General features: G+C 63.4%; 49 protein-coding genes and 1 pseudogene (2 of these 50 running past the window's edge). 32 read left to right on the forward strand and 18 right to left on the reverse strand.

Going from position 1 to position 57,091, the window contains the following annotated elements; translation table 11 throughout:
- Both BM019_RS16970 and BM019_RS16975 read right to left on the reverse strand, forming a co-directional pair.
- A protein-coding gene (locus BM019_RS16970) for an MFS transporter (protein ID WP_092418970.1) crosses the window boundary here: on the reverse strand, positions 1-610 show its start. 803 nt of this gene lie to the left of the window's left edge; 610 of the gene's 1,413 nt are visible here — the first part of the coding sequence; it begins with the start codon at positions 608-610; its stop codon lies off the left edge, out of view.
- 196 nt (positions 611-806) lie between these two features.
- Complete coding sequence (locus BM019_RS16975; protein WP_092418971.1) at positions 807-1,706, reverse strand: LysR family transcriptional regulator; 900 nt, start codon at positions 1,704-1,706, stop codon at positions 807-809.
- Positions 1,707-1,818: 112 nt separating this feature from the next.
- Here BM019_RS16975 and BM019_RS16980 point away from each other — a divergent pair, with 112 nt between their 5' ends.
- From BM019_RS16980 to BM019_RS17005, 6 genes and pseudogenes are all read left to right on the forward strand, one after another.
- Positions 1,819-3,540, forward strand: a complete 1,722-nt coding sequence (locus BM019_RS16980; RefSeq protein WP_092418972.1) for an acyl-CoA dehydrogenase family protein — start codon at positions 1,819-1,821, stop codon at positions 3,538-3,540.
- A 32-nt stretch (positions 3,541-3,572) separates the two neighbouring features.
- Complete coding sequence (locus BM019_RS16985; RefSeq protein ID WP_062823938.1) at positions 3,573-4,760, forward strand: CaiB/BaiF CoA transferase family protein; 1,188 nt, start codon at positions 3,573-3,575, stop codon at positions 4,758-4,760.
- A gap of 71 nt (positions 4,761-4,831) precedes the next feature.
- Entirely contained in the window at positions 4,832-5,626 is a 795-nt protein-coding gene (locus BM019_RS16990) for an enoyl-CoA hydratase (protein WP_092418973.1), read from the forward strand.
- Positions 5,623-7,149, forward strand: a complete 1,527-nt coding sequence (locus BM019_RS16995; RefSeq protein WP_092418974.1) for a 3-hydroxyacyl-CoA dehydrogenase — start codon at positions 5,623-5,625, stop codon at positions 7,147-7,149. The genes BM019_RS16990 and BM019_RS16995 overlap by 4 nt, the downstream gene beginning before the upstream one ends.
- A 35-nt stretch (positions 7,150-7,184) precedes the next feature.
- Positions 7,185-8,387 (forward strand): 3-oxoadipyl-CoA thiolase, encoded by a 1,203-nt coding sequence (locus BM019_RS17000; RefSeq protein WP_092418975.1) that lies wholly within the window; start codon positions 7,185-7,187, stop codon positions 8,385-8,387.
- 33 nt (positions 8,388-8,420) lie between these two features.
- Positions 8,421-8,678 (forward strand): annotated as a pseudogene (locus tag BM019_RS17005) (methylated-DNA--[protein]-cysteine S-methyltransferase); the annotation flags it as partial.
- Here the strand turns inward: BM019_RS17005 and BM019_RS17010 are convergent.
- The 4 genes from BM019_RS17010 to glnA all read right to left on the reverse strand — a co-directional run bounded on the left by BM019_RS17010 (position 8,650) and on the right by glnA (position 13,503).
- Entirely contained in the window at positions 8,650-9,165 is a 516-nt protein-coding gene (locus tag BM019_RS17010; RefSeq protein ID WP_092418976.1) for a DUF4124 domain-containing protein, read from the reverse strand. The pseudogene BM019_RS17005 and the gene BM019_RS17010 overlap by 29 nt on opposite strands.
- An 88-nt stretch (positions 9,166-9,253) precedes the next feature.
- Positions 9,254-9,796, reverse strand: a complete 543-nt coding sequence (locus BM019_RS17015; protein WP_092418978.1) for a chorismate mutase — start codon at positions 9,794-9,796, stop codon at positions 9,254-9,256.
- A gap of 86 nt (positions 9,797-9,882) precedes the next feature.
- Entirely contained in the window at positions 9,883-11,922 is a 2,040-nt protein-coding gene (locus tag BM019_RS17020) for a toxin-antitoxin system YwqK family antitoxin (protein ID WP_092418980.1), read from the reverse strand.
- Positions 11,923-12,096: 174 nt separating this feature from the next.
- Complete coding sequence (glnA, locus tag BM019_RS17025; RefSeq protein WP_007929953.1) at positions 12,097-13,503, reverse strand: glutamate--ammonia ligase; 1,407 nt, start codon at positions 13,501-13,503, stop codon at positions 12,097-12,099.
- A gap of 330 nt (positions 13,504-13,833) precedes the next feature.
- Here glnA and thiI point away from each other — a divergent pair, with 330 nt between their 5' ends.
- Positions 13,834-15,288 carry a tRNA uracil 4-sulfurtransferase ThiI gene (gene thiI / locus BM019_RS17035; protein WP_062823930.1) on the forward strand — a complete coding sequence of 485 codons (1,455 nt, stop codon included), beginning with the start codon at positions 13,834-13,836 and terminating at the stop codon, positions 15,286-15,288.
- 139 nt (positions 15,289-15,427) lie between these two features.
- Positions 15,428-17,248: a translational GTPase TypA gene (typA, locus tag BM019_RS17040; protein WP_009041779.1), complete on the forward strand. Its 1,821-nt coding sequence runs from the start codon at positions 15,428-15,430 to the stop codon at positions 17,246-17,248.
- Between the two features lie 270 nt (positions 17,249-17,518).
- On the opposite strand, the gene BM019_RS17045 is transcribed toward typA, so the two are convergent.
- Positions 17,519-17,962 (reverse strand): YkgJ family cysteine cluster protein, encoded by a 444-nt coding sequence (locus BM019_RS17045; protein ID WP_023970087.1) that lies wholly within the window; start codon positions 17,960-17,962, stop codon positions 17,519-17,521.
- Between the two features lie 265 nt (positions 17,963-18,227).
- Between BM019_RS17045 and BM019_RS17050 the strand changes: the two genes are divergently transcribed.
- The 3 genes from BM019_RS17050 to BM019_RS17060 all read left to right on the forward strand — a co-directional run bounded on the left by BM019_RS17050 (position 18,228) and on the right by BM019_RS17060 (position 22,493).
- Positions 18,228-20,678, forward strand: a complete 2,451-nt coding sequence (locus BM019_RS17050; RefSeq protein ID WP_062823929.1) for a glycogen/starch/alpha-glucan phosphorylase — start codon at positions 18,228-18,230, stop codon at positions 20,676-20,678.
- A gap of 198 nt (positions 20,679-20,876) precedes the next feature.
- The gene (locus BM019_RS17055) at positions 20,877-21,887 is read left to right on the forward strand and encodes a class 1 fructose-bisphosphatase (RefSeq protein WP_085533482.1); all 1,011 of its coding nucleotides are present in this window, start codon (positions 20,877-20,879) and stop codon (positions 21,885-21,887) included.
- Between the two features lie 3 nt (positions 21,888-21,890).
- The gene (locus BM019_RS17060; RefSeq protein ID WP_092418981.1) at positions 21,891-22,493 is read left to right on the forward strand and encodes a DUF924 family protein; all 603 of its coding nucleotides are present in this window, start codon (positions 21,891-21,893) and stop codon (positions 22,491-22,493) included.
- Between the two features lie 128 nt (positions 22,494-22,621).
- On the opposite strand, the gene BM019_RS17065 is transcribed toward BM019_RS17060, so the two are convergent.
- The 3 genes from BM019_RS17065 to BM019_RS17075 all read right to left on the reverse strand — a co-directional run bounded on the left by BM019_RS17065 (position 22,622) and on the right by BM019_RS17075 (position 25,206).
- Positions 22,622-22,954: a type II toxin-antitoxin system RelE/ParE family toxin gene (locus BM019_RS17065; RefSeq protein WP_092418982.1), complete on the reverse strand. Its 333-nt coding sequence runs from the start codon at positions 22,952-22,954 to the stop codon at positions 22,622-22,624.
- Complete coding sequence (locus BM019_RS17070) at positions 22,951-23,223, reverse strand: type II toxin-antitoxin system Phd/YefM family antitoxin (protein WP_009041784.1); 273 nt, start codon at positions 23,221-23,223, stop codon at positions 22,951-22,953. Before BM019_RS17070 ends, BM019_RS17065 begins: the two co-directional genes overlap by 4 nt.
- A gap of 90 nt (positions 23,224-23,313) precedes the next feature.
- On the reverse strand, positions 23,314-25,206 hold the full coding sequence (locus tag BM019_RS17075) for a methyl-accepting chemotaxis protein (RefSeq protein WP_204840180.1): 1,893 nt from the start codon (positions 25,204-25,206) through the stop codon (positions 23,314-23,316).
- 283 nt (positions 25,207-25,489) lie between these two features.
- Between BM019_RS17075 and BM019_RS17080 the strand changes: the two genes are divergently transcribed.
- Complete coding sequence (locus BM019_RS17080; protein WP_007925924.1) at positions 25,490-25,744, forward strand: hypothetical protein; 255 nt, start codon at positions 25,490-25,492, stop codon at positions 25,742-25,744.
- A gap of 36 nt (positions 25,745-25,780) precedes the next feature.
- The gene (locus BM019_RS17085) at positions 25,781-26,350 is read left to right on the forward strand and encodes a lipocalin family protein (protein ID WP_009041786.1); all 570 of its coding nucleotides are present in this window, start codon (positions 25,781-25,783) and stop codon (positions 26,348-26,350) included.
- 43 nt (positions 26,351-26,393) lie between these two features.
- On the opposite strand, the gene BM019_RS17090 is transcribed toward BM019_RS17085, so the two are convergent.
- The gene (locus tag BM019_RS17090) at positions 26,394-27,758 is read right to left on the reverse strand and encodes a formimidoylglutamate deiminase (RefSeq protein WP_092418984.1); all 1,365 of its coding nucleotides are present in this window, start codon (positions 27,756-27,758) and stop codon (positions 26,394-26,396) included.
- Between the two features lie 188 nt (positions 27,759-27,946).
- Here BM019_RS17090 and hutC point away from each other — a divergent pair, with 188 nt between their 5' ends.
- The 19 genes from hutC to BM019_RS17185 all read left to right on the forward strand — a co-directional run bounded on the left by hutC (position 27,947) and on the right by BM019_RS17185 (position 52,011).
- On the forward strand, positions 27,947-28,615 hold the full coding sequence (gene hutC / locus BM019_RS17095) for a histidine utilization repressor (RefSeq protein WP_239691088.1): 669 nt from the start codon (positions 27,947-27,949) through the stop codon (positions 28,613-28,615).
- A gap of 9 nt (positions 28,616-28,624) precedes the next feature.
- Complete coding sequence (locus BM019_RS17100) at positions 28,625-29,197, forward strand: HutD/Ves family protein (protein ID WP_092418988.1); 573 nt, start codon at positions 28,625-28,627, stop codon at positions 29,195-29,197.
- A gap of 495 nt (positions 29,198-29,692) precedes the next feature.
- The gene (gene hutU / locus BM019_RS17105) at positions 29,693-31,375 is read left to right on the forward strand and encodes a urocanate hydratase (protein WP_007925917.1); all 1,683 of its coding nucleotides are present in this window, start codon (positions 29,693-29,695) and stop codon (positions 31,373-31,375) included.
- 117 nt (positions 31,376-31,492) lie between these two features.
- Positions 31,493-32,956, forward strand: a complete 1,464-nt coding sequence (locus tag BM019_RS17110; RefSeq protein WP_092418990.1) for a purine-cytosine permease family protein — start codon at positions 31,493-31,495, stop codon at positions 32,954-32,956.
- A 74-nt stretch (positions 32,957-33,030) separates the two neighbouring features.
- Complete coding sequence (locus BM019_RS17115) at positions 33,031-33,999, forward strand: ABC transporter substrate-binding protein (protein WP_007925914.1); 969 nt, start codon at positions 33,031-33,033, stop codon at positions 33,997-33,999.
- Positions 34,000-34,070: 71 nt separating this feature from the next.
- Complete coding sequence (locus BM019_RS17120; RefSeq protein WP_009046564.1) at positions 34,071-34,922, forward strand: ABC transporter permease; 852 nt, start codon at positions 34,071-34,073, stop codon at positions 34,920-34,922.
- Positions 34,919-35,749, forward strand: a complete 831-nt coding sequence (locus BM019_RS17125) for a quaternary amine ABC transporter ATP-binding protein (protein ID WP_007925912.1) — start codon at positions 34,919-34,921, stop codon at positions 35,747-35,749. The genes BM019_RS17120 and BM019_RS17125 overlap by 4 nt, the downstream gene beginning before the upstream one ends.
- Positions 35,750-35,884: 135 nt before the next feature.
- Complete coding sequence (gene hutH, locus BM019_RS17130; RefSeq protein ID WP_092418992.1) at positions 35,885-37,408, forward strand: histidine ammonia-lyase; 1,524 nt, start codon at positions 35,885-35,887, stop codon at positions 37,406-37,408.
- Between the two features lie 152 nt (positions 37,409-37,560).
- On the forward strand, positions 37,561-39,099 hold the full coding sequence (gene hutH, locus BM019_RS17135; RefSeq protein WP_092418994.1) for a histidine ammonia-lyase: 1,539 nt from the start codon (positions 37,561-37,563) through the stop codon (positions 39,097-39,099).
- Positions 39,100-39,250: 151 nt separating this feature from the next.
- A complete protein-coding gene (locus BM019_RS17140) occupies positions 39,251-40,660 on the forward strand; it encodes an amino acid permease (protein ID WP_062823922.1) in 1,410 nt (469 codons plus the stop codon).
- A gap of 16 nt (positions 40,661-40,676) precedes the next feature.
- On the forward strand, positions 40,677-41,882 hold the full coding sequence (gene hutI / locus BM019_RS17145; RefSeq protein ID WP_085533497.1) for an imidazolonepropionase: 1,206 nt from the start codon (positions 40,677-40,679) through the stop codon (positions 41,880-41,882).
- Positions 41,883-41,892: 10 nt separating this feature from the next.
- Positions 41,893-42,696: an N-formylglutamate deformylase gene (gene hutG, locus BM019_RS17150; protein WP_062823920.1), complete on the forward strand. Its 804-nt coding sequence runs from the start codon at positions 41,893-41,895 to the stop codon at positions 42,694-42,696.
- A gap of 282 nt (positions 42,697-42,978) precedes the next feature.
- Positions 42,979-43,950, forward strand: coding sequence for a prolyl aminopeptidase (pip, locus tag BM019_RS17155; protein WP_007925901.1), 972 nt, complete (start codon positions 42,979-42,981; stop codon positions 43,948-43,950).
- Positions 43,947-44,384: a D-aminoacyl-tRNA deacylase gene (gene dtd / locus BM019_RS17160; protein ID WP_007925900.1), complete on the forward strand. Its 438-nt coding sequence runs from the start codon at positions 43,947-43,949 to the stop codon at positions 44,382-44,384. The genes pip and dtd overlap by 4 nt, the downstream gene beginning before the upstream one ends.
- Before the next feature lie 277 nt (positions 44,385-44,661).
- Entirely contained in the window at positions 44,662-46,455 is a 1,794-nt protein-coding gene (locus BM019_RS17165) for a glucan biosynthesis protein G (protein ID WP_085533787.1), read from the forward strand.
- Positions 46,448-49,018, forward strand: a complete 2,571-nt coding sequence (gene mdoH / locus BM019_RS17170) for a glucans biosynthesis glucosyltransferase MdoH (protein ID WP_092418996.1) — start codon at positions 46,448-46,450, stop codon at positions 49,016-49,018. The genes BM019_RS17165 and mdoH overlap by 8 nt, the downstream gene beginning before the upstream one ends.
- A gap of 355 nt (positions 49,019-49,373) precedes the next feature.
- Positions 49,374-50,171, forward strand: coding sequence for a transporter substrate-binding domain-containing protein (locus tag BM019_RS17175; RefSeq protein WP_009041799.1), 798 nt, complete (start codon positions 49,374-49,376; stop codon positions 50,169-50,171).
- A 150-nt stretch (positions 50,172-50,321) separates the two neighbouring features.
- Positions 50,322-51,284, forward strand: coding sequence for an amino acid ABC transporter permease (locus BM019_RS17180; protein ID WP_092418998.1), 963 nt, complete (start codon positions 50,322-50,324; stop codon positions 51,282-51,284).
- Positions 51,277-52,011 (forward strand): amino acid ABC transporter ATP-binding protein, encoded by a 735-nt coding sequence (locus BM019_RS17185; RefSeq protein ID WP_085533503.1) that lies wholly within the window; start codon positions 51,277-51,279, stop codon positions 52,009-52,011. Before BM019_RS17180 ends, BM019_RS17185 begins: the two co-directional genes overlap by 8 nt.
- A 186-nt stretch (positions 52,012-52,197) precedes the next feature.
- On the opposite strand, the gene BM019_RS17190 is transcribed toward BM019_RS17185, so the two are convergent.
- The 7 genes from BM019_RS17190 to hisI all read right to left on the reverse strand — a co-directional run.
- Positions 52,198-54,114, reverse strand: a complete 1,917-nt coding sequence (locus BM019_RS17190; protein ID WP_092419000.1) for a methyl-accepting chemotaxis protein — start codon at positions 54,112-54,114, stop codon at positions 52,198-52,200.
- A gap of 154 nt (positions 54,115-54,268) precedes the next feature.
- Complete coding sequence (locus BM019_RS17195) at positions 54,269-54,976, reverse strand: 16S rRNA (uracil(1498)-N(3))-methyltransferase (RefSeq protein ID WP_009041803.1); 708 nt, start codon at positions 54,974-54,976, stop codon at positions 54,269-54,271.
- Entirely contained in the window at positions 54,973-55,767 is a 795-nt protein-coding gene (gene tatC, locus BM019_RS17200; protein WP_053259344.1) for a twin-arginine translocase subunit TatC, read from the reverse strand. The genes BM019_RS17195 and tatC overlap by 4 nt, the downstream gene beginning before the upstream one ends.
- On the reverse strand, positions 55,764-56,204 hold the full coding sequence (tatB, locus tag BM019_RS17205) for a Sec-independent protein translocase protein TatB (RefSeq protein ID WP_009041805.1): 441 nt from the start codon (positions 56,202-56,204) through the stop codon (positions 55,764-55,766). Before tatB ends, tatC begins: the two co-directional genes overlap by 4 nt.
- A gap of 10 nt (positions 56,205-56,214) precedes the next feature.
- Entirely contained in the window at positions 56,215-56,493 is a 279-nt protein-coding gene (locus BM019_RS17210; RefSeq protein ID WP_007925884.1) for a twin-arginine translocase TatA/TatE family subunit, read from the reverse strand.
- Between the two features lie 25 nt (positions 56,494-56,518).
- Positions 56,519-56,851: a phosphoribosyl-ATP diphosphatase gene (locus BM019_RS17215; RefSeq protein ID WP_007925883.1), complete on the reverse strand. Its 333-nt coding sequence runs from the start codon at positions 56,849-56,851 to the stop codon at positions 56,519-56,521.
- Positions 56,852-56,853: 2 nt separating this feature from the next.
- Positions 56,854-57,091: the 3' portion of a phosphoribosyl-AMP cyclohydrolase gene (gene hisI / locus BM019_RS17220; RefSeq protein ID WP_007925882.1), read on the reverse strand. The gene runs 155 nt beyond the window's last position; only the last 238 of its 393 coding nucleotides appear in the window; the start codon falls outside the window, past its right edge; the stop codon is at positions 56,854-56,856.

The following is a 57,091-nucleotide window of genomic DNA, read 5'->3' on the forward strand; positions in this document are numbered from 1 at the left end:
CCAGAACCAGTGCCGCCGAGAGCAGGAACGGAATGCGCCAGCCCCACAGCAAAAAGTCCGGCGCGGGGAGGGCGCTGAGGCCGAAGAACACCAGGGTCGCCAGCAGGTTGCCGGCCGGCGAGCCCTGCTGGGCGAACGCCGCATACAGAATGCCTTTGCCCTTGGGCGCGCTTTCGCTGGCGATGAGGATGGCGCCGCCCCATTCGCCACCCACCGCGATGCCCTGGACGATGCGCAGCACCACCAGGGCAATCGGCGCCCAGATGCCGATCTGCAGGTAGGTCGGCAGCAGGCCGATGCAGGTGGTGGCCACGCCCATCATGATCAGGGTGATCACCAGGGTGGTCTTGCGCCCGATCTTGTCGCCCAGGTGGCCAAAGATGATGCCGCCGATGGGGCGGGCGATGAAACCGGCCCAGAGGGTCAAAAACGACAGCAGGGTGGCGGTGCCCGCAGGCAGGTCGGCGGGGAAGAACACCTTGCCGAAGACCAGCGCGGCGGCGATTCCGTAGGCGTAGAAGTCATACCATTCGATGGTCGTGCCGATGAACGAGGCGACTCCCGCCTTGCGGGCTTTCTTGTGCGCGGCAGCATGCTGGGCGGCATTCATATTCAATTCCTGCATGTTGTTATTGTTATTTGCGCCGCGGGAGGTTCGTCTGACGACGGCTCCGGATACTCGTTGCACGAATGGGCGCATCACGTACTTGCAAGGTCCGACGGCACGGAGCCTATACAGGCAGGAATGAAAAAAATAATGATTAAATCTTATTGTGTGATACGGGATTTCGTATGGTCGCAGGCCCTCAAAGCCCCGGCGCCACGGGCTTTTGCAGGGCCTTGAGCACAGTCAGGAAACTCTCCGCGGCGGCCGACGGGTTGTCCGCATGGCGGATGGCGTGAATCTCGGATAACGCCCCGTCGCCGCTGATTTCGCAGTAGCGCACACCCTCCTTCCAGGTGCCGGCCAGGGTCTGCGGGACCAGGGCCACGCCCATTTCATACGCCACCATCGCCACCACCGTTTGCCAGAGCCGGGTTTCGTGGCGGATGCGCGGGCTGAAGCCGGCCGCCACGCAGCGGGCGATGATCAGGTCGTGGTAGTGCGGCGAGACATTGCGTGGGAAGAGGATGAAGTCATCGTTGGCCAGCTCCGTCAGGTCGATGCGCGCCTTGTCCGCCAGCCGGTGACCCTGGGGCAGGCAGCAGAGGAAGGGCTCGGCGAGGACCGGCTCGCCGCGGATGCTCTCGGGAAAGTGGCTCCAGTGCACGAAGCCGATATCGATCTGCCCACGCTGCAGCGCCTGGGCCTGCTCGGCGCTGTTCATCTCCATCAGCACGATCTCGGTGTCCGGGTGATCCTGCTCGAAGGTCCTCACCGCCTGCGGCAGGCCGCGATGCAGGATCGAGTTGACGAAACCGATGCTCAGCCGGCCGACGAAACCCTGGGCCGAACGCAGGGTCAGGCGCCGCGCCTGCTCGGCCCGCAGCAGCAGGTAGCGGGCTTCGTCGAGCAGCACCTGGCCGGCGTTGGTCAGGCTCACCGACTTGTTGTTGCGGCTCAGCAACTGCACGTCCAGCTGGCTTTCGAGCTTCTTGATGTCGAAGCTCAGGGCCGGCTGGGAGATGAACAGACGAGCGGCGGCCCGGCCGAAATGCAGCTCTTCGGCGACCGCGACGAAGTAACGAAGCTGCTTGAGATCCATACTGGCGTCCTCGCTTTACGATCTGATTTTCTTATCGTAGTTGATTGATTTTGTATTAGATACTTATCGATGGCGACTCTAGTCTCGGGGCACAAGAGCCTGGAGAGACGTCATGACTGCCCTGCCTGAACCCATCCAAGACACCCTGAATATCCCCGATAGCCGAGGCCTGAACCTGTTCGATTGCGATGCCGGGCTGGCGGCCCTGCTCAAGGTCTACCTGGCGCCGCAACTGTACGCTCAGTGGTTGCCGAGCTTGCGCCAGCTCGGTGCGCGGGCCGGTGGCGAGCTGGATGTGCTGGCGCTCTCGGCGGACAAGAACCCGCCGCAACTGCGGCCGCGCACCCGCCGTGGCGAAGACCTGCAGAGCATTTACAAGCACCCGGATTTCATCGCTCTGGAGCGCGCGGCGTATGCCGAGCTGGGCCTGGCCTCCATGAGTCATTGCGCCGAGCCGGTGCTGCCGCTGGTCAAGTACGCCCTGACCTTCCTTTTCGTGCAGGCCGAGTTCGGCCTGTGCTGCCCGGTGAGCATGACCGATTCGCTGACCCGCACCCTGCGCAAATTCGGCTCGCCGGAGCTGGTGGCGCGCTACCTGCCGTCCCTGGCTTCGCGGGATTTCGACCGCTTGTTCCAGGGCGCGATGTTCATGACCGAACAGGCGGCCGGCTCCGACGTGTCGCGCACCGAAACCCGCGCGCGCCTGGAGAACGGCGAGTGGCGTCTGTTCGGCGACAAGTGGTTCTGCTCCAACCCGGACGCCGACCTGGCCATGGTCCTGGCCCGTCCGGAAGACGCACCGGAAGGCATGAAGGGGGTCAGCCTGTTCCTGCTGCCGAAGGTCCGCCCCGATGGCTCGCGCAACGCCTACCGGATCCTGCGCCTGAAGGACAAGCTGGGCAGCCGCTCCATGGCCAGCGGTGAAATCAGCCTGGACGGCGCCACCGCCTACCTGATCGGCGAGGTCGGCCGCGGCTTCCAGCAGATGGCTGACATGATCAACATGTCGCGCCTGTCCAACGGGGTGCGGGCCGCCGGGCTGATGCGTCGCGGGATCAACGAGGCGCTGTATGTCGCCCGCCAGCGCCGGGCCTTTGGCCGCCATCTGATCGAGATGCCGCTGATGCAGCGCCAGCTGCTGAAAATGATGCTGCCCGCCGAGCAGGCCCGTTCGATGTTCATGCAGATCGCCACGCTGCTGCCCAAGGCCGATGCCGGCGACGAGGCGGCGCGCAAGTGCGTGCGCATCCTCACCCCGCTGATCAAGTTCCGCGCCTGCCGCGATGCGCGTCGGGTTACCGGGGACGCCATGGAAGTACGCGGCGGGGTTGGCTACATCGAGGAGTGGAGCGATGCGCGGCTGGTGCGCGATGCCCACCTGGGCTCGATCTGGGAGGGCACCAGCAACATCGTCGCGCTGGATATCGCCCGCGCCGTGACCCGCGAGCAGGCCCTGGAGCCGCTGCGGCACTACCTCGCCGGCCTGCTCGCCGAGGCTGACCTGCCGGCGGCCAGCCAGCGCCTGTTCGAGACGGTCCTGCAGCGTGCGGTCGCGGCTATCGAAAAGGTCGCACAAGAGCGCCGCGACGACCAGGTGCGCCTGGCCGGCAGTGCCCTTTATCACACCGCCACGGCGATCTTCATGGCCTGGGAAGCGAGCCGCCAGGCCCCCGATTACCGGCGCCTGGCCCTGGCCCATCTGCTGCTCCAGCACAAGCTGCTGCCCCGCGATCCGCTGCGTCCGGAGGTATCGATTGAGCCTGAGCTGCTGGCGCTCCTGGCCCAGGAAAGCGCGCTGTCGAAAGCCGATGCGATGCAGCTGTTGCCGGCCTGAACGGCCCTGTCCATTTTTGTCAGAGAACTGCCATGAACCATTCAAAAGGGGCCCTGGCCGGCCTGAAAGTCATCGACCTCAGCCGCGTGCTGGGTGGACCCTACTGCTCCCAGGCCCTGGCCGACCACGGCGCCGATGTGATCAAGCTGGAGCCCCTGAACGGTGACGAGACCCGCGGCTGGGGCCCGCCTTTCGAGGGCGCCGACGCTTCGTATTTCAGGGGCGTGAACCGCAACAAGCAGGGGATCGCCGTGGACCTGTCCCGACCCGCGGGCATCCAGCTGCTGATGCGTCTGCTGGAAGACGCCGACGTGCTGATGGAGAACTTCAAGCCCGGCACCCTGGAGCGTTGGGGCATCGGTTATGCCGAGGTGCTGAGCCAGCGTTTCCCGACCCTGATCCACTGCGCGGTTTCCGGTTTTGGCAGTGACGGCCCGCTGGGCGGGCTGCCCGGCTACGACGCGGTGATCCAGGCAATGGCGGGGCTGATGAGCGTGAACGGCGAAGCCGACAGCGGCCCGCTGCGCATCGGCCTGCCGATCGTCGATATGGTCACCGGGCTCAATGCCCTGGCGGGGATTCTCCTGGCGCTCAACGAACGCCACCGCAGCGGCCTGGGGCAGTCCCTCGACATCACCCTGTACGACTGCGGCGTGTCCCTGCTGCACCCGCATCTGGCCAACTATTTCGCCGCCGGCAAGACCCCGCAGCGCACCGGCAACGCCCATCCGAATATCGCCCCCTACGACAGTTACCGCACCGGCACCGAGCCGATCTTCCTGGCGGTCGGCAATGACCGGCAGTTCGCCAAGTTGTGCGAACAGCTGGACGCCGGCGCCTTGCTGGACGACCCGCGCTTTGCCGACAACGGCTGCCGCTCGGTCAACCGCGAGGCGCTGAAGCAGGCGCTGGAGGCGCGCCTGGCCGAGCACGACGGCACGGCCCTGGCGCAACGGCTGATCCGCCTGGGCGTGCCCTGCGGCTCGATTGCCTCCATCGACAAGGTGGTCGAGCACCCGCATACCCGGCATCGCGGCCTGCTGGTGGAGATCGGCGACTACCGCGGCGTCGGTTCGCCGGTGAAGCTGTCGCGGACCCCGGCCACCTATCGCAGTGCCCCGCCGGCGTTGGGCGCGGATACCCGCGAGGTTCTCGAAGGCCTGGGCCTCGACAACCAGACGATCGAAAACCTGTTCGAGCACGGCATCGTCCGCGAGTGAAGGGCTGCGCCCAGAGTCCCGGCCGGGCCTCTGGCGCGCTTCTCAGGTTCCTATCTGCATCAGGAGACTCCATGAATTCCGAGTCCGTTAGCCCTCAACCCCTGGTCCTGCTGGAGCGCCCCGCGCCGGGCGTGGCGCTGCTGCGGCTGAACCGCCCGCAGGCCCTCAACGCGCTGAACATGGCGCTGCGCGAGGAGCTGGCCGAGCACTTTCGCCGCCTGGATACCTGCCCCGAGACCCGGGTCGTGGTGCTCACCGGCGGCGATACGGTGTTTGCTGCCGGCGCCGACCTCAGCGAGCTGGTGAACGCCAGCGCGCTGCAGCTCTATGCCCGGCATGCCGAGCGCCACTGGCAAGCCATCTCGGCGTGCCGCAAGCCGGTCATCGCCGCGGTGAATGGCTACGCCCTGGGCGGTGGCTGCGAGTTGGCGATGCATTGCGACCTGATCGTCGCCGGCCACTCGGCGCGTTTTGCCCAGCCGGAAATCAAGGTCGGGGTGATGCCCGGGGCGGGGGGCACCCAGCGCCTGCTGCGCGCCATCGGCAAGTTCCAGGCGCTGCGCCTGCTGCTCACCGGCTGCCAGGTCCCGGCCGACGAGGCGCTGCGCCTGGGCCTGGTCAGCGAGGTGGTGGCGGACAGCGAAACCCTGCCGCGAGCCCTGGCCCTGGCCACCAGCATCGCCGGCATGCCGCCGCTGGCCGTGGCGCAGATCAAGGAGGTGGTGCTGGCCGGCATGGACCTGCCGTTGGAGCAGGCGTTGGTGCTGGAGCGCAAGGCTTTCCAGCTGCTGTTCGGCTCCCATGACCAACGCGAAGGCATGCAGGCCTTTCTTGAGAAACGCAAACCGGAGTACCAGGGGAAATGACCACACAACCATTGCAACGCATCGGCCTGGTCGGCACCGGGGCCATGGGCCGGGGCATCGCCCAGGTCATGGCCATGGCCGGGCTCAAGGTATTTTTGTTCGATGCGCACCCGGGGGCCGCGGGCACGGCCCGGGAACAGCTGGCGACGATCTTCGCCCAGCAGATCGAGAAGGCCCGCATCACCCCGCAGGACGCCGCGGCGGCCATGCTCAACCTGGAAGTGGTCGACAGCCTGCAAGTGCTGCATGACTGCCAACTGGTGATCGAGGCGATAGTCGAGGACCTGGAGGCCAAGCAGCAGCTATTTCGGCAACTGGAGGAGGTGCTGGCGCCGAGCGCGATCCTGGCGAGCAATACCTCGTCGCTGTCGATCACCGCGATTGCCTCGGTTTGCCGCCATCCGGAGCGCGTCGCCGGCCTGCATTTTTTCAATCCAGTGCCACGGATGCGCATTGTCGAGGTGATCGACGGCCTTGCCACCACCGTCGGCGCCCGCTTGCAGGAGCTGGTGCGCGCCATTGGCTACTACCCGGCGCGGGCCAAGGATTCTCCCGGTTTTATCGTCAACCATGCCGGGCGGGCGTTTGGCACCGAGGCGCTGCGCATCCTCAGCGAGGGCGTGGCCCCAGCGTGGCTGATCGATACGCTGCTGCGCGACAGCGCCGGTTTCGCCATGGGGCCGTTCGAGCTGCTCGACCTGATCGGACTGGATGTCAGCGTGCCGGTGATGGAGTCGGTCTACCGGCAGTTCTATGAGGAACCGCGTTATCGGCCGCATCCCGTGCTGCGGCTGATGCTGGCGGGTGGGCACCTGGGGCGCAAGAGCGGGCAGGGCTTCTACCTCTATGACGAGCCAGGCGATACGCGGCGCCCGCCACAGGCCGTGCCCCACTGCGCGGCACTGCCGCCGGTGTGGATCGTTGCCGACGACGAGGTCGGCCGGCTGCGTCTGCTGGACCTGCTCGAACGCCTGGGGGCCCGGGTCGAGAACGGCCTGCGACCTTCCACCTCGGCCTTGTGCCTGGTGGCGCCACTGGGCGATGACGCCACCGAGGCGGCCCTGCGCCATGCCACGGACCCGTCGCGCACCGTGGCGATCGACACCCTGACCGCGCTCGACAGCCAGCGCTGCCTGATGCTCAACCCGGCGACCCGCGAAGACATGCAGCACGCCGCCCACGCGCTGTTCAGCGCCGACGGCGGCACGGTGACGATGATCCGCGACAGCTGCGGCTTCATCGTCCAGCGCACCCTGGCGTCGATCGTCAACCTGGCCTGCGATATCGCCCAGCAGGGCATCGCCTCGGTGGCCGATATCGACGCGGCGGTACGCCTGGGTCTCGGCTATCCGCTGGGGCCGCTGGAGTGGGGCGACCAACTGGGCCCCGAGCGCCTGCTGCAGATCCTCGAGCGCCTGCACGCACTCACGGGCGACCCGCGTTATCGCCCCAGCGGCTGGTTGCGCCGTCGGGCCCTGCTGGGCCTGTCCCTGCGCCAGCCGGAAAACCCGCTGCCGGCCTGAGGCCTGCCGATCCCTAGTGCTGCGAGAGTCCTTTCATGCTTGATGCCTATATCTACAGCGGCTTGCGCACCCCCTTCGGCCGGCATGGCGGCAGCCTCGCCAGCGTGCGCCCGGACGACCTGGTGGGGCCGTTGCTGGTGCGTTTGCTGGAAACCTCGGGGCTACCGGCCGAGGCGCTGGAAGAGGTGATCCTCGGGTGTACCAACCAGGCCGGCGAGGACAGCCGCAACCTGGCGCGCAATGCCTTGCTCAGCGCCGGGCTGCCTTGGCGCGTACCCGGGCAGACGGTCAACCGCCTGTGCGCCAGTGGCCTGTCGGCGGTGATCGACGCGGCCCGGGCGATCACCTGCGGCGAAGGCCGGCTGTACCTGGCCGGCGGGGTCGAGAGCATGTCCCGGGCGCCCTTCATCATGGCCAAGGCCGAGAGTGCCTACAGCCGAAGCCTGGACGTGGCCGACAGCACCATCGGCGCGCGTTTCGCCAACCCGCGGCTGGTGGAGCGCTATGGCAACCACAGCATGCCCGAGACCGGCGATAACCTGGCCCGACTCTATGCCATCAGCCGCGAGGACGCCGATCGCTTCGCCGCCGCTTCCCAGGCGCGTTACCAGGCGGCCTTGCTGGCCGGGGTGCTGGACGGCGAGATCATGGCCGTCGAGGTGACGGCCGGGCGCAAGGGCCCGGTCTCGACCGTCTGTGATGACGAACATCCGCGCCCCGGCTCCGGCCTGGCGGCCCTGTCGCGCTTGCCGACGCTGTTCGCGGAGGGCGTGGTGACCGCCGGCAACGCTTCAGGGATCAACGATGGCGCGGCGGTGTTGCTGCTCGGCAGCCGTGAGATCGGGAGGCAACATGGGGTCGCTCCCATGGCGCGAATCCTCTCATCGGCGTCGGTCGGCGTGGAGCCGCAGTTCATGGGTATCGGCCCGCACAGGGCGATTCTGCTGGCGCTGCAGCGGGCCCGCATCGGCCTGGAGCAGCTCGACCTGATCGAGATCAACGAGGCATTCGCGCCACAGGTGCTGGCTTGCCTCAAGGCCCTGGACCTGGATTTCGACGATCCGCGGGTCAACCCCAATGGCGGTGCCATCGCCATCGGCCACCCACTGGGTGCGTCCGGCGCCCGGCTGGTGTTGAGCGCCTGCCGCACCTTGCAACGCAACAACCAGCGTTACGCCGTGGTCAGCCTGTGCGTGGGCGTGGGCCAGGGCGTGGCCATGGTGATCGAGCGCGCCTGAGGCGGATCTACCGCTCGGCGTTGTTGCGCGCCGGGCACTACCCGCAGTTATGCCGAGGTGGCGAGCGGCATCGGTTCGGCCTCCGCCGTGCGGGCCGTGGCCCGGGCCAATGGCGCCAATCAGATCGCCATCGTGATTGCCTGTCACCGGGTGATAGGTTCCGACGGTTCGCTCACCGGTTATGGCGGCGGGCTCTGGCGCAAACGCTGGCTGCTTGAGCATGAGCGGCGCCTGTATTCGCAGATTCAGGCGCGACAACACCTCAGGGTCGATGAACCCGTTGCAGGGTGAAGGTCAGCGTCGGGCTTTGCTGGATCACCCGCTCGCCATCGAGCACTTGCACCGCCAGGCGGTGCTCGCCGCGATCGATATTCACCAGTTGCAGGTTCGGCAGGTTGCCGGGCTGGCCATAGGGTTGGTCGTCCAGCAGCAGGCGCAGGCGATGCTCGTTGTGCAGGGACGGTTGCAGACGGACCTCGATATTGAAGGTGCCGTTGTTGGCGCGGATCACGCCGCCGTTCGGTACGCCGCTCAGCTCCAGGGTGGTATAGGTCGGTGCGTTGGAGGGTGGCGTCTGTTCAGGCTCGACGCCGGGCGGTGTGAGCGGCCGGGGTGCCTCGATGCGATTCAGCGGCGCGAGCTCGACGGCCTGACCGGACACGCCGGCCGGCGGCTGGTCGCTGTAGGCGGTATTGCCGTGGGCGTCGGTGTAGCGGTAGATCTGCGCGGCGGCCGGCAGGGCGGTCAGCAACAGCAGGTAGAGACAGTGCACACGCATGGCGGCTTTCCTGGGCGCTGGGGTCGGCGGCTTCAAGGATGGAAGTGCCTCCAGCATAGAGCCGCGGACCGGGCCCGGGTTCGCCGCTTCAACCTTTGAACACACAAAGCTCGGCGGTGGCGCGGACCAGCGCCAGTTGGCGCAGTGGTGCCCGATCACCTTCGTGGGTGGCCTGGGCCAGCCATTGTGGGCACTGCGGGTCATTGCGGTGGGGGCTGAAATCCGCCAGTTGCTGCAGCAGGCGTTTTTGTAACCGATCAAGTTGCGGGCGGATCTGCCCCACCAGATCCGGGCGCGGGGCGTCCGGTGCCTGGCCTTGCAAGGTCCATTCGGACAGATGGGCGTACTGCACCAGCTTGTTGGCCTCGATCTGCGCGGCGAAGAACTGTTCCACCGCCGCGCCGTCGAGTTTGTAGGCCGGCGCCTGGGCCACCGCGCCGGCAATCACCTCACGCTCGCGCGGGCGGTCTTCCACCGGTTTGTGGCTGTCCCATTTGCTCAGGGCCACCTGGTCGGCGATGGCCAGGCGTTCTTCGATGCTGGCCAACAGCGGGCCGAGGGTGGCAGGGGCGGCGCAGGCATTGCCGGCCAGCAACAGGGTCAACAGGGCAAGGCAGAATCGCGAAGTCATGGGCGGTCTCGGCTTCTTGGGGACAAATCGGCGGCCATGATGCACGCAAAACCGCAGTGCCTGGCAAGCGCCGGGTGCAAGGTGGTTCATTGGCCGGCCGCGGCGGTCGCGGGCGCCCCGCAATTGGTCGGGCTGGAAGACAGTCGCTGGCCGCTTTCGTCATAGACGATCCGGCAGGCGCTCAAGCCGTTGTCGATCAACTCGCGGCTCTTGATCGCGCCGTTGCGGTGATAGCACAGCTGTTCGCCGGCCAGCTTGGCCTTGCCATGGTTCTTGAGCCGCTGTTGGTTGATGGTCATCCACTCGAAACCGACCTTGTTCACCTGGCAATCGATCTGGCCGTTGTCGTAGTAGGTGATTTCGCTGACCTTGTCGTCCGCGCCGATGACGCGCTCACGGATCTTGCGCCCGGTCTGGGCATCGTATTCGCGGTATTCCTGCAACTCGCCGAACAGGTAGTCGCGCTCACTGGTGACCCGGCCTTGCCTGAACTCACGGGCCATGCCGCAGTTCTGCACTTCGCTCCTGTAGCTTTCGAAGCGGCAGCGGGGTGTGGCGGAGAATATCTGCCCATACTCGTCCAGCTGGGTCATCAGGCCGATGAAATCGCTGCCTTCGACCCGGCCGATGGTGGCGGGCGAACCGTCGGCGAGGAAGGTCAGGTAGGGCCCTTGCTTGTTGCCATTGTGATAACTCATGTCCGACAGCAGCACCTTGCCATCGGCGCTGTAGATCAGCGAACGGCCCTCGCGCTGGCCGTTCTCGTAGTTGTAGGAGTACATCAACTGGCCGGCGTCGTTGTAGCCCTCCTGGGTGCCCCAGAGAATGCCGCCGCGATAGTGCTCGATCACCCGCAATACCCCCTTGGTGTCGGTATCGCGCAGTTCGCCTTCCATTTTGTCGGCGACAAACCCGACGCTGTGGGTATGGCCTTCGGCGGCCTTGAGTTGCCATGGGCCGCTACGCAAACCCTGGTCGAAATTGCCGGTGCCTTCCCTGGTTAGCCAGGGGCCCTGGCGCAGGTCGTCGAGGTAGTCGCCGCGTTCGACCACCACGCCGTCTTCACGCTCTTCGCTGGGACCATTGCGCAGGTCCCGGGCAAAAGTGACAAAACCACCGTTCTCGGGTATTTCGGACTCCGCCAGGTTGATGGCCCAGCGGCCTTCGCGCAGGTCGTCACGATATTCGCCGGTCATGAAGTAGCCTTCGCTCTCATTGGCCAGGCTCCACTGGCCCTGGCGTTTGCCATCGATATAACGACCCTGGGACCAGATGTTGTGCGGTCCGGCAATACCCCACTCGCCAGTGCGTCGGCCCTTGGCGTAAGTCCCCTGGGCGGCAACGGCACCGGAATTGGAGTAGGCCACGGAAGGCCCGTCCTCACTGCCAGTGAAACGCTGCGGTTCGGTTTCCCAGGCGATGCGGCTGGCCCGGTAGTTGTACAGCAAGGGCTCGCCCTCCAGCGCAGGCGTTTCGCCGCGCCAGTAGGTGGCGGTGAGAAAGCGCCCGTCCTTTTCGGCAAAGGTCTTTTTATAGCTGTACTGCTCAGCTCCGGGCGGACTGGCGGTGATGGGCTGCCCGTTCTGGTCGAAGTAACCCACCAGGGTGCCGGCCGAATGGTCGATCTGGTTGAACTCGTCGAAACCCGAGTCTTCGTAGAAGACGCTGTAGTTCAGCGGTGTCAGTTGGCGCAGGGCCTGTTTCACCGTCGGGGCATCGAGTTTCTTGCGGTCTTTGGCGATGCGCTCCAGGGCGGGCTGCAGTTTCTCCAGGCGCCGATAGAGGTGGTCGTTTTCGTCATAGCGATAGGCATGCAGGCGGTATTGGCCACGCTGTTTGAACAGCACCAGGCGGGTCAGGGACTCATCATCCAGGACGATGTTGAACACCGACTCGATGGTTGCATCGCCGAAGTCGTCCAGCAGCTGCGGCTGGCTCTCGTCCGGGTCGACCGAGTAATAACCTTTGACGCCGCCACCCTGCTTGATAAAGGCCAGGGTCGCCGAGCTTTCCGCCAGGCCAGTGATCAGCGGGTGGGCCAGGGATTTATCGGCATAGAAAGGAGCGGCCTGGGTGCTGCCGAACGCCAGGCAGGCGATCAGGCCGAGAGAGCGAGTCCACTGCATACGAATCCCTTCGTCGAGGCGCCTGACAGAGGGCGCGAGAGGCGCGGATTATCCATGGATGGTTGGCCCGGGGGAATGCTCCGGGGCGATGGGCGGGCAATAAAAAAGGCCTCCCGAGGGAGGCCTTTTTCTTGTTACGTAGCATGTCACGCCGCGTGGGGCGGCGCTACCGGATCAGCAGCTGTAGTACAGCTCGTATTCCAGTGGGTGTACGAAGGTACGGACCTTGATTTCTTCTTCGCTTTTCAGGGCGATGTAAGCGTCGATGAAGTCGTCGCTGAAAACGCCGCCTTTGGTCAGGAACGCACGACCTTTGTCCAGCTCTTCCAGGGCTTCTTTCAGGCTGCCGCAAACTTGTGGGATCTCTTTCGCCTCTTCAGGCGGCAGGTCGTACAGGTTTTTGTCGGCGGCGTCGCCAGGGTGGATCTTGTTCTGGATACCGTCCAGGCCGGCCATCAGCAGGGCAGCGAAGGCCAGGTATGGGTTGGCAGCCGGATCCGGGAAGCGTGCTTCGATACGGCGGGCTTTAGGGCTCGACACGTAAGGGATACGGATCGAAGCGGAACGGTTGCGAGCCGAGTAGGCCAGCATGACCGGAGCTTCGAAGCCTGGGACCAGACGCTTGTAGGAGTTGGTCGAAGGGTTGGTGAAACCGTTCAGGGCCTTACCGTGCTTGATGATGCCGCCGATGAAGTACAGGGCGGTGTCGGACAGGCCGGCATAACCTTCGCCAGCGAAGGTGTTCTTGCCATCTTTGGAGATGGACATGTGCACGTGCATACCCGAGCCGTTGTCGCCGTACAGAGGCTTAGGCATGAAGGTAGCGGTGCGGCCGTAGGCGTCGGCCACGTTGTGCACGCAATACTTCAGGGTCTGAACTTCGTCGCCCTTGTTGACCAGGGTGTTGAATTTCACGCCGATTTCGTTCTGGCCGGCAGTCGCCACTTCGTGGTGGTGAACTTCGATGACCAGGCCCATTTCTTCCATGGCATTACACATGGAGGTACGGATCTCGTGGTCGTGGTCGAACGGAGGAACCGGGAAGTAGCCGCCCTTGACGCCTGGACGGTGGCCTTTGTTGCCGCCTTCCACGTCCTGGTCGGACATCCACGAGCCTTGCTCGGAGAAGATCTTGAACATGGAGCCGGAGATGTCGGACTTGAACTTCACTTCGTCGAAGATGAAGAACTCAGGCTCTGGACCTACGAATACGGTGTCGCCGATACCGGTGGACTTCAGGTATTCCTCGGCACGCTTGGCGATGGCGCGTGGGTCGCGATCGTAGCCCTGCATGGTCGAAGGTTCGATGATGTCGCAGACCAGGATCAGGGTCGGCTCTTCGGTGAACGGGTCCAGGACGGCGGTTTCGTCAACCGGCATCAGGATCATGTCGGAGGCTTCGATGCCTTTCCAGCCAGCGATGGAGGAACCGTCGAACATTTTGCCGATTTCGAAGAAATCGTCATCCAGCGCATCACGGGCCGGCATGGTCACGTGGTGCTGAGTGCCTTTGGTGTCAGTGAAGCGCAGATCAATCCATTTGACGTCATGATCTTTGATGAGTTGAACCGACTTCGACATAGTGTCCTCCGGGTGGCTTCGGGCGAGTGTTGGTGTGCCCTTAGAATGTGGGTGATGCCGGCGCAGATACTCTGCCATGGCAACCTGCCTCACAAGGGAGCAAATTGCATGCCAGTGCCCTGAGTTGGGTTTTATGCCCCAAACTCACGCATTCCGGGCGCTATTTGGGCCAGATTGGCAAATCGACGCACCGCAATGTTGCGTTTTTATCTGGCGATGACCTGTTTTGGTGCATGAAAAACCGAGTGCACATTAATTGGTTAAACCTTGAGCAATTTCCGCTATAATCCGCGCCCCCCTTTTTCGGCTGGCCCAGCGCGCGCTGTTTTCATGAAACTAATCGTTAAAGTTTTCCCGGAAATCACCATCAAGAGCCGCCCGGTACGGACGCGTTTCATCCGTCAGCTGGCCAAGAACATCCGTGCCGTGCTCCGCGATCTGGACCCGGCTGTGGTGGTCAATGGTGTGTGGGACAACCTCGAGCTGGAAACCGCCGTCAGCGAGCCGAAAGCCTTGAAGGAGATGACCGAGCGCCTGAGCTGCATGCCGGGCATCGCGCATTTCCTGCAGGTCGATGAGTACCCGTTGGGCGACTTCGACGACATCGTCGCCAAGTGCAAGCAGCACTTTGGCGAGGCGCTGGCGGGGAAAGTTTTCGCCGTGCGCTGCAAGCGTGCCGGCAAGCATGAATTCAGCTCCATGGATGTGGAGAAATACGTCGGCAGCCAGCTGCGTCGGCAGTGCGGCGCCGCCGGGATTTCCCTGAAAGAACCGGAAATCGAAGTGCGGATGGAAATTCGCGACCAACGGTTGTTCGTGATCCACAGCCAGCACAACAGCATCGGCGGTTACCCGCTGGGCGCCCTGGAACAGACCCTGGTTTTGATGTCCGGCGGTTTCGATTCCACGGTGGCGGCCTACCAGATCATGCGTCGCGGCCTGATGAGCCACTTCTGCTTCTTCAACCTGGGCGGGCGTGCCCACGAATTGGGCGTGATGGAAGTCGCGCACTATATCTGGAAGAAGTACGGCAGCTCCCAGCGCGTGCTGTTCGTCAGCGTGCCGTTCGAGGAAGTGCTCGGCGAAATCCTCGGCAAAGTCGACAACAGTCATATGGGCGTCATTTTGAAGCGTATGATGTTGCGTGCCGCGTCGAGCATCGCCGACCGCCTGCACATCGACGCGCTGGTCACCGGCGAGGCGATTTCCCAGGTGTCGAGCCAGACCCTGCCGAACCTCTCGGTCATCGACTGCGTGACCGACAAGCTGGTGCTGCGCCCGCTGATCGCCAGCCACAAGCAGGACATCATCGACCTGGCCAACGAAATCGGCACCGCCGATTTCGCCAAGCACATGCCGGAGTACTGCGGGGTCATCTCGGTGAACCCCAAGACCCACGCCAAGCGCCATCGCGTGGAGCATGAAGAGAAAGAATTCGACATGGCGGTGCTCGAGCGTGCGATCGAGCGGGCCAAACTGGTGCCGATCGATCGGGTAATCGACGAACTGGGCCAGGATTTGCAGATCGAAGAAGTCAGCGAGGCGCTGGCGGGCCAGATCGTGATCGACATCCGTCATCCGGATGCTCAGGAAGACGACCCGCTGACACTTTCTGGCATCGAGATAAAAGCGCTGCCGTTCTATGCATTGAATGCACGCTTCAAGGAACTGGACCCTACTCGCCAGTACCTGCTGTATTGCGACAAAGGCGTCATGAGTCGCCTGCATGCTCACCATCTGCTCAGTGAGGGACATGCCAATGTGCGCGTTTATAGACCGAGCTAAGTGCCCGGGGCTGTTTGCCTGTGGCTTGCGTCACCGGCCCCCCGACGCCACCGTCAAGCTGTAACGGCCTTGCCGGACTCTATTGTTAATCGCTGCCAGCAGTTGTCAGCACACCGAATCCTCTGATCGAGATACACAAGTGATCGAAAATCTACGCAACATCGCCATCATTGCTCACGTTGACCACGGTAAAACCACCCTGGTAGACAAACTCCTGCGTCAATCCGGCACCCTGGAGCGCAACGAGCTCAACGACGAGCGCGTGATGGACTCCAACGACCAGGAAAAAGAGCGCGGTATTACCATCCTGGCGAAAAACACCGCCATCAACTGGAACGGCTACCACATCAACATCGTGGACACCCCGGGCCACGCCGACTTCGGCGGCGAAGTCGAACGCGTAATGTCGATGGTCGACTCCGTTCTGCTGCTGGTCGACGCTCAAGACGGCCCTATGCCGCAAACCCGTTTCGTGACCAAGAAGGCGTTCGAAGCCGGCCTGCGTCCGATCGTGGTCATCAACAAGGTCGACCGTCCAGGCGCGCGTCCTGACTGGGTTCTGGACCAGATCTTCGACCTGTTCGACAACCTGGGCGCCACCGAAGAACAGCTGGACTTCAAAGTCGTCTACGCCTCGGCCCTGAACGGTATTGCCGGTCTGGACCACACCGACATGGCCGAAGACATGACCCCGCTGTACCAGTCGATCGTCGACAACGTTCCGGCTCCGGCCGTTGACCGTGACGGTCCGTTCCAGATGCAGATCTCCGCTCTGGACTACAACAGCTTCCTGGGTGTGATCGGCGTTGGCCGTATCGCTCGCGGTCGCGTCAAGCCGAACACCCCGGTTGTCGCTATCGACGTCGACGGCAAGAAGCGCAACGGCCGTATCCTGAAGCTGATGGGTCACCATGGTCTGCACCGTGTGGACGTTGAAGAAGCGGCTGCCGGCGACATCGTCTGCATCAGCGGTTTCGACGAGCTGTTCATCTCCGACACCCTGTGCGATCCAACCGCTGTCGAAGCGATGAAGCCGCTGACCGTCGACGAGCCGACCGTTTCCATGACCTTCCAGGTCAACGACTCGCCATTCTGCGGTAAAGAAGGCAAGTTCGTGACCAGCCGTAACATCAAGGAACGTCTGGACAAAGAGCTGCTGTACAACGTTGCACTGCGCGTTGAAGAAGGCGACTCGGCCGACAAGTTCAAGGTTTCCGGCCGTGGTGAGCTGCACCTGTCGGTACTGATCGAAACCATGCGTCGCGAAGGTTTCGAAATGGGCGTTGGCCGTCCTGAAGTGATCATCCGTGAAGTCGACGGCGTGAAGCAGGAACCGTTCGAAAACGTCACCATCGACATCCCTGAAGAATCCCAGGGCAAGGTCATGGAAGAAATGGGTCTGCGTAAGGGCGACCTGAGCAACATGGTTCCGGATGGCAAGGGCCGTGTACGCCTGGAATACAACATTCCAGCCCGTGGTCTGATCGGTTTCCGTAACCAGTTCCTGACCCTGACCAACGGTGCAGGCATCCTGACCTCGATCTTCGATCGCTACGCTCCGATGAAGTCCGGCCACATGTCCGGCCGTCAGAACGGCGTACTGGTTTCGGTCGAGACCGGCAAGGCCCTGACCTACTCCCTGGAAACCCTGCAGGCGCGCGGCAAGCTGTTCGTCGAGCACGGCCAGGAAATCTACAACGGTCAGATCGTTGGTCTGAACAGCCGTGACAACGACCTGGGCGTGAACCCAACCAAAGGCAAGAAGCTCGACAACATGCGTGCTTCGGGCAAGGACGAAACCATCGCCCTGGTTCCGCCGGTTCGTTTCACCCTGGAACAGGCTCTGGAATTCATCCAGGACGATGAATTGTGTGAAGTGACTCCTAAGTCCATCCGTCTTCGCAAGAAGATCCTGGACGAAGGCGAGCGTACCCGCGCTGCCAAGAAAGCCAAGAACTGATCCTTTAGTTCAGGCTGAATAAAAACGCCCCCGGTCGAAAGGCCGGGGGCGTTTTTTTTTGATCTGTGAAAAAGCTCGGGTCCTGTAGCCGCTGCCGAGCCTGCGAGGCTGCGATCGACCGCGTAGCGGTCGTAAAACGGTGTATCTGAAACTCTGCAGTGGCCCGTACTGCGGCTGCTTTGCAGCCGTTCGCAGCCTCGCCAAGGCTCGGCAGCGGCTACAGGGCGGCAGGGTTACGTGGGGAACGGAGTTGCAGGCACAGGCCGGGGCTCAGAAGCGTTCCAGGGTCCGGCTGCTGGTGTTGGTCGGGCGCTCCACCGGCTTGGGCTTGTACGCGCAATAGCCCGGGCGCGGGCCGATCTTCGGGTGGTTGCGGCAGGTGTCCGGGCGCTTGTCATAAATGGTGCACAGGCGGCTCTTACGATCCAGATACAGGCAGTCGTTGTTGCTCATGCGCTGCAGGGTGAAGATTTCGGACTTCTGGTTGTAGCGCTCGACGATGCCTTCCTTCTGCAGGCGCTTGGCGATGTTCTTCGCCGGCTCGCCGCGCTCGAATTCGTCGACGATGCCGATGCGGATCAGATCCTTGATCTTGACCTCCACCGGCAGGGTGCAGCAGCTGGACATGCAGGAGCCGCACATGGGCGCGGAATACTTGGCCCAGGTATCGAGTCGGTCGATTTCCGCGGCGGCGATCAGGTTGGACTTCATCAGGCTTGTTTCCAGCGTGTGTATCAGGGCGCGCGATCATACCGGTACTGGTGGATTTTTGAACAACCATTTAACGGAATTTACGCCTGCCCAAGGGGAGTGCGAGGGTCGGCACGGCATCTGCATCATTTTTGCCAGCTGCCGCGGAAGACGCCGCCTCTGCTCGGGCAATCGCAAGACGCACCGAACCAGAGTCTTTGGCTCCTGTCAGACCGACTAGGCTCAGACAATTCCATGCTCACTGTCTATCTCGCTCGAGGTCGTATTCATGACTCAGGAACTGCAAGTTCGTGACGCTGAGGTGGCCGCTTTTCGCGATGCCGTCCTGACCAAACTCACCTACGCGGTGGGCAAAGACCCGGACCACGCCTTCGACCATGACTGGTTCGAAGCCATCGCCCTGGCGGCGCGCGATCACATGGTCGAGCACTGGATGGACCATACGCGGCAGATCTACCGCAAAGGCCAGAAGCGCGTTTATTACCTGTCCCTGGAATTCCTCATCGGTCGCCTGCTCTACGACAGCCTGAGCAACCTCGGGCTGCTGGACGTGGCGCGCGATGCGCTGAACGACCTGGGCGTCGATATGGAGCGCATCCGCCTGCTGGAGCCGGATGCGGCGCTGGGCAACGGTGGCCTCGGCCGGCTGGCGGCGTGCTTCATGGAAAGCATGTCGACCCTGGGCATCGCCGGCCATGGCTACGGCATTCGTTATGAACACGGTTTGTTCCGCCAGGCCATCGTCGATGGCTGGCAGCAGGAGCAGACCGAGCACTGGCTGGACTTCGGCAACCCCTGGGAGTTCGAGCGCCCCGAAGTGATCTATTCGATCGGCTTCGGCGGCAGCGTCGAGACCGTCACCGACGAGGCCGGCCATACCCGGCAGGTCTGGTGGCCGGCGGAAACCGTGCGCGCGGTGGCCTACGACACCCCGGTGGTCGGCTGGCGTGGCGCCAGCGTCAACACCTTGCGCCTGTGGCGCGCCCGAGCCATGGAAGACCTGCACCTGGAACGCTTCAATGCCGGCGACCACCTGGGCGCGGTGGCCGAGGTGGCCCGGGCCGAAAGCATTTCCCGGGTGCTCTACCCGGCGGACAGCACCGAAGCCGGGCAGGAGCTGCGCCTGCGCCAGGAGTATTTCTTCGTCTCCGCGTCCCTGCAGGACCTGCTGCGCCGGCACAAGAACATGCACGATTCGGTGCTCAGCCTCGGCGAGCATGCGGCGATCCAGCTCAACGATACGCACCCGTCGATCGCCGTGGCCGAACTGATGCGCCAGCTGGTGGACCTGCATGGCATCGCCTGGGAAGCGGCCTGGCAGATCACCGTCGAGACCCTGGCCTACACCAACCACACGCTGCTGCCCGAAGCCCTGGAAACCTGGCCGGTGGGCCTGATGGAGCGCATGCTGCCGCGGCACATGCAGATCATTTACCTGATCAACGCCCAGCACATCGATTCGCTGCGGGCCAAGGGCATCCACGACTTCGACGTGCTGCGCGCGGTGTCGCTGATCGAGGAAGACAACGGCCGCCGGGTGCGCATGGGCAACCTGGCGTTTCTCGGTTCCCACAGCGTCAACGGCGTGTCCGGCCTGCACACCCAGCTGATGCGCAGCACGGTGTTTTCCGAGCTGCACAAGCTGTACCCGGAGCGGATCAACAACAAGACCAACGGCATCACCTTCCGCCGCTGGCTGTACCAGGCCAACCCCAAGCTGACGGCGATGCTGGTCGAAGCCGTCGGCCCGGAGCTGCTGGACAACCCCGAGGAGCTGTTGCTCAAGCTCGAACCCTTCGCCGAGAAGTCGGCCTTTCGCAAGCAGTTCGCCGAGCAACGCCTGCACAGCAAGCGCGCGCTGGCGGCGATCATCCATGAACGCCTGGGCATCGCGGTCAACCCGGCGGCGCTGTTCGACGTCCAGGTCAAGCGGATCCACGAGTACAAGCGCCAGTTGCTCAACCTGATGCACACGGTGGCGCTGTACCAGGCGATCCGCGCCGAGCCGGAAATCGACTGGGTGCCGCGGGTGAAGATCTTCGCCGGCAAGGCCGCGGCCAGTTACCATCAGGCCAAGCTGATCATCAAGCTGAGCAACGATATCGCCCGCACGGTGAACAACGACCCGACCGTGCGCGGCCTGCTCAAGGTGGTGTTCCTGCCCAACTACAACGTCAGCCTGGCCGAAAGCATCATCCCGGCGGCGGACCTGTCGGAGCAGATTTCCACCGCCGGTTTCGAGGCCTCGGGCACCAGCAACATGAAGTTCGGCCTCAATGGCGCGCTGACCATCGGCACCCTGGACGGCGCCAACGTCGAGATGTGCGAGCGGGTCGGCGCCGAGCACATGTTCATCTTCGGCCTCAGCGCCCAGCAGGTGGAGGCACGCAAACGCAATGGCGAATTCAGCGCGGTGCCGGACATCGCCGCCTCCCATCGTCTCAACGATGTGCTGCAGGCGATTCGTGGCGGAGTATTTTCGCCGGACGATCCGGCCCGTTACACCGGGCTGATCGATTCGCTGGTCGACTATGACCGCTTCCACGTGTGCGCCGATTTCGACTCCTACTGGAATGCCCAGCTGCATGTCGAAGAGCGCTGGCGCGACAGCAATCAATGGTGGCGTTCGGCGGTGCTCAACAGCGCGCGCATGGGCTGGTTCTCTTCGGACCGGACCATTCGCGAGTACGCCACGGAGATCTGGAAGGCTCTGGAATAGGCCGCTCGGCGCTCCCCGTAGTGTCGAAAGGGCGCAGGCTAGCGCAGCCTGCGCCAACGTCTGCGGATCGGATTTCGGGCTACGCTCAACCCCATGCATGAACTCTCTGTGGCGGATCTCGTCTCATAGGAGGAAATGCACCCCGACTCGCGTTAAACTGCGCGGGTTTTTAGCCCCCCCATTCCTCCGGAGCCGTCCATGTCCCGCGTTACCCTGAGTCGCTATTTGATTGAGCAGACCCGCAGCAACAACACTCCTGCCGATCTGCGCTTCCTGATCGAAGTGGTGGCGCGTGCCTGCAAGGAGATCAGCCATGCCGTGTCCAAAGGCGCCCTGGGCGGTGTTCTGGGCAGCATGGGCACTGAAAACGTCCAAGGCGAAGTGCAGAAGAAGCTCGACGTGCTCTCCAACGAGATCCTGCTCGAAGCCAACGAATGGGGCGGTCACCTGGCCGGCATGGCGTCCGAGGAAATGGACAATGCCTACCAGATCCCGGGCAAATACCCGAAGGGCGCGTACCTGCTGGTATTCGACCCGCTGGACGGCTCGTCGAACATCGACATCAACGCCCCGGTCGGCACGATTTTCTCGGTATTGCGTTGCCCGAACGAATACCTGAGCCAGAACGAACCGCTCAATGAAAAGGCCTTCCTGCAGCCAGGCACCCAGCAGGTTGCTGCCGGTTACGCCATCTACGGCCCGCAGACCATGCTGGTGCTGACCCTGGGCGACGGCGTCAAGGGCTTCACCCTGGATCGCGAAATGGGCAGTTTCGTACTGACCCACGAAGACATCACCATTCCTGAAACCACCCAGGAATTCGCCATCAACATGTCCAACCAGCGTCACTGGGAAGCGCCGGTGCAGCGTTACGTGAGCGAGTTGCTGGCAGGCGAAGAAGGCCCGCTGAACAAGAACTACAACATGCGCTGGGTGGCCGCGATGGTCGCCGACGTGCACCGTATCCTGACCCGCGGTGGCCTGTTCATGTACCCACGCGACAGCCGCGAGCCATCCAAGCCGGGCAAGCTGCGCCTGATGTACGAAGCCAATCCGATGTCGTTCCTGGTGGAACAGGCGGGCGGTGCTTCCACCGACGGTCACCAGCGCATTCTCGACATCCAGCCTGAAGGCCTGCACCAGCGCGTAGCGGTGTTCCTCGGCTCGAAGGAAGAAGTCGCCCGCGTCACCGCCTACCACAAGGAATAACCCATGGCCGCGCCCTGGCAGCCCTTGCTCGACTGGTGGTTCGGTTCGGCCGAGAAACCCGCGGACATCAAGGCTGAAAAGGGCAGGCTGTGGTTTGGCAAGCGCGACAGCCAGGACCTCGAGGCGCGTGAGCGTTTCGGGGATCTGGTGGAACAGGCCTTGGCCGGCGGATTGACCGAGTGGGCGCAACGCCCGCAAGGCTGGCTGGCCCTGGTGCTGCTGCTCGACCAGCTGCCGCGCATGCTGTATCGCGAAAACCCCAAGAGTTTTGCCGGCGATCTGCGCGCCCAGGCGCTGGTGGCCCAGGGCATTGCCGCGGATTTCGACCGCCAGCTGGCGCCGATGCAGCGCAGCTTCATCTATCTGGTGTTCGAGCATTGCGAAAACCTGGCGGTGCAGAACGAAGCGATCTCCAGGTTTGCCGCCTTGCACGACGAGCAGCCGCTGGCCGACCAACCGGTGTTCGCCGATCTGCTGGACTACGCCGAACGGCATCAGAAAATCATCGCCCGCTTCGGGCGCTTCCCCCATCGCAACCAGATTCTCGGGCGTGAATCGACGCCGGAGGAACTGGCGTTCCTGCGCGAGCCGGGTTCCAGCTTCTAGTTCTTCTGCGTTCCGTAATCGCTATCGCGCGCGGGCAAGTCTCGCTCCTACGGACGCTTGGGTTCTTCTGTAGGAGCGGCCGGTCGACGCTCGATTGCCCGCGATAGGTCTTCAAGACCCATGAATACTTAGCGCCTGACTCGCAGCAGCCGCTTCATCAGCAAGGTTTGCAGGTCTTGGCGGGTATCGGCGATGACATGGATGTAGACGGTAGCGTCTCGTACTTCATAGATGATTCGATTCATCCCCGAGAGTATCTGTCGGTAGTGGCCGACATGCAGTTGTTCGAGTTCTGCGGGAATCGCCCCGGCGTAGGGCAGGGTGGCCAGTTGGCGAATGGCCTGTTTCAGGCTGCTGTAGCTGTTGTGCCAGGTAGCGGTGGAGAACCGCTGGGTGAGGTAGGTACGCAACTCGATGAGGTCGGTTTCCGCCGAATGCAGAAGCACTACCTTGAATGTCACGGCTGGTCGGCCTGGTCCAGGTCGGCAAACACGTCCTGCGCATCGCGGAATTGGCCTTCATCGATCTCACGATTACCGAGGGCGAGGATCTTCAGCAGCGCCATGGTTTCTTCCTGCTGCTCGAAGCTTTTCACATCCATGACCACCAGTTTTGCCTCGCCGTTCTGGGTAATGACCATGGGCTCACGGCTTTCGGTGATGGTTTTGACGATCTCGGCGGTGTGGCTTTTCAGGTAACTGATCGGTTTGATCTGAGAAGAAAGCTTCATGGGAGCATCTCGTCTGGGGAAGCAGGACTGAGTTTAGTCTTTATTCAGTCCTATGTGCGTCGCGCCAGACGAGTTGAGTGTTGCTGATCGTTAAATCCGGAAGCTGCCCACCAACTGCTGCAACCGCGCCGCTTGCTGCTCCAGGTCGGCGCAGGCGCGCAGGGTCGCCTGCAGGTTTTCCACGCCTTCCTGGTTGAGGGTGTTGATCTCGGTGATGTCGACGTTGATCGATTCCACCACGGCGGTCTGCTCCTCGGTGGCGGTGGCCACGGACTGGTTCATGCCGTCGATCTCGCCGATGCGCTGGGTCACGCTGCCCAGGCGCTGGCCGGCCTGGTTGGCGATGCCGACGCTGCTTGTGCTCTCGCGCTGGCTTTCGGTCATGGTGTCCACCGCCTGGCGGGCGCCGACCTGCAGTTCCTCGATCATCTTCTGCACTTGCTGCGCCGAGTCCTGGGTGCGGTGGGCGAGGTTGCGCACCTCATCGGCGACCACCGCGAAACCACGGCCGGCCTCACCGGCGCGGGCGGCTTCGATGGCGGCGTTGAGGGCCAGCAGGTTGGTCTGCTGGGAGATGCTGGTGATGACTTCGAGGATCTGCCCGATGTTCACCGTGTTGCTGTTCAGGGTTTCGATATGGCCGCAGGAGTCGCTGATCTTCGCCGACAGCTGCTGCATGGCGGCGATGGTCTGGTCGACCACGGCCTGGCCTTCGCTGGCCAGGTTGCGCGCATCGCTGGAGTGCTGCGACGCCAGGGCGGCGTTCTGGGCGATTTCCTGGGCGGCGGCGCCGAGCTGGTTGATCGCCGCGGCGACGCTGCTGGTGCGTGAGGCCTGCTGGCCGGAGTTGAACATCGACGAGTTCGAGGCACTGACCACCCGCAAGGCGACTTCGTTGACCTGGCCGGTGGCCGAGGCGACTTCGCGGATCGAACCGTGAACCCGTTCGACGAAACGGTTGAACGACACGCCCAGGGTGCCGAACTCGTCGTGGCCATGGATGGTCAGGCGCTTGGTCAGGTCGCCTTCGTCCTCGGCGATGTCGTGCATGGCGCGGCCCATCAGGTGCAGCGGCTGCATCAGCACGCGGATCAGCATGCCCAGCAGGCTGATGATGATCACTACGGCAATCAGCATGGCGATGATCGCCGAGGTGCGGAACTCGCTGAGCATCGAGAACGCGGTGTCCTTGTCCAGCACCAGTGCCACGTACCAGTCCGCCGCCGGCACGCCGTTGACGCGGGTGAAGGAGATGAGCTGGGTCTTGCCGTCCAGCTCGACTTCCTTCAGGCCCGGGCCGACCTGCGGGGCGCCATTGGGGTAGGCGTCGCTGAGGTTCTTGAGCACCAGCTTGCTGTCCGGGTGGATCAGGATCTTGCCGCCGGCACTGACGATGAACGCCTGGCCATGGCCGCCGAAATTCAGCGAGTTGATGATGGCGCTGACATTGGACAGGTCGATATCGGCCCCGGCGACGCCGATGAAGCTGCCCTGGTGCTGGACCGGGGTGGCGACGGTGATCACCAGCTTGCCGGAAGAGGCGGCGATGTAGGGTTCGGTGACGATGGTCTGCTGGGCCGAGTTGGCCGCCTTGTACCAGCCACGGGCGCGCGGGTCGTAGTCGGGCGCGCGGTTGCCCGCCGGGACCGAGAGCATCGCGCCGTCCTGGCCGCCGAAGTAGCTGAGCTGGAAGTTGCTGGCGTAGGCGGGGAGGCCGACGCTGCGTTTCAGGTCATCGGCGCCGCTGCCGTCCACGGCGATTTGCTGGGCCAGGGTGTGCAGCAACTGGATACGGCTTTCCAGCCAGGTCTGGATGTTGCTGCTGGTCAGGCTGCCGAGTTCCTGCATGGAGGACTCGTTGCTGCTGCGCAGGGCCTCGCGCTGTCGATAGTCGTTGAACAGGATAAAACAGGCGAACGCAACGGCGACCACAAGAGCGGCGGCAAGCAGGATCTTATGGCTGAATTTCATGTTTCTGGTCATTAAGTGAGCTACCGCGAAAGGGTGGTCAGCGAGGGGGTGTCAATTTGCCATAGCGGCAGCTTTTGCGCTGTGTTTATGTCGACTGGCCATCATGAAAGATGAGGCGCGCCGACGCCTGCCCGACGAAATGCGTTTTGCCCCCGCAAAGTGGTTGATTCGGGAGGAAATGCTGGGCGCTGCGTCACAATAAATAGCCGTCTGGCTGGGGAACCAGATGGGGCTTTTCTCTTCTAAGCTTCTGGTTGGCAGCATGCCATCCCCCCGTCCGCCCAGGAGTTTCACCATGTCCCTGCGTTCTCTCGCTCTGTTGTCGTTCTGCGTGCTGTTGGCTGCATGCGGCAAGATCAATCAGGAAAACTATTCCAAGCTGTCGGCCGGCATGCCCAAGGCCGAAGTTGAAAAACTGCTGGGCAAACCAACCGATTGTTCCGGCGCGCTGGGCATGTCCAGCTGCACCTGGGGTGACAAGAACAGCTTTATCAGCGTGCAGTACGCCGGTGACAAAGTGCTGATGTTTTCCGGGCAAGGCCTGAAGTAAAAAAAACCGGGGCCACGTGCCCACGGGAGAAAAATAATGATGCGTTTGCTAGTCACTCTTCTGGCCGGTCTGTTGTTGGCCGGTTGCGCCACTTCCCGGGATGATTCACTGGCGCCCAAGACCGCTAATCACGTCGATCTCAAGCGTTACCAAGGGACCTGGTACGAGCTGGCGCGTTTGCCGATGTATTTCCAGCGCAATTGCGCGCAATCCGAAGCCCGCTACACCCTGTTGCCCGAAGGCAATATGGCGGTACTCAACCGCTGCCTGACCTCCAATTGGCAATGGGAAGAGGTGCGGGGCACCGCGACGCCGCAGGCGCCGGACAAAACCGACAAGCTGTGGGTCGAGTTCGATACCTGGTTTTCCCGGTTGATACCGGGCCTGGCCAAGGGCGACTACTGGGTGCTGTATGTGAGCGACGACTACAAGACCGCCATTGTCGGCAACCCGGATCGTCGATACCTGTGGTTGTTGTCGCGCCGGCCGAATGTCAGCGAGGCGGTTCGCGAGGACCTGCTGAGCAGGGCGCGCCAGCAGGGTTATGACACCACTCGCCTGATCTGGCGCGTGTCGGACAAGGCGATGGCCAAGACCTCGAAGTGAATCCATGCGGGAGCCAGCGTGCTGGCTCCCGCGGTGACTAGCTTCAGCCGAGCAGGTCGCGCAGCACCTGGGTAAAGGCCCGATTACTTTCTTCCTCGCCTGCGTGACGTCCGTCGCGCACTACCCACTGACCGTTGACCAGCACATCGCGCACCTGGCGATCGCCACCGGCGAACAGCCAGCGGTTGAGAATGCCGTCGCCCTCGGCGGTGGCCAGGTAAGGATCGCTGCCGTCGAGCACCAGCCAGTCGGCGCGCTTGCCCACTTCCAGGGCGCCGATCGGTTGCCCCAGGGCCTGGGCGCCGCCGTCCAGTGCGGCGTCGTACAGGGTCCGGCCAACCATCGGCTGGTCGCTGCGATACAGGCGATTGCGGCGTTGATCGCGCAGGCGCTGGCCGTATTCCGCCCAGCGCAATTCTTCCACCACGCTCAGCGACACATGGCTGTCGGAACCGATGCCCATGCGGCCGCCCTGGGCGAGGAAATCCACCGCCGGGAAAATCCCGTCGCCGAGGTTGGCTTCGGTGGTCAGGCACAGGCCGGCAATCGCTCGGCTCTGCGCCATTAGGCTGACTTCTTCGGCATTCGCGTGGGTGGCATGGACCAGGCACCAGCGCTGATCGACCTCGGTGTTTTCATATAGCCATTGCAGCGGCCGACGCCCGCTCCAGGTCAGGCAGTCGTCGACTTCCTTCTGCTGTTCGGCAATGTGGATATGCACCGGGCACTGCTTGTCGCTGGCGGCCAGCACCTCGCTGATCTGCTGCGGGGTGACCGCGCGCAACGAGTGGAAGCACAGCCCCAGCTGCTGGGCCGGTTGCCGGGCCAGCAGCGGTTGCAGGCGGCTTTGCAGCTTGAGGTAGTTTTCCGTGCTGTTGATGAAGCGGCGCTGGCCTTCGTTGGGCGCCTGGCCGCCGAAACCGGAGTGGCTGTACAGCACTGGCAGCAGGGTCAGGCCGATGCCGGCGGCGCTGGCGGCCTGGCTGATACGCAGGGACAGCTCGGCCGGGTCGGCGTAGGGCTGGCCGTTGGTGTCGTGATGCACGTAATGGAATTCGGCGACCGAGGTGTAACCGGCCTTGAGCATTTCGATGTACAGCTGACGGGCGATGATGCCCAACTGGTCCGGGCTGATCTTGCCCACCAGGCGATACATCAGGTCGCGCCAGGTCCAGAAGCTGTCGTTGGGGTTGCCGGCCACTTCCGCCAGCCCGGCCATCGCCCGCTGGAACGCATGGGAGTGCAGGTTGGGCATGCCCGGCAGCAGCGGGCCCTGTAGCCGCTCGGCGCCTTCTGCGCTGGCATCGGCCTGGATGTGGGTCAACAGGCCGTCGGCGCTGACCTCGAGACGTACGTTGTTGGCCCATCCGTTAGGCAGCAGTGCGCGTTCGGCAAAGAAGGCGGACATGGTTCAAGCACCCCGTCGTGTGTTATTTGTATATACATATACAGACGTTTGCCTGCTTGGTAAACTCCGGCAAGCTAGCCTCTTTCTTCAGCCAACAAGGATTTCCCGTGCCGACTCCGCCCGCCAACTCCCCGCTGGCCGCCCATCTGGGCGATAGTCCGGCGCCCCTGTACGCCCGCGTCAAGCAGATGATCACCCAGCAGATCGAGAGTGGAAACTGGCCGCCGCATTACCGCGTTCCCTCGGAAAGCGAGCTGGTCAGCCAGCTGGGTTTCAGCCGCATGACCATCAACCGCGCCCTGCGCGAGATGACCGCCGAAGGCCTGCTGGTGCGCATGCAGGGCGTGGGGACTTTCGTCGCCGAACCGAAAAGCCAGTCGGCGCTGTTCGAGGTGCACAACATCGCCGACGAGATCGCCTCGCGCGGTCATCGCCATACCTGCAAGGTCATCACCCTGGGTGAAGAGGCGGCCGGTTCCGAGCGCGCCGTGGCCCTGGAAATGCGCGAAGGGCAGAGGGTCTTCCACTCGCTGATCGTGCATTTCGAAAACGATATCCCGGTGCAGATCGAGGACCGTTTCGTCAACGCGCTGGTGGCGCCGGATTACCTCAAGCAGGATTTCACCCAGCAGACCCCCTACGCCTACCTGAACCAGGTCGCGCCGCTGACCGAGGGCGAGCACGTGGTCGAGGCGATTCTGGCCGAGCCGGAAGAATGCAAGTTGCTGCAGATCGAGCGCGGCGAGCCATGCCTGCTGATTCGCCGCCGGACCTGGTCCGGCCGCCAGCCGGTGACCGCCGCGCGCCTGATCCACCCGGGTTCTCGTCACAGCCTGGAAGGGCGGTTTCATAAGTAAGGGGCATCAATGACTCAGTTGAACGTTTTGCGCGCGGCCAACTACCCGCGCATGCCGTGGAAGAACGGCGGTGGCAGTACCGAAGAGATCACCCGGGACGCCGGCGTCGGCCTGGAAGGTTTCGGCTGGCGGTTGTCGATCGCCGATATCGGCGAGTCCGGCGGCTTCTCCAGCTTCGCCGGCTACCAGCGGATCATTACCGTGCTGCAAGGCGCGGGCATGACCCTGACGGTGGACGGCGAGGACACCCGGGCACTGTTGCCGCTGGACCCCTTTGCCTTCAGTGGCGCCAGCCAGGTCGCGTGCACCCTGATCGACGGGCCGATTCGCGACTTCAACCTGATCTACGCGCCGGACCGCTACAGCGCTCGCTTGCAATGGCTGCAGGGTGGCCAGCGCTTCTTCACCCAGGCCGGCACGGTGCTGGTATTCAGCGTGGCCGAGGAAATGCGCGCCGACCTGGGTGGCGGTGTCGCCGCCTTGCTTGAGCGCCATGACTGCCTGCAACTGCTCGGTAACCCCGGCTTGCGGGAAGTCAGCGTCAGCGGCGCTTGCTGCGTGATCGAGCTGACAGCCATCTGACCTGTAGCCGCTGCCGCAGGCTGCGATAGGCCGGGGTCGCGCTCGACTCGAAGAGCCTCCGGGGCCTGCAAGAGCGCGTCTCCTTCGGAGCCGATCGCAGCCTTCGGCAGCGGCTACACAAGGCTTGTTTCTCTCCCTTCCTGATGTTGTTTCCCTCGCGCACCAATTTGTTACCGAACGCCCCAGCGTGGCGCAAAGCCCTGGCGAAGTAACAGCTCTCACTCCTCTCGCCATATCCCCCGCGAAAAAATAATCGACGCCGAAACCCTTGATCCAAGGGCCTCTCCAGCATTTCCAGAGATTTTCTTGAAGGCTCATTCCATGAGTTGGCCGATCGATTGCATATGCTTGTATGTACAAGTAAAGACGTATGCGTATGAGTCACTGAAGACTCTTCGCAGCGTCCCCTGATTCGCTTGCTGCGCAGCGCCCTGCGCGCAGGCACGCTCGCCCACTGCCTGGGTTGGTTTGGATTGATCGCTGAGGAGTTTTTTCGTGACTGAGAATAAACCTACGAAATACCGGAACGTCGAAATTCGCGCTGCCCGCGGCAACAAGCTGACCGCCAAGAGCTGGCTGACGGAAGCACCGCTGCGCATGCTGATGAACAACCTCGACCCGGAAGTCGCCGAGAACCCGAAAGAGCTGGTGGTCTACGGTGGCATCGGCCGCGCCGCGCGCAACTGGGAGTGCTACGACAAGATCGTCGAGAGCCTGACCAACCTGAATGACGACGAGACCCTGCTGGTGCAATCCGGCAAGCCGGTCGGCGTGTTCAAGACCCACAGCAACGCCCCGCGCGTGCTGATCGCCAACTCCAACCTGGTACCGCACTGGGCCACCTGGGAACACTTCAACGAACTGGATGCCAAGGGCCTGGCCATGTATGGCCAGATGACCGCCGGCAGCTGGATCTACATCGGCAGCCAGGGCATCGTCCAGGGCACCTATGAAACCTTCGTCGAAGCCGGTCGCCAGCACTACAACGATGACCTCAAGGGCCGCTGGGTCCTGACCGCCGGCCTCGGCGGCATGGGTGGCGCCCAGCCTCTGGCCGCGACCCTGGCCGGCGCCTGCTCGCTGAATATCGAATGCCAGCAGACCAGCATCGATTTCCGTTTGAAGACCCGCTATGTCGACGAACAGGCCAAAGACCTGGACGACGCCCTGGCGCGTATCGCCAAGTACACCGCCGAAGGCAAGGCGATCTCCATCGCCCTGTGCGGTAACGCGGCTGAAATCCTTCCGGAAATGGTCCGTCGCGGCGTGCGTCCGGACATGGTCACCGACCAGACCAGCGCCCACGACCCGCTCAACGGCTACCTGCCGGCCGGCTGGACCTGGGAGCAGTACCGCGAGCGCGCCAAGACCGAGCCGGCCGCGGTGGTCAAGGCGGCCAAGCAATCGATGGCCGTGCACGTCAAGGCCATGCTCGACTTCCAGAAGCAGGGCATCCCGACCTTCGACTACGGCAACAACATCCGTCAGATGGCCCAGGAAGAAGGCGTCGAGAACGCTTTCGACTTCCCAGGCTTCGTACCGGCCTATATCCGTCCGCTGTTCTGCCGCGGCATCGGTCCGTTCCGCTGGGCCGCGCTGTCGGGCGACCCGCAGGACATCTACAAGACCGACGCCAAGGTCAAGGAACTGATCCCGGACGACGCTCACCTGCACAACTGGCTGGACATGGCGCGCGAGCGCATCAGCTTCCAGGGCCTGCCGGCGCGTATCTGCTGGGTTGGCCTGGGCCTGCGCGCCAAGCTCGGCCTGGCGTTCAACGAAATGGTGCGCAGCGGCGAGCTATCGGCGCCGATCGTCATCGGTCGCGACCACCTGGACTCCGGCTCGGTATCCAGCCCGAACCGCGAAACCGAATCGATGCAGGACGGCTCCGACGCCGTGTCCGACTGGCCACTGCTCAACGCCCTGCTGAACACCGCCAGCGGCGCGACCTGGGTTTCCCTGCACCACGGCGGCGGCGTCGGCATGGGCTTCTCCCAGCACTCCGGGATGGTGATCGTCTGCGACGGTACCGACGAAGCGGCCGAGCGTATCGCCCGTGTGCTGCATAACGACCCGGGTACCGGTGTCATGCGCCACGCCGATGCCGGTTACCAGATCGCCATCGACTGCGCCAAGGAACAGGGCCTGAACCTGCCGATGATCACTGGCAAGTAAGCTCCCGGCGGATTGCCGCCAGGATTAGGGAAGAAGCCGTCGCACGCTGCAGTGCGGCGGCTCGGTCCATGTAGCAGTGCTTTGACATGACAAGAATCTCCCGGGAGAACAATAACGATGTCCACGGCCAGCGATAGCTCCAAACCCCTGATCGAACGGCGCTCGATCAACTACATCCCCGAGGCTGAACGCCACGGCAAGCTCTACAGCCAGTTCACCCTGTGGTTGGGGGCTAACCTGCAGATCACGGCCATTGTCACTGGCGCTCTGGCGGTGGTGCTGGGCGGTGATGTGTTCTGGTCGCTGATCGGCTTGCTCATCGGGCAACTGCTGGGCGGCGGTGTGATGGCGTTGCACGCGGCGCAAGGGCCCAAGCTCGGCCTGCCGCAGATGATCTCCAGTCGGGTTCAGTTCGGCGTCTATGGCGCGGCCATTCCGATCGTCCTGGTCTGCCTGATGTACCTGGGCTTCACCGCCACCGGCACGGTGCTTTCCGGCCAGGCGCTGGGCCAGCTGTTCGGCGTCAGCGACAGTGTCGGCATCCTGATCTTCGCCAGCGTCATTGTGCTGGTCACGGTGCTCGGCTACCGGGTGATCCATTTCATCGGTCGCGCCGCCAGCGTCATTGGCGTGATCGCTTTCGTTTATCTGTTCAGTCGCCTGATGAGCCAGACCGACGTTGGCGCACTCCTGGAAATCCGCCACTTCAGCTGGAGCAGCTTCCTGCTCGCGGTGTCGCTCGCCGCGTCCTGGCAGATCGCCTTCGGCCCCTACGTGGCCGACTATTCGCGCTACCTGCCGAGCAAGACCTCTTCGGTGAAAACCTTCCTCGCCGCTGGCGCGGGTTCGGTGATCGGCGCGCAGGTGGCGATGATGCTCGGCGTGTTCGCCGCGGCCATGGCCGACGGGCAGTTCGCCGGCCACGAAGTGGCCTACATCGTCGGCCTGGGCGGCAGCGGTGCCACCGCCGCGCTGCTGTACTTCAGCATCGCCTTCGGCAAGATCACCATCTCGACGCTGAACTCCTACGGCAGCTTCATGTGCATCGCCACCATCATCAGTGGCTTCCGTGGCCACCTGGAGGTGACGCGCTTGCAACGCCTGGTGTTCGTGCTGGTCATCGTCGGTACCGCGACCCTGATCGCCTTGCTCGGCCAGCACTCGTTTCTCGGTGCGTTCAAGTCTTTCATCCTCTTCCTGCTGGCCTTCTTCACCCCGTGGAGTGCGGTCAACCTGGTGGACTACTACTGCATTACCCGCGAGCACTATGACGTGCCGGCGCTGGCCGATCCGAACGGTCGCTATGGCCGCTGGAACATCCTCGGTATCAGCGTCTATGTGATCGGTGTGCTGGTGCAGCTGCCGTTCATCGCCACCAAGTTCTACACCGGCCCGCTGGTGGAAACCCTGGGTGGCGTGGATATCTCCTGGATCGTCGGCCTGGTGGTTCCCGCGGCGCTGTATTACGTCTGCGCGAAGAAATGGCATGGCGCCGTACCCGATCGCCTGATCCTGCCGGTAGAGCAGGACTCGATCACAGAACAAAAGCTGAGTGGGGCAGGCCGCGCTACCGCGGTCTAGACCTGATTGGACGTGGACGGGCTGGATGCCTCTTGACTGCCGTAATCCATTTCAATGATTGGGAGCGTCACACAATGAAAATGAATAAGACCCTGCTGACCACTTTGCTTTCCATGGGCCTGCTGGCCAGCGCCGGCGCTACCCAGGCGGCCGGCTGGTGCGAGTCCGGCAAACCGGTGAAATTCGCCGGCCTGAACTGGGAAAGCGGCATGTTGCTGACCGACGTGCTGCAAGTGGTCCTGGAAAAAGGCTACGGCTGCAAGACCGACAGCCTGCCAGGCAACTCCATCACCATGGAGAACGCCCTGAGCAGCAATGACATCCAGGTTTTCGCCGAGGAATGGGTCGGTCGCAGCGAGGTCTGGAACAAGGCCGAGAAGGCCGGCAAGGTGGTCGGCGTCGGCGCCCCGGTGGTGGGCGCCATCGAAGGCTGGTACGTGCCGCGCTACGTGATCGAAGGCGATGCCAAGCGCAAGCTGGAAGCCAAGGCCCCGGACCTGAAGAACATCGCCGACCTGGGCAAGTACGCCAGCGTATTCAAGGACCCGGAAGAGCCGAGCAAAGGCCGTTTCTATAACTGCCCGGCCGGCTGGACCTGCGAGCTGGACAACAGCGAGATGCTGAAAAGCTACGGCCTGGAAAGCAGCTACACCAACTTCCGCCCAGGCACCGGCCCGGCGCTGGATGCCGCGGTGCTGTCGAGCTACAAGCGTGGCGAACCGATCCTGTTCTACTACTGGTCGCCAACCCCGCTGATGGGCCAGGTCGACCTGGTGAAGCTGGAAGAAAAACCGGGCGTGGACAAGAGCGTGACCATCAAGGTCGGCCTGTCCAAGACCTTCCACGAGGAAGCGCCCGAGCTGGTGGCCGTGCTGGAAAAGGTCAACCTGCCGATCGACCTGCTCAACCAGAATCTGGGCCGCATGGCGAAGGAACGTATCGAATCGCCGAAGCTGGCGAAAATTTTCCTCAAGGAACATCCTGAAGTCTGGCACGCATGGGTGAGCGACGACGCAGCCAAGAAAATCGACGCGGCCTTGTAGGTAGAGCCTTCCCGGCTGCCTGAAGCGCAGCCGGGAGCCTTGCCGCAACCCACTTGATCGAGAGCCTCTCTATGTTTCCTGAAAGCTTCACCTTTTCCATCGCCGACTGGGTCAACGGTTGGGTCGATTCGCTGGTGACCAACTACGGCGATGTGTTCCGCCACATCTCCGACACCCTGCTGTGGGCCATCGTCAACCTCGAAGGCCTGCTGCGCCTGGCGCCCTGGTGGCTGATGCTGGCGATCGTCGGCGGCATCGCCTGGCATTCGACCCGCAAGCTGGTGACCACCGCGGTGATCGTCGGCCTGCTGTTCCTGGTGGGTGCGGTCGGCCTGTGGGACAAGCTGATGCAGACCCTGGCACTGATGCTGGTGGCGACCTTCATTTCGGTGCTGATCGGCATTCCCCTGGGGATCCTCTCGGCGCGCAGCAATCGCCTGCGTTCGGTGCTGATGCCGCTCTTGGACATCATGCAGACCATGCCGAGCTTCGTGTACCTGATCCCGGTGCTGATGCTGTTCGGCCTGGGCAAGGTGCCGGCGATCTTCGCCACCGTGATCTACGCCGCGCCGCCGCTGATCCGCCTGACCGACCTGGGCATTCGCCAGGTCGACGGCGAAGTCATGGAGGCGATCAACGCCTTCGGCGCCAACCGCTGGCAGCAACTGTTCGGCGTGCAACTGCCGCTGGCCCTGCCGAGCATCATGGCCGGGATCAACCAGACCACCATGATGGCCCTGTCGATGGTGGTGATCGCCTCGATGATCGGTGCCCGTGGCCTGGGCGAAGACGTGCTGGTAGGCATCCAGACCCTCAACGTCGGCCGTGGCCTGGAAGCCGGCCTGGCGATCGTGATTCTGGCCGTGGTCATCGACCGTATTACCCAAGCCTATGGTCGTCCACGCCATGAGGTGAGCAAATGAACGACGCAATCGTGAGCAAGATCGAAGTCAAGAACGTCTTCAAGATTTTCGGCAACCGTTCGGCCGACGCGCTGAACATGATTCGCCAGAACAAGACCAAGGACCAGGTGCTGGCCGAGACCGGTTGCGTGGTCGGGGTCAACGACCTGTCGCTGAGCATCGGCACCGGCGAGATCTTCGTGATCATGGGCCTGTCCGGCTCCGGCAAGTCGACGTTGGTACGCCACTTCAACCGCCTGATCGATCCGACCAGCGGCGCGATCCTGGTGGATGGCGTGGACATCCTGCAATACGACATGGAAGCCCTGCGCGAATTTCGCCGGCACAAGATCAGCATGGTGTTCCAGAGCTTCGGCCTGCTGCCGCACAAGACCGTGCTGGAAAACACCGCCTACGGCCTCAAGGTGCGGGGCGAGAGCAAGGAAGTCTGCACCGAGCGCGCGCTGCACTGGATCAACACCGTGGGCCTGAAGGGCTACGAGAACAAGTACCCGCACCAGCTGTCCGGCGGCATGCGCCAGCGCGTCGGCCTGGCCCGTGCCCTGGCGGCGGACACCGACATCATCCTGATGGACGAGGCCTTCAGCGCCCTCGACCCGCTGATCCGCGCCGAGATGCAGGACCAGCTGCTGGAGCTGCAAAAGACCCTGCACAAGACCATCGTCTTCATTACCCACGACCTCGACGAGGCCGTGCGCATCGGCAACCGCATCGCGATCCTCAAGGATGGCCGGCTGATCCAGGTCGGCACGCCGAAAGAGATCCTGCATTCGCCGGCGGACGAGTATGTCGACCGTTTCGTGCAGCGGCGCGCGGCGGTGGTTTAAAGGCTTGGGAGTGGGGGGGCTGTAGGTTTTTATCGCGAGCAAGCTCGCTCCTACAGATTTTTCACGGCCTGTAGGAGCGAGCTTGCTCGCGATAGACCGCGAAGCGGTCTCAATAAAGTATTCGAGGGTCCTGGCATGTCGCAGGCTGAAAAAATCGTTATCGCCGACGCCCCGCTGCGTTGGCAGGATGTGGTCGCCGTGGCCCGGCATGGCGCACAGCTTGAGCTGTCGGCCCAGGCCTGGGCGCGCATCGAGAATGCCCAGGCCATCGTCCAGCGCATCGTCGTCAGCGGCGAACGCGCCTATGGCATCAACACCGGTCTTGGCGCGCTGTGCAACGTTTCGCTGCAGGACGAACAGCTCAGCCAGCTGTCGCGCAACACCCTGCTCAGCCATGCCTGTGGCGTGGGTGCGCCGCTGGCCGACGAGCAGACCCGGGCGATCATCTGCGCGGCTGTCGTCAACTACAGCCACGGCAAGTCCGGCCTGCATCGCCGGGTGGTCGAGGCGCTGCTGGCCCTGCTCAATCGTGGCATCACCCCACAAGTGCCGTCCCAGGGGTCGGTGGGTTACCTGACCCATATGGCCCATATCAGCATCGCCTTGCTCGGTGTCGGCCAGGTCAGCTATCGCGGGCAGGTCGTGTCGGCCGAGCAGGCGCTGGCGGCGGAAGGCCTGAAGCCGGTGCAACTGGGGGCCAAGGACGGTCTGTGCCTGGTCAACGGTACGCCGTGCATGACCGGCCTGAGCTGCCTGGCCCTGGCCGATGCCACGCGCCTGCTGCAATGGGCCGATGTGATCGGCGCCATGAGCTTCGAGGCCCAGCGCGGGCAGATCGCCGCGTTCGATGCCGAGATCATCGCGCTCAAGCCGCACCCGGGCATGCAGCAGGTCGGCATCAACCTGCGCGCCTTGCTCGACGGCAGCGAAGTGATTTCCGCCAGCAAAGGCATCCGCACCCAGGATGCCCTGAGCATCCGTTCCATCCCGCAGGTTCACGGCGCCGCCCGCGATCAGTTGGCGCACGCGACGCAGCAGGTCGAAACCGAGCTCAACTCGGTCACCGATAACCCGATGGTGCTGGGCACTGCGGACAACTACCGGGTGATGTCCCAGGCCAACCCCCACGGCCAGTCGGTGGCACTGGCGGCGGACCTGCTGGCGATCGCCATGGCCGAGATCGGCTCGATCGCCGAGCGCCGCCTGGACCGCCTGATCAGCCCTCATGTCAGCGGTTTGCCGGCGTTTCTGGTGAGCAACCCCGGGGTCAACTCCGGGATGATGATCGTCCAGTACGTCGCTGCCTCGCTGTGCGCGGAAAACCGCCAGCTGGCGCAACCGGCGGTGCTCGACAACTACGTCACCTCCGGCCTGCAGGAAGACCACCTGAGCCTGGGCACCAACGCCGCGTTGAAGCTTTCCCGCGCGCTGGAAAACTGCACCCAGATCCTCGCCATCGAGTACCTGCTGGCGGCCCAGGCCTTCGAATTTCTCAAGGAGCAGCGTTTCGGTGCCGGCACCGAGGCAGCCTGGAAGTTGTTGCGTCAGCGGGTTCCGGCCTATGACCAGGACCGCTGGCTGGCCCCGGACATCGCCAGCGCGGCGGCGCTGCTCAAGGCTCCGGCCTTGCTGCAGGAGGTTTTACCGGGCGTGCGCTGAAGCGCGCCCTGCAAGTACAGGATTTTCCAAGACAACGGTTTCCACGAAAAACCAGCGTGCCAAGGCGCCACTCGCTCACCAACGGCGGGCTGCGACGGACAACGGAAGCTTCCGGAGCGACTGGTAGTTAATAACAAACTCTCAAAAGGAGCATGAATGTGACTGCGCTAAATCTGATTCCCGGCCAACTGACCCTGGCCCAATTGCGTGCCGTCTACCAACAGCCGGTAACCCTCAGCCTCGATAACAGCGCCTCGGCACAGATCGATGCCAGCGTCGCCTGTGTCGAGCAGATCCTCGCCGAGAACCGCACCGCCTACGGCATCAACACCGGTTTCGGCCTGCTGGCGTCGACCCGTATCGCCAGCGAAGACCTGGAAAACCTCCAGCGCTCCCTGGTGCTGTCCCATGCCGCCGGTGTCGGCGAGCCGATCAGCGACGCCCTGGTGCGCCTGATCATGGTGCTCAAGGTCAACAGCCTGAGCCGTGGTTTCTCCGGTATCCGCCGCCAGGTGATCGACGCGCTGATCGCCCTGGTCAACGCCGAGGTCTACCCGCATATCCCGCTCAAGGGGTCGGTGGGCGCTTCCGGCGACCTCGCGCCGCTGGCCCATATGTCCCTGGTACTGCTGGGTGAAGGCAAGGCCCGTTATAAAGGCCAATGGCTGGACGCCACCGAAGCCCTGAGCGTGGCCGGCCTCAAGCCGCTGACCCTGGCGGCCAAGGAAGGCCTGGCGCTGCTCAACGGCACCCAGGTTTCCACCGCGTTTGCCCTGCGTGGCCTGTTCGAAGGCGAAGACCTGTTCGCCGGTGCCCTGGCCTGCGGCGGCCTGACCGTCGAGGCGGTGCTGGGCTCGCGTTCGCCGTTTGATGCGCGGATTCATGCCGCCCGTGGCCAGAAAGGCCAGATCGATGCCGCCGCGGCTTACCGCGACCTGCTGGGCGACAGCAGCGAAGTCTCCAAGTCGCACCAGAACTGCGACAAGGTGCAGGATCCGTACTCCCTGCGCTGCCAGCCACAGGTCATGGGCGCCTGCCTGACCCAGTTCCGCCAGGCCGCCGAGGTGCTGGTGGTCGAAGCCAACGCCGTGTCGGATAACCCGCTGGTGTTCGCCGCCGAGGGCGATGTGATCTCCGGTGGCAACTTCCACGCCGAGCCGGTGGCCATGGCCGCCGATAACATGGCCCTGGCCATCGCCGAAATCGGTTCCCTGAGCGAGCGCCGTATCTCGCTGATGATGGACAAGCACATGTCCCAGCTGCCGCCGTTCCTGGTGGCCAATGGCGGGGTCAACTCCGGCTTCATGATCGCCCAGGTGACCGCCGCGGCCCTGGCCAGCGAAAACAAGGCGCTGGCCCATCCGCACTCGGTGGACAGCCTGCCGACTTCCGCCAACCAGGAAGACCACGTGTCCATGGCGCCCGCCGCTGGCAAGCGCCTGTGGGAAATGGCCGAAAACACCCGTGGCATCCTCGCCGTGGAATGGCTGGCGGCCTGCCAGGGCCTGGACCTGCGTGACGGCCTGAAGACCTCGACCAAGCTGGAAAAGGCCCGTGCCACCCTGCGTAGCAAAGTGCCGTTCTACGAGAAGGACCGCTTCTTCGCCCCGGACATCAATGCCGCGAGCGAACTGCTGGCATCCCGTTGCCTGAACGAGCTGCTGCCGGCCAAGTTGCTGCCGAGCCTGTAACGACCATGCCTGTAGCCGCTGCTGAGGTACGAAGCTGCGAAGCGGTCCGCAGGACCGCCGTCGGGGGCTGCTGCGCAGCCCATCGCAGCTTCGTACCTCGGCAGCGGCTACGGTTTGGGTTTTCTCCGATAAAAATAATTAGGAACGAGAAATGCAACAGCAAGCTCAAGGATTGAAACGCGGGCTGTCCGCCCGACATATTCGCTTCATGGCGCTGGGGTCGGCGATCGGCACCGGGCTGTTCTATGGTTCCGCCTCGGCCATCCAGATGGCCGGTCCCGCGGTCCTCCTGGCCTACCTGATCGGTGGCGCCGCGGTGTTCATGGTGATGCGCGCGCTGGGTGAGATGGCCGTGCACAACCCGGTGTCCGGCTCGTTTGGCCACTACGCCAGCAATTACCTGGGACCACTGCCGGGCTTTATCCTCGGTTGGACCTACGCCTTTGAAATGATCATCGTCTGCCTGGCCGACGTCACGGCTTTTGGCATCTATATGGGCTTCTGGTTTCCGGAAGTGGCGCGCTGGGTCTGGGTGCTCGGCATCGTGTTCCTGATCGGCGGCCTCAACCTGTGTAACGTCAAGGTCTTCGGCGAAATGGAGTTCTGGCTGTCGCTGCTGAAAGTCGGCGCGATTGTCGCGATGATCCTCGCCGGCTTCGGCATCATGTTGTTCGGTATCGGTTCGGCCAGCAGCGAGCAGGCCACCGGGGTGGCCAACCTCTGGGCCCACGGCGGCTTCATGCCCCACGGCATTGGCGGCCTGATCGCTTCGTTCGCGGTGGTGATGTTCGCTTTTGGCGGCATCGAGATCATCGGTATCACCGCCGGTGAAGCCAAGGACCCGCAGCGGGTCATCCCCAAGGCGATCAACGCGGTGCCGATGCGCATCCTGCTGTTCTATGTGCTGACCCTGTTCGTGCTGATGGCCATCTATCCATGGCCGCAGATCGGCAGCCAGGGCAGCCCGTTCGTGCAGATCTTCGACAACCTGGGCATCGGCTCGGCGGCGACCATCCTCAATATCGTGGTGATCTCGGCGGCGGTGTCGGCGATCAACAGCGACATCTTCGGCGCCGGACGCATGATGTACGGCCTGGCCCAGCAAGGGCAGGCGCCCAAAGGCTTTGCCCAACTGTCGAAGCACGGCGTGCCGTGGATGACCGTGGTGGTCATGGGCGCCGCGCTGCTGGGCGGTGTGCTGCTGAACTACCTGATTCCGGAAAACGTGTTCCTGTTGATTGCCTCGATCGCTACTTTCGCCACGGTCTGGGTCTGGCTGATGATCCTGGTCACCCAGGTGGCCATGCGTCGCTCGATGAGCGCCGAGCAGGTTGCCCAACTGAAATTCCCGGTGCCGTTCTGGCCCTGGGCGCCGGCAGCCGCCATCGTGTTCATGCTGTTCGTCTTCGGTGTGCTGGGTTATTTCCCGCAAACCCAGGCGGCGCTGGCGGTGGGGGCGGTGTGGATCGTGCTGCTGGTGATCGCTTATCTGTTGTGGGTCAAGCCGGCCGCCGGTCAGGCGGTCCAGGTGCACCGCGACCCTTCTTTGTCCCATCGATAATTAACGGAGTCCTCGGATGAAAACTCTCTGGCAACACTGTCACGTCGCAAGCATGGCGCAAGGTGCTTACTCGATCATCGAGGATGCCGCCATCGTGACGTCAGGAGCGCTCATAGAGTGGATCGGCCCGCGCGACCAGGTCCCGGCTGGTAACTATGCCGAGCTGCATGACCTGGCGGGGGCCTGGGTCACCCCGGGCCTGATCGACTGCCACACTCACACGGTATTCGGCGGCAACCGCAGCGGCGAATTCGAGCAACGCCTGCAAGGGGTGAGCTACGCCGAAATCGCCGCCGCCGGTGGCGGTATCGCCAGCACCGTGCGGGCCACCCGCGCGGCGAGCGAGGACGAACTGTTCGACAGCGCCCGCAAGCGCTTGAAAAGCCTGCTGCGCGACGGCGTGACCAGCGTCGAGATCAAGTCCGGCTACGGCCTGGACCTGGCCAGCGAACGCAAGATCCTGCGGGTGATCCGGCGCCTGGGCGCCGAGCTGCCGGTCAGTGTGCGCAGCACCTGCCTGGCGGCCCACGCCTTGCCGCCGGAATACGCCGAGCGTGCGGACGACTATATCGAGCACATCTGCAACGAAATGCTCCCGGCCCTGGCGGCCGAGGGCCTGGTGGACGCGGTGGATGCGTTCTGCGAATACCTGGCGTTCTCGCCGGAGCAGGTGGAGCGGGTGTTCATCGCCGCGCACAAGCTTGGCCTGCCGGTGAAACTGCACGCCGAGCAGCTGTCGTCGTTGCATGGCTCCAGCCTGGCGGCGCGTTATCACGCGCTGTCGGCCGACCACCTGGAGTTCATGACCGAGGAGGACGCCGTCGCCATGGCCGAGGCCGGCACCGTCGCCGTGCTGCTGCCGGGCGCGTTCTATTTCCTGCGCGAAACCCAGCTGCCGCCGATGGACGCGCTGCGCAAGCACGGGGTGAAGATCGCCGTGGCCAGCGACCTCAACCCCGGCACTTCGCCGGCGCTGTCCCTGCGTCTGATGCTGAACATGGCCTGCACCTGTTTCCGTATGACCCCGGAAGAAGCCCTGGCCGGCGTGACCCTGCATGCGGCCACCGCGCTGGGCATGGAACAGACCCACGGTTCGCTGGAGGCCGGCAAGGTGGCGGACTTCGTCGCCTGGCAGATCGATCGTCCCGCCGACCTGGCCTACTGGCTGGGCGGCGACCTGGAAAAACGCGTCGTGCGCCACGGCGTTGAAGTGGATTTATAGGAGAAGGGTTGTGGATAAGGTTCTGAACTTCAAACAAGGTCGGGTGCCGTTGCTGATCAGCATGCCCCACGCCGGCCTGCGCCTGACGCCCGCGGTCGAGGCCGGGCTGATCCCCGAGGCGCAAAGCCTGCCGGATACCGACTGGCACATTCCCCGGCTCTACGCGTTCGCCGAGGAGCTGGGCGCCAGCACCCTGGCGGCCGAGTATTCGCGTTTCGTCATCGACCTCAATCGCCCATCCGACGACAAGCCTCTATATGTCGGCGCCACCACCGGGTTGTACCCGGCCACGCTGTTCGATGGCGTGCCGCTGTTCCGTGAGGGGCTGGAGCCGTCGAAGCAGGAGCGGGCGACTTACCTGGAGCAGGTCTGGACGCCTTATCACGGCACTTTGCAGCAGGAGCTGGCGCGGTTGAAAGCCGAGTTCGGCTATGCCTTGCTGTTCGATGCACACTCGATCCGCTCGCTGATCCCGCATCTGTTCGAAGGCAAGCTGCCGGACTTCAACCTGGGCACCTTCAATGGCGCCAGCTGTGATGCCGAACTGGCCAGCCAGCTGGAAGCGATCTGCGCCCGCCATGCCGACTACAGCCATGTGCTCAACGGTCGTTTCAAGGGCGGCCATATCACCCGGCACTACGGCAACCCGGCCGAGAACATCCATGCCGTGCAGCTGGAGCTGGCGCAGAGCACCTACATGGAAGAGTTCGAGCCGTTCCGCTACCGCGACGATCTGGCGGCGCCGACCCAGGTGGTGCTCAAGCAGCTGCTGCAAGGGCTGCTGGCCTGGGGGCAGAAGCGTTACGGGCGCTGAAGCCGACAGGAAGCCCTGTAGCCGCTGCCGCAGGCTGCGATAAGGCCGAAGGCCTTCGACGTCCTTCAGACCTTGCGCTCCCTTCGGGAGCGATCGCAGCCTGCGGCAGCGGCTACAGGAGCGAGTCTGTCCGCGGCAAGCCCTTCGACGACAACGCAAAACGCGCAAACAACCCTAATGTCTCCAAGGACATGCTCATTGCGTAATTCGGGTTTATGATGCCGGACGGCAGAATAATTGAAGTCCCCCCAGGGATGACCTCGACCCCTTACGGAGCGCGCAATGCAGACTTTGTACCCGCAGATCAAACCCTATGCCCGGCACGATCTGGCTGTCGACGAACCCCATGTACTGTATGTCGATGAGAGCGGATCCCCGGAAGGTTTGCCGGTGGTGTTCATCCACGGTGGCCCGGGAGCCGGGTGCGATGCCCAGAGTCGCCGTTACTTCGATCCGAACCTGTACCGCATCATCACCTTCGACCAGCGCGGTTGCGGGCGCTCCACCCCGCACGCCAGCCTGGAAAACAACACCACCTGGGACCTGGTCGCCGACCTCGAGCGGATCCGCCTGCACCTGGGCATCGAAAAATGGGTGGTGTTCGGCGGCTCCTGGGGTTCGACCCTGGCCCTGGCTTATGCGCAAACCCATCCTGAGCGTGTTCATGGTCTGATTCTGCGGGGGATCTTTCTGTGCCGTCCGCAGGAAATCGAATGGTTCTACCAGGCCGGCGCCAGCCGTCTGTTCCCCGATTACTGGCAGGACTACGTGGCGCCTATCCCGCTGGACGAGCGCGACGACCTGCTCAGCGCCTTCCACAAGCGTCTCGTCGGTAACGACCAGATCGCCCAGATGCATGCGGCCAAGGCCTGGTCGATCTGGGAAGGGCGGACCGCGACCCTGCGGCCGAACCCGCTGGTGGTCGATCGTTTCTCCGAGCCGCAGCGCGCGCTGTCGATTGCCCGGATCGAATGCCACTACTTCACCAACCATGCGTTCCTCGAGCCGAACCAGCTGATTCGCGACATGGGCAAGATCGCCCACTTGCCGGGCGTGATCGTGCATGGTCGCTACGACGTGATCTGCCCGCTGGACAATGCCTGGGAATTGCATCAGGCCTGGCCGAACAGCGAGCTGCAGGTGATCCGCGATGCCGGTCACGCTGCGTCCGAACCGGGCATCACCGATGCGCTGGTGCGTGCCGCTGATCAGATGGCCCGGCGCCTGCTCGACCTGCCGCCCGAAGAAGCATGAAGGGGCTGTTGCAGCGCGTGCGCGGCGCGCGAGTCGAAGTGGCGGGGGAAATCGTCGGGGCGGTGGACCAGGGTTTGCTGGTGCTGGTGGCGGTGGAGCCCGAGGACACTCGGGCCAGTGCCGACAAACTGCTGCACAAGCTGCTTAACTATCGGGTATTCAGTGATGCCGAGGGCAAGATGAACCTGTCCCTGGCCGATGTGGACGGCGGTTTGCTGCTGGTCTCGCAGTTCACCCTGGCCGCGGACACCAAGAACGGCCTGCGCCCGAGCTTTTCCACGGCGGCGCCGCCGGCCCTCGGCGAAGAACTTTTTGATTATCTGCTATGCAAGGCGCAACAGTTGCATGGCAAAGTAGCATCAGGGCGCTTCGGGGCGGATATGCAGGTCCATCTGGTCAATGATGGCCCGGTAACCTTCCTGTTACAGACCTGAAAGTGCTTGAAACATCTTTTTCGGCCGGAACCGGCCGAAAATAGGCGTTTTTCGCGATAAATACTTGGTCGCCCCTGATGCGTTGTAACGCGGGCTACTAGATAATCGCGCGCTACGGGGATCAGCGTTCGTTGGTCCGTTTTTGACTTAGGTAGAGACTTGTTCGGGACCGTTTGGGGAATCATTTAGCCCCATCGGAGTCGGAACAATGCTCGCCAACCTGGCATATAGATAGCTGGCCGTTGGTTTTTTGATCTGTTTTCGGCGAGGGTTGCTCGTGATTGTTAGTCCCTGTAATGCACCAAAATTGTCTGCCAAACGGTTACGAAACGCACTGGTGACGGGCTCTGCACTGCTTTGCCTGCTTAGCGCCGGCCAACTCTGGGCATTCAATCTGGATGATGTATCGGCCAAGGCTAAGGATCTGGCCGGGCAGAAGTACGAGGCTCCGCGCAGTAACCTGCCGAACGAATTTCGTGAGATGAAGTTCGCGGACTATCAGAAAATCCGCTTCCTGCCTGAAAAGGCCGAGTGGGCCAAGCAGAAAACCCCATTCAAGCTGTCCTTCTATCATCAGGGCATGCATTTCGACACACCGGTGAAAATCAACGAAATCACGGCGAACACCGTCGAAGAGATCAAATACGACTCGACTCGCTTCGACTTCGGCGACCTCAAGTTCGATCCCAAGGCCACCGAGCAGCTCGGTTATGCAGGCTTTCGCGTGCTGTACCCGATCAACAAGGCGGACAAGCAGGACGAAATCATGACCATGCTCGGCGCGAGCTACTTCCGCGTCGTCGGCAAGGGGCACGTCTATGGCCTGTCGGCCCGTGGCTTGGCCATCGACACCGCGCTGCCGTCCGGTGAGGAATTCCCGCGCTTTACCGAATTCTGGATCCAGCAACCCAAGCCGACCGACAAGCACCTGGTGATCTTCGCCCTGCTGGACTCGCCGCGCGCCACCGGCGCCTATCGCCTGACCCTGCGTCCAGGCAGCGACACCATCGTCGACGTCAAGGCCCGGATGTTCCTGCGTGACAAGGTCGGCAAGCTGGGCATCGCCCCGCTGACCAGCATGTTCCTGTTCGGCGCCAACCAGCCGTCGAAAGTCCTCAACTACCGTCGCGAGCTGCACGATTCCAGCGGCCTGTCGATCCATGCCGGCAACGGCGAGTGGATCTGGCGTCCGCTGAACAACCCGAAACACCTGGCCGTGAGCAACTTCTCGGTGGAAAACCCGCGTGGTTTCGGTCTGCTGCAGCGTGGCCGCGACTTCAGCCACTACGAAGACCTCGACGACCGCTACGACAAGCGCCCAAGCGCCTGGATCGAGCCGAAGGGCGACTGGGGCAAAGGCACCGTCGACCTGGTAGAGATCCCGACCGCGGACGAAACCAACGACAACATCGTGGCGTTCTGGAGCCCGGAAAAGCAGCCTGAGCCAGGCCAGCCATTCGATTTCGCCTATCGCCTGCACTGGACCATGGACGAAGCCTCCCTGCATTCGCCGGACAGCTCCTGGGTCGAGCAGACCCTGCGCTCCACCGGTGACGTCAAGCAATCCAACCTGATCCGCCAACCGGACGGCAGCGTGGCTTACCTGGTGGACTTCGAAGGTCCATCCCTGGCGGCATTGCCGGAAGACACCGAGGTGCGCAGCCAGGTCAGCGTCGGCGACAACGCCGAGCTGGTGGAAAACAGCGTGCGCTACAACCCTGAAACCAAGGGCTGGCGCCTGACCCTGCGGATGAAGATCAAGGACCCGAGCAAATCCACCGAGATGCGCGCGGCCCTGGTCAAGAACGCCACCCCTGTCGAGCCGGCCAAGGCCGTATCGCCAGCCTCCAGCGCCTCCATTGCCAAGGCCGACAAAGTCGCCGCCAAGCAGCAGGAGAAGAAAGAGGCGGATGCCAAGCAAGCCGAAGCCAAGCCGGCCAAGGACGCCAAGAACCACAAAGACGCCAAGCAGCCTGCTGCTGCCGAGGCGGCCCCAGCCACACCGGAATCTGTCCCGACCGAGCAAGTCCTGACCGAGACCTGGAGCTACCAGTTGCCTGCCGATGAGTAACGCTCAAGTACAGCCAGAGACTCTTGCCGAGTATCTGGCGCACCTGCCAATGACCGATGAGCAGCGCGCGGAACTCGCGGACTGCAAGTCCTTCAGTGAACTGCACGAACGCCTGTCGTCCTCGACGTTCGACGCGCCCGCCGATGCCGCCCAGGCCTCGGTGGGCCGCCGGCTGACCCTGGGTTCCGCCGAAGAACTGATCGATGCCGAGATGCTGGCGCTCGACGCCAGCGGTCGTGTGTGCCTCAAGGCCACGCCGCCGATCCGTCGGACCAAGGTCGTTCCCGAGCCATGGCGCACCAATATCCTGGTGCGTGGCTGGCGGCGCCTGACCGGTCGGACCAATCCGCCGCAGCCACCGAAAGATCAGAACGTGCTGCCGGCCGCCCGCTGGCGTACCGTCGGTTCGATCCGTCGCTACATCCTGTTGCTGCTGATGCTTGGCCAGACCATCGTCGCCGGCTGGTACATGAAAGGCATCATGCCGTACCAGGGCTGGTCGTTCGTCGACCTGGAAGAAATCACGCGTCAGCCATTGATGCAGACCGCCACCCAGGTACTGCCGTACGCCTTGCAAACCAGCATCCTGATCATGTTCGGCATCCTGTTCTGCTGGGTCTCGGCCGGTTTCTGGACCGCGCTGATGGGCTTCCTCGAACTGCTCACCGGGCATGACAAATACCGTATTTCCGGCAAAAGCGCCGGCAACGAGCCGATCCCCAAGGATGCCCGTACCGCGCTGGTCATGCCGATCTGCAACGAAGACGTGCCGCGGGTATTCGCCGGCTTGCGGGCGACCTTCGAGTCGGTCGCGGCCACTGGCGACCTGGACCGCTTCGACTTCTTCGTGCTCAGCGACAGTAACGAGACCGATATCTGCGTGGCCGAGCAACAGGCCTGGCTGGACGTCTGCCGCGAAACCAAGGGTTTCGGCAAGATCTTCTATCGCCGCCGTCGCCGTCGGGTGAAGCGTAAGAGCGGTAACCTCGACGACTTCTGCCGCCGTTGGGGTGGCGACTACAAGTACATGGTGGTGCTCGACGCCGACAGCGTGATGAGCGGCGAATGCCTGACCAGCCTGGTGCGCCTGATGGAAGCCACGCCGGACGCCGGGATCATCCAGACCGCGCCGAAAGCCTCGGGCATGGACACCCTGTATGCGCGCATGCAGCAGTTCGCCACCCGCGTCTACGGCCCACTGTTCACCGCCGGCCTGCACTTCTGGCAGCTGGGCGAATCCCACTACTGGGGCCATAACGCGATCATCCGCATGAAGCCGTTCATCGAGCACTGCGCCCTGGCGCCGTTGCCCGGTAAAGGTGCCTTCGCCGGTGCGATCCTGTCCCACGACTTCGTCGAAGCGGCGCTGATGCGTCGCGCCGGCTGGGGCGTGTGGATTGCCTACGATCTGCCGGGCAGCTATGAAGAGCTGCCGCCGAACCTGCTGGACGAGCTCAAGCGCGACCGGCGCTGGTGCCACGGCAACCTGATGAACTTCCGCCTGTTCCTGGTCAAGGGCATGCACCCGGTGCACCGTGCGGTGTTCCTCACCGGGGTGATGTCCTACCTGTCGGCGCCGTTGTGGTTCTTCTTCCTGGTGCTGTCGACGGCGCTGCTGGCGGTCAACACGCTGATGGAGCCGCAGTACTTCCTGGAGCCGCGCCAGCTGTATCCGCTGTGGCCGCAATGGCATCCGGACAAGGCGATCGCGCTGTTCTCGACCACTATCGTGCTGCTGTTCCTGCCGAAGCTGTTGAGCATCATCCTGATCTGGGCCAAGGGCGCGAAAGAGTTCGGCGGCAAGTTCAAAGTGACCCTGTCGATGCTGCTGGAGATGCTGTTCTCCATGCTGCTGGCGCCGGTACGGATGATCTTCCACACCCGTTTCGTGCTGGCCGCGTTCCTGGGTTGGGCCGCGACCTGGAACTCGCCACAGCGTGACGACGACTCCACGCCGTGGAGCGAAGCGGTGCGCCGCCATGGTCCGCAGACCCTGCTGGGCTTCTGCTGGGCGCTGCTGGTGATCTGGCTGAACCCGAGCTTCCTCTGGTGGCTGGTGCCGATCGTCGGTTCGCTGATGCTGTCGATCCCGGTGTCGGTGATTTCCAGCCGCGTCGGCCTGGGCCTGAAGTCCCGTGACGAAAGCCTGTTCCTGATCCCCGAGGAATACGCACCGCCCCAGGAACTGCTGTCCACCGATCAGTACACCCATGAGAACCGTTGGCATGCGCTGAACGACGGTTTCATCCGGGCAGTGGTCGATCCGCAGCAGAACGCCCTGGCCTGTGCCCTGGCGACGTCCCGGCACGGCCAGGCCGAGCCGATCGAGTGGCTGCGTATCGAACGTGTCCGGCATGCCCTGAAAGTCGGGCCGGCGGCGCTGAACAACGGCGAGCGCCTGGCGCTGTTGAGCGATCCGGTGGCCCTGGCCCGCCTGCACGAGCAGGTCTGGAGCGAAGGCCACGCCGACTGGCTGAGCGCCTGGCGGCAATCGGTGGATGAAGATCCTCATGCACCGTTGTTGCCGTTGCGACCGCCAACGACAATCGCCCAACCGGCCTGATGACAACGCCCTTGAGAGCACTCTCAAGGGCGTTGTTGTTTGTGGGCCCGCTCTTGTAGCCGCTGCCGCAGGCTGCGATCGATTGGGCGGCATTCCGTACCGAAGGGGACGCAGGATCTTGGGATCGCAGGAGGTCCTACGGACCTATCGCAGCCTGCGGCAGCGGCTACAGGGACATTGTCGTCCCCTCTGTAACAACAAATCCTGGTCAAGCCCTTGTGCAAATAGGCGGGTGAGTTAGCATCGCACCCCGAATTGCCGCGAGCGGGCCCATGGTGTCCGTATCTGCCGGTTTTCCAAGGGAAAACCGGCCGCGGGTTGGCCTCACAATAAAATGGGTTCAGGGGACTTGAAGATGAAGAAGTATCTCTCGATGCTGCTGCTCGGCGTCACGGCAATGGTGGCGGTCAATGCAGCCCAGGCTGGCGCCATCGATGATGCGGTCAAGCGCGGCACGCTGAAAGTCGGCATGGACCCGACCTACATGCCGTTCGAGATGACCAACAAGCGCGGCGAGATCATCGGTTTCGAGGTCGACATCCTCAAGGCCATGACCAAGGCCATGGGCGTTAAGCTGGAGTTGGTTTCCACCGGCTACGACGGGATCATCCCGGCCCTGCTGACCGACAAGTTCGACATGATCGGCAGCGGCATGACCCTGACCCAGGAGCGCAACCTGCGGCTGAACTTCAGCGAACCCTTCATCGTGGTCGGCCAGACCCTGCTGATCCGCAAGGAGCTGGAAGGCACCATCAAGTCCTATAAAGACCTGAACAGCGCCGACTACCGCATCACCTCCAAGCTGGGCACCACCGGCGAAATGGTCGCCAGGAAGCTGATCGCCAAGGCCAAGTACCACGGCTACGACAACGAGCAGGAAGCTGTGCTCGACGTGGTCAACGGCAAGGCCGACGCCTTCATCTACGACGCTCCGTACAACGTGGTGGCGCTGAGCAAGGTCGGCAACGGCAAGCTTACGTTCCTCGACAAGCCGTTCACCTACGAGCCCCTGGCGTTCGGCCTGAAGAAGGGTGACTACGACAGCCTCAACTTCATCAACAACTTCCTGCACCAGATCCACGAAGACGGCACCTACGATCGCATCCATGACAAGTGGTTCAAGAGCACCGAGTGGCTCAAGGACATGGAATAACACTCGGTCAGACAGACCGAGTCGCCCCATTCGCGGGCAAGCCTCGCTCCTACGTATTTCACGCAATCCCTGTAGGGGCGAGTCGGCTCGCGGTGGGGTCCTGATCGGCAACACCGAACCTCCCCGCTGCAAACGGCTGGAACCTGCAAAGTGATCAAACATAAAAAAGCCCAATGGCCCTGGCACGTACTGACCGTGCTGGTGCTGATCGGCCTGGCCGGCGCGTTGTACTACGCCACCTCGCTGATGTCTTACGAATGGCGCTGGAACCGCGTACCGCAGTATTTCGCCTACCAGGCCGAGGAATCGCAGCGGGCGGCGGACATCTCCACCGTCAGCGAAGTGGTACGCAAAGGCGGCAAGGCCGAGGTCACGCTGCGCAACGACGCGGGCGACGAGCAACAGCTGACGGTCGACGAGAACAGCCTGCAAGTCGCCCGTGGCGACGATGTGGCCGAAGGCGATGTGATCGGCGTGACCCGTCACTGGGCGGCCGGACCGCTGCTGCTGGGCCTGTGGACCACCTTGTGGCTGTCGGTGGTGTCCGGGGTGCTGGGCTTGTTCATCGGCCTGGCGACCGGGCTTTGCCGGCTGTCGAACAACCCGACCCTGCGCGACCTGTCGACCATTTACGTCGAACTGGTGCGCGGTACGCCGCTGCTGGTGCAGATCTTCATTTTCTATTTCTTCATCGGCACGGTGCTGAACCTGTCCCGCGAATTCGCCGGGATCGCCGCGCTGTCGCTGTTCACCGGTGCCTATGTGGCGGAAATCGTCCGCGCCGGCGTGCAGTCGATCGCCCGCGGCCAGAATGAAGCGGCCCGTTCCCTGGGCCTGAACGCCAGCCAGTCGATGCGCCATGTGGTATTGCCACAGGCCTTCAAGCGTGTGCTGCCGCCGCTGGCTGGGCAGTTCATCAGCCTGGTGAAAGACACCTCGCTGGTGTCGGTGATCGCCATCACCGAGCTGCTCAAGAGCGGACGAGAAGTCATCACCACCTCGTTTTCGCCGTTCGAGATCCTGTTCTGCGTGGCGGCCCTGTACCTGTTGATCAACCTGCCGCTGTCGAAGATGGCCAGCCGGCTTGAGCGGAGGCTCGCGCAAAGTGATTGAAGTTCGCGATCTGGTAAAAGTCTTCGACACCCGGGGCCAGGTGGTCCGCGCGGTGGATAACGTCACCACCCGCGTGGCCAAGGGCGAAGTGCTGGTGGTGATTGGTCCGTCCGGTTCCGGCAAGTCGACCTTCCTGCGTTGCCTCAACGGCCTGGAGCAGTTCGATTCCGGTTCGGTGAGCATCGACGGCCTGCAACTGGCCGATCCGAAGACCGATGTGAATGCCTATCGCCGCGAAGTCGGCATGGTGTTCCAGCACTTCAACCTGTTCCCGCACATGACCGTGCTGGAAAACCTCTGCCTGGCGCAGAAGGTGGTGCGCAAGCGTGGCAAGCAGGAGCGCGAGGCCAAGGCCCTGGCGTTGCTGGAGAAGGTCGGTATCGCGCAGAAGGCCAACGAATTCCCCTCGCGCCTCTCCGGCGGCCAGCAGCAGCGCGTGGCCATCGCCCGGGCGCTGGCCATGGAACCCAAGGTCATGCTGTTCGACGAGCCGACTTCGGCGCTGGACCCGGAAATGGTCGGCGAAGTGCTGGACGTGATGAAGACCTTGGCCCTGGAAGGCATGACCATGGTCTGCGTGACCCACGAAATGGGCTTCGCCCGGGAAGTGGCGGATCGGGTGCTGTTTTTCGATCACGGCAAACTGCTGGAAGACGCCTCGCCAGCGGCGTTCTTCGATGCGCCCCAAGACCCGCGGGCCCAGGCGTTTTTGCGTCAGGTCCTGTAACCCACCCCGATACCCTGCTTGGCAATACGCCCTGTAGCCGCTGCCGAAGGCTGCGATAAGGTCCGCAGGACCTTGGTTCCCGATCTCAGGCCGAACATCTGACGGCCTTGAGATCGCTGCGCCCCTTCAGGGCGATCGCAGCCTCGCGGGCTCGGCGGCGGCTACAGGGATCGCCGTCGTCCTGGCTCAGACCCGGAAGCGCCCGACCAGGGTCTGCAGATGGGTCCCCAGGCGCGCCAGCTCGACGCTGGAGGCCGCTGTCTCTTCACTGGCTGCCGAGGTCTGCTCGGACACGTCGCGCACGTTCAGCACGCTTCTGTTGATTTCCTCGGCCACCGCGCTCTGCTGTTCGGCCGCGGCGGCGATCTGCTGGTTCATCGCCTGGATCGCCGAGACGGTGCGGGTGATGTTTTCCAGCGAGCCGCCGGCGCGGCGGGTCAGTTCGACGCTGCTGTCGGTCAGGCTGCGGCTGTTGTCCATGATGTTGGCCACTTCCTGGGTGCCGTTCTGCAGGCCGACGATCAGTTCCTCGATCTCTTCGGTGGACTTCTGGGTGCGCTGCGCCAGGCTGCGTACCTCGTCGGCGACCACGGCGAAACCGCGGCCGGCTTCGCCCGCGCGGGCGGCTTCGATGGCGGCGTTGAGGGCCAGCAGGTTGGTCTGCTGGGCGACCGACTTGATCACGTCGAGCACGCTGCCGATCTTGTCGCTTTCCTGCTTCAGGTGGCCCATGGCCGCGGTGGAATTGCCAACCTCGGCGGCCAGGCGTTCGATCTGTGCGATCGCCTCGCCAACCACCTTGTCGCCTTCGCGGGCCTGCTGATCGGCAGCGACCGCCGCTTCCGAGGCTTCTTCGGCGTTGCGCGCGACTTCCTGGACCGTGGCGGCCATTTCATTCATGGCGGTGGCGACCTGGTCGGTCTCGACTTTCTGGCTGTTGACCCCGGCGCTGGTCTGTTCGGTCACCGCCGACAGCTGCTCGGCGGCGCTGGCAATCTGGGTGACACCATCGCTGATGCCGCCGATCAGCTCGCGCAGGCTCAGGGTCATGCGTTGCATGGCCCGTTGCAGCTGGCCGAGTTCGTCGCGCCGCTCGACCTGCAGGTTCTCGCTGAGATCGCCCGAGGCGACACGCTCGACCACCTTGAGGGTCTGGCGCAGCGGGATGACGATCTGCCGGGTGATGCTCCAGGCGGCGACCAGGCCGAACAACAGGGCCAGCGCGGTGACGATGGCCAGGGTGCTTCTGGCCTGGGCGGTGTCGCTGTCGCGTTTGTGAGTTTGCGCGGCGGTCAGTTGCTTGCTGACGTCCATCAGGCGGTCGCCCTGGGCCGCCATGCGTTTGAGGGCGGCGGCGCTGGCCACCTGGGAGTCGCGGAAGTCGCTGACCGCCGAGCGATAGCCTTTCAGGGCGTCGGTGGCCTGTTGCAGGTTGGCCAGGTGCTGTTCCGGCAGCTTGGCCGGCAGGCTGGCGAGGTTGTTCAGGGCATTGTCGATGGCGTCCAGCGCCGGCTGTTCGGCCTCGGCCTTGCCGCTGTAGGTGTAGCCGCGGACCTGGAAACGCGCCTGCTGGATCAGCTTGCTCAGGTCGATGACGCTATTGAACTGCGCCACGCTGTCGCCCTGCAGCATGGATTTCTCCACTTCGGCCACCCGGGCCACGGCGTTATCGGCGGTGGCGCCCAGTTTGGCGCGGGCGGCTTCACGGCTGGCGGTGGCGCGGGTCATGTCGGCGAAGGCCAGCTTGTACTCGCTGACGGCGGCGATCTGTTGGTCGATCATGGCGATGCTTTCAGGCATTTCCAGCATCTTGCGTGCGCGTTGCAAGCCTTCGTCGAGTTTGTTCAGCAGCTCGCTGACGGCCCCCGGCCCCTGCTCGCCACGGCGCATTTCATAGTCCAGGCGCGCGATGCGCAGGTCCTTGGTCAGCTCGTTGAGGGTGGAGATGTAGCCCAGCTTGTCGCCGCGCTCGATCACATTGCCCAGGCCCAGCCAGCCGGTCGCGGTGATCAGCAGGGTCAGTAGCAGCACCAGGCCGAAGCCAACGCCGAGTTTGAGGTTGACGCTCACATTTCCCAGACTCTGGGCTAACCAACGGTACATGCCGCGAACTCCCTTGGGCGATTAATAGGTTTTGTACCCAGGCTATCGGCTTGATCAGATAAATCTGAAGCAGAGCGAGGCTTGCCCGCGATGGCGCCGTGTCAGGCGCATCGCTATCGCGGGCCAGCCTCACTCCTACGGGAGTGGGGGCTAATCAGAAGAGGCGGGCGAGCAGGGCGGTGACGGCGGTTTCGACCCGCAGGATGCGTTCGCCGAGCTGCACCGGTTGCAGGCCGGACTTGCCCAGCAGGTCGATTTCGTAGGGGATCCAGCCGCCTTCCGGGCCGATGGCCAGGGTCACTGGCTCATCCAGGCCGCGAGGGCAGGCCGGGTACTGGCCGGGATGGCCGACCAGGCCGAGGGTACCTTCGACCAGCGCTGGCAGACGGTCTTCGACGAAAGGTTTGAAGCGTTTTTCGATGACCACTTCCGGCAGCACGCTGTCGCGGGCCTGTTCCAGGCCAAGAATCAGTTGCTCGCGAATCGCCTCGGGTTCGAGGAAAGGCGTTTGCCAGAAGCTTTTCTCGACCCGGTAGCTGTTCACCAGCACCAGCCGGGGCACACCCATGGCGGCGACGGTTTGCAGCACCCGGCGGAGCATTTTCGGACGGGGCAGGGCCAGCACCAGGGTCAGGGGCAGCTTGGTCGGCGGCGGCTGGTCGAGGCTGACTCGCAGTTCGGCTTCCCCGGGCTCCAGGCGCAGCAGTTCGGCCGAGCCCATCAGGCCGCCGATACGGCCGACCCGCAGGCTGTCGCCCACCGCGGCCCGATGGACTTCCTGCATGTGGGTCAGGCGGCGATCGCGCAGGATCACCCGGTCGGCCGCGATGAAGTCGGCCTCTTCAAGAAGCAGCAGGTTCACGCTTGGGTCGCTGGCGGCTGGTCGTTGTGATCTTCAGCCGGCTGGTCGTCCGGATGGTCGCCGCGCTTGCTGATCAGGCTGCCGAACAGGATGCCGATCTCGAACAGCAGCCACATCGGTACCGCCAGCAAGGTCTGGGAGAAAATGTCCGGCGGGGTCAGGATCATGCCGACCACGAAGCAGCCGATGATCACGTACGGGCGGATCTTCTTCAGGTAGGCGACGTTGACCACGCCGATCCACACCAGCAGCACCACCGCCACCGGGATCTCGAACGCCACGCCGAAGGCGAAGAACAGGGTCATGACGAAATCGAGGTAGCTGGTGATGTCGGTCATCATTTCCACGCCGGCCGGGGTGGCCGCGGCGAAGAACTTGAAGATCAGCGGGAACACCAGGAAGTAGGCGAAGGCCATGCCGATGTAGAACAACAGGATGCTGGAGACCAGCAGCGGTACGGCGATGCGCTTTTCATGCTTGTACAGGCCGGGGGCGATGAAACCCCAGATCTGGTGCAGGATCACCGGGATCGCCAGAAACAGCGAGACCATCATTGTCAGCTTGAGCGGGGTCAGGAACGGCGACGCCACGTCGGTGGCGATCATCGTTGCGCCCGCCGGCAGGTACTGGCGCAGCGGCGTGGAGACGATGGTGTAGATCTGCTGGGTGAAGGCGAACAGCCCGCCGAAGATCAGGAAGATCGCCGCCACGCAGCGCAGCAACCGGGTGCGCAACTCGGTGAGGTGCGACACCAGCGGCATATGTTGGTCGTTTTCCGGAATATCGCTCATGGGGCTCGCGGCGGCAAAGTAGGGTCGTGGGGGGCTGGCGTGACAGGCGTTGTCACGGGCGCAGCCGGTTCGGCCGGTGCAGTTGCGGCAGTGGGGCTCGCCGTGGTCGCGCTGGCTGGCGCTTCAGGCGCCGCGGCGGGCGCATGAATGCTCTGCTCGGCCACGGGCTCGACCGGTGTCGGCTGTTGCTGGGTCGGATTGAGGATCTTCCGCGCTTCCTGTTCCAGCGACAGAATGTGTTCGTTGTGCAGTTGCCGACGAATTTCATCGGCACCGATTTCCCGTTCAACTTCCTGCTTGATCGCATTGAAGCTGCGCTTCAAGCGGCCGATCCACAGGCCTGCCGTGCGCGCGGCGCCCGGCAGACGCTCGGGGCCGAGCACCAGCAGGGCCACCAGGCCGACGAGCAGCAGTTCAGAGAAGCTGATACCAAACATTAGTCAGTGCTCACGAGTCTTTGCGGGTCGGCTCTTCGACTTTTTGCGCCTGCACGTCGATGGTGTGCGGCTGGTTCAACGGAGCGCTTTGCGGCTGGACCGGCGGAGCAGGCTGGGCGGTCGGTGGCACGCCGGGTTCGGCGGGTTTTTCGTCGTCGTTCATGGCCTTGCGAAAGCCCTTGATCGATTCGCCGACGTCGGTGCCGAGGTTTTTCAGTTTCTTGGTGCCGAACACCAGCACCACGACAACCAGGATGACGATCCAGTGTTTCCAGTCAAAAATGCCCATGCTGCGTTTCCTCTCTAAATGATGTTCAGGCGGACGGACGCGAGGCTTTCTCGGCGTGTCCGGACAAACCGAAGCGCCGGTCCAGTTCATCGAGAACGGCCTGCGGATGCTGCCCCAGCTGGGCGAGCATGACCATGGTGTGGAACCACAGGTCGGCGGTTTCGTAGATCACATCGCTGCAGTCGCCGCTGTGGGCGGCGTCCTTGGCGGCGATGATGGTTTCCACCGATTCCTCGCCGACTTTTTCCAGAATCTTGTTCAGGCCCTTGTGGTACAGGCTGGCGACATAGGAAGTGTCGGCGGCGGCGCCTTTGCGCTCTTCCAGCACCTGGGCCAGACGGGTCAGGGTATCGCTCATGTTCAGTGTCCTGCTTGATAGATCGCGTGCGGGTCTTTGAGTACCGGATCGACCGTTTTCCAGTCGCCGTTTTCATAAACGCGGTAGAAGCAGCTCTGGCGGCCTGTATGGCAGGCAATGTCGCCGATCTGTTCGACCATCAGGATGATGACGTCGGCATCGCAGTCCAGGCGCATTTCATGGAGCTTTTGCACATGCCCGGACTCTTCTCCCTTGCGCCATAGCTTGCCACGCGAACGT

The organism is Pseudomonas sp. NFPP07, from assembly GCF_900115645.1.
GTDB classification, from domain to species: domain Bacteria; phylum Pseudomonadota; class Gammaproteobacteria; order Pseudomonadales; family Pseudomonadaceae; genus Aquipseudomonas; species Aquipseudomonas chlororaphis.

What these genes read in the sequence shown, in the direction of transcription:
- BM019_RS16975 (WP_092418971.1), bottom strand. Translation starts at nt 1,706, where the DNA reads ATGGATCTCAAGCAGCTTCGTTACTTCGTCGCGGTCGCCGAAGAGCTG.
- BM019_RS16980 (WP_092418972.1), top strand. Translation starts at nt 1,819, where the DNA reads ATGACTGCCCTGCCTGAACCCATCCAAGACACCCTGAATATCCCCGAT.
- BM019_RS16985 (WP_062823938.1), top strand. Translation starts at nt 3,573, where the DNA reads ATGAACCATTCAAAAGGGGCCCTGGCCGGCCTGAAAGTCATCGACCTC.
- BM019_RS16990 (WP_092418973.1), top strand. Translation starts at nt 4,832, where the DNA reads ATGAATTCCGAGTCCGTTAGCCCTCAACCCCTGGTCCTGCTGGAGCGC.
- BM019_RS16995 (WP_092418974.1), top strand. Translation starts at nt 5,623, where the DNA reads ATGACCACACAACCATTGCAACGCATCGGCCTGGTCGGCACCGGGGCC.
- BM019_RS17000 (WP_092418975.1), top strand. Translation starts at nt 7,185, where the DNA reads ATGCTTGATGCCTATATCTACAGCGGCTTGCGCACCCCCTTCGGCCGG.
- BM019_RS17010 (WP_092418976.1), bottom strand. Translation starts at nt 9,165, where the DNA reads ATGCGTGTGCACTGTCTCTACCTGCTGTTGCTGACCGCCCTGCCGGCC.
- BM019_RS17015 (WP_092418978.1), bottom strand. Translation starts at nt 9,796, where the DNA reads ATGACTTCGCGATTCTGCCTTGCCCTGTTGACCCTGTTGCTGGCCGGC.
- BM019_RS17020 (WP_092418980.1), bottom strand. Translation starts at nt 11,922, where the DNA reads ATGCAGTGGACTCGCTCTCTCGGCCTGATCGCCTGCCTGGCGTTCGGC.
- glnA (WP_007929953.1), bottom strand. Translation starts at nt 13,503, where the DNA reads ATGTCGAAGTCGGTTCAACTCATCAAAGATCATGACGTCAAATGGATT.
- thiI (WP_062823930.1), top strand. Translation starts at nt 13,834, where the DNA reads ATGAAACTAATCGTTAAAGTTTTCCCGGAAATCACCATCAAGAGCCGC.
- BM019_RS17050 (WP_062823929.1), top strand. Translation starts at nt 18,228, where the DNA reads ATGACTCAGGAACTGCAAGTTCGTGACGCTGAGGTGGCCGCTTTTCGC.
- BM019_RS17055 (WP_085533482.1), top strand. Translation starts at nt 20,877, where the DNA reads ATGTCCCGCGTTACCCTGAGTCGCTATTTGATTGAGCAGACCCGCAGC.
- BM019_RS17060 (WP_092418981.1), top strand. Translation starts at nt 21,891, where the DNA reads ATGGCCGCGCCCTGGCAGCCCTTGCTCGACTGGTGGTTCGGTTCGGCC.
- BM019_RS17070 (WP_009041784.1), bottom strand. Translation starts at nt 23,223, where the DNA reads ATGAAGCTTTCTTCTCAGATCAAACCGATCAGTTACCTGAAAAGCCAC.
- BM019_RS17075 (WP_204840180.1), bottom strand. Translation starts at nt 25,206, where the DNA reads ATGACCAGAAACATGAAATTCAGCCATAAGATCCTGCTTGCCGCCGCT.
- BM019_RS17080 (WP_007925924.1), top strand. Translation starts at nt 25,490, where the DNA reads ATGTCCCTGCGTTCTCTCGCTCTGTTGTCGTTCTGCGTGCTGTTGGCT.
- BM019_RS17085 (WP_009041786.1), top strand. Translation starts at nt 25,781, where the DNA reads ATGATGCGTTTGCTAGTCACTCTTCTGGCCGGTCTGTTGTTGGCCGGT.
- BM019_RS17090 (WP_092418984.1), bottom strand. Translation starts at nt 27,758, where the DNA reads ATGTCCGCCTTCTTTGCCGAACGCGCACTGCTGCCTAACGGATGGGCC.
- hutC (WP_239691088.1), top strand. Translation starts at nt 27,947, where the DNA reads ATGATCACCCAGCAGATCGAGAGTGGAAACTGGCCGCCGCATTACCGC.
- BM019_RS17100 (WP_092418988.1), top strand. Translation starts at nt 28,625, where the DNA reads ATGACTCAGTTGAACGTTTTGCGCGCGGCCAACTACCCGCGCATGCCG.
- BM019_RS17110 (WP_092418990.1), top strand. Translation starts at nt 31,493, where the DNA reads ATGTCCACGGCCAGCGATAGCTCCAAACCCCTGATCGAACGGCGCTCG.
- BM019_RS17115 (WP_007925914.1), top strand. Translation starts at nt 33,031, where the DNA reads ATGAAAATGAATAAGACCCTGCTGACCACTTTGCTTTCCATGGGCCTG.
- BM019_RS17120 (WP_009046564.1), top strand. Translation starts at nt 34,071, where the DNA reads ATGTTTCCTGAAAGCTTCACCTTTTCCATCGCCGACTGGGTCAACGGT.
- BM019_RS17125 (WP_007925912.1), top strand. Translation starts at nt 34,919, where the DNA reads ATGAACGACGCAATCGTGAGCAAGATCGAAGTCAAGAACGTCTTCAAG.
- hutH (WP_092418992.1), top strand. Translation starts at nt 35,885, where the DNA reads ATGTCGCAGGCTGAAAAAATCGTTATCGCCGACGCCCCGCTGCGTTGG.
- hutH (WP_092418994.1), top strand. Translation starts at nt 37,561, where the DNA reads ATGAATGTGACTGCGCTAAATCTGATTCCCGGCCAACTGACCCTGGCC.
- BM019_RS17140 (WP_062823922.1), top strand. Translation starts at nt 39,251, where the DNA reads ATGCAACAGCAAGCTCAAGGATTGAAACGCGGGCTGTCCGCCCGACAT.
- hutI (WP_085533497.1), top strand. Translation starts at nt 40,677, where the DNA reads ATGAAAACTCTCTGGCAACACTGTCACGTCGCAAGCATGGCGCAAGGT.
- pip (WP_007925901.1), top strand. Translation starts at nt 42,979, where the DNA reads ATGCAGACTTTGTACCCGCAGATCAAACCCTATGCCCGGCACGATCTG.
- dtd (WP_007925900.1), top strand. Translation starts at nt 43,947, where the DNA reads ATGAAGGGGCTGTTGCAGCGCGTGCGCGGCGCGCGAGTCGAAGTGGCG.
- mdoH (WP_092418996.1), top strand. Translation starts at nt 46,448, where the DNA reads ATGAGTAACGCTCAAGTACAGCCAGAGACTCTTGCCGAGTATCTGGCG.
- BM019_RS17175 (WP_009041799.1), top strand. Translation starts at nt 49,374, where the DNA reads ATGAAGAAGTATCTCTCGATGCTGCTGCTCGGCGTCACGGCAATGGTG.
- BM019_RS17190 (WP_092419000.1), bottom strand. Translation starts at nt 54,114, where the DNA reads ATGTACCGTTGGTTAGCCCAGAGTCTGGGAAATGTGAGCGTCAACCTC.
- tatC (WP_053259344.1), bottom strand. Translation starts at nt 55,767, where the DNA reads ATGAGCGATATTCCGGAAAACGACCAACATATGCCGCTGGTGTCGCAC.
- tatB (WP_009041805.1), bottom strand. Translation starts at nt 56,204, where the DNA reads ATGTTTGGTATCAGCTTCTCTGAACTGCTGCTCGTCGGCCTGGTGGCC.
- BM019_RS17210 (WP_007925884.1), bottom strand. Translation starts at nt 56,493, where the DNA reads ATGGGCATTTTTGACTGGAAACACTGGATCGTCATCCTGGTTGTCGTG.
- BM019_RS17215 (WP_007925883.1), bottom strand. Translation starts at nt 56,851, where the DNA reads ATGAGCGATACCCTGACCCGTCTGGCCCAGGTGCTGGAAGAGCGCAAA.